Origin of the sequence: Leptospira dzoumogneensis, assembly GCF_004770895.1 — a bacterium.
Taxonomy (GTDB): domain Bacteria; phylum Spirochaetota; class Leptospiria; order Leptospirales; family Leptospiraceae; genus Leptospira_B; species Leptospira_B dzoumogneensis.
Genome location: NZ_RQHS01000018.1, coordinates 344284 through 401954, shown reverse-complemented (window position 1 = coordinate 401954; position 57671 = coordinate 344284). Strand labels below are relative to the sequence as shown.

The window sequence follows — 57671 nt, the reverse complement described above, 5'->3', positions numbered from 1 at the left end:
GCAGCTAAAGAATATCTGAAATCAAATCCAGAGATCGCCTTCCAAGTAGAAAATATGGTAAGAGATCTGAACGGATTACCCCCTTTAGCACCTGACGGCAAACTACCGCCTGCTCAGCCGTCCGAAGAAGCCCAAAAAGCAGCAGGCTAATATTACTACTGGCTTTCTTTTTAGAAACCATTGACCGCCGGATGAAATCTCATCCGGCGTTTTTTTATTCCAAGCCTAGTCCCGATTTTTAGGATTGTTTCAAACGCTAGTCAAAAGGAAGATCCATGTCAGAGATAAGCATCATCGGAGCAGGCGGATTTACAGGAAAAGAATTATTAGGATTACTCGCCCGCCATCCAAAATACAAAGCGGTGCATGTTACTAGCGATAAACTCGCTGGCAAATCTCTTTCCGAAGTTTTTCCGGATCTAATCTCTCCTAAAGATCTAGTTTTCAAAAAACATGAGGACGAGGTCCCCAAAGGATCTCTCGTAGTACTTGCAGTTCCTAACGATGCTTCCCTAGAATTAGCTCCCAAGTTTTTGGACAAAGGTCATAAGGTAATCGATCTTTCCGGAGTATACCGTCTTCATAACCAAGAAAAATTCGAAACCAATTATAAATTAAAACATACCAGCTTCTCTTTAACGGATAAGGCAGTATTCGGTATTCCGGAAATATTCAGGGACAAACTGAAAGGTGCAGACTTTGTTTCCAATCCTGGATGTTTCTCCACTTCTGTGATCTTAGCTCTATATCTTTTAGGAAATCTCAGAAAAGAGATCAAACCTAGGATCGTAGCGGACTGTAAATCAGGGATCAGCGGCGCAGGAGGAAGAGTAGAAGACGGGGGATTTTCATTCAACGGTGTGTATGAAAACTTCAGAGCTTATAAAATTCTGAGCCACCAGCATGAGCCCGAGATACAAGAATATTGTTTTGCAGGATCGGGACTTTCCGAACCTGAAATTTTATTCGTACCTCATTTACTTCCGGTGTATAGAGGGATCTTATCCACGATCTATCTGGAGGCAAATTCAGAAAATCTGCCTTTCTTAGAAACTCTGCTGGAAAATTCCAAATCGGAGCCGTTTGTCCGGATCAGAAAAACTCCGGAAGAGATCGATCTAGCGAAAGTGCAACATACAAATTTCTTGGATATAAGCCTTAGACAAAGAGGCAAAAATATCACGATCGTTTCCGCTTTGGATAATCTAATGAAGGGAGCGGCCAGCCAGGCATTACAGAATATAAATTTAATGTTGAACGAGTCGGAAACTCTGGGTCTGCTTTCCTAATCCCTATGGAAAAAAGAAGCATCTATCATCTGGTCAGGGACTCTTGTATCCATTACAAAGACAGGCCCTTCCAATGGATCTGGGATGAAAAATTAAAATCATTCTCCGGGATCTCGTATTCGGAATGGTTTTTGAATCTGGAAAATCTTTCCGGTTTTTTCAGACAGAAAAATCTGAACAAAGGAGATAAGGTAGGCTTATTCTGTGATAATAGGACAGAATGGGCATTATGCTCCTTCTCCGTAATGTGTTCAGGTGGAGCGGATGTTCCAAGAGGATGTGATGCAAGCGAAGAAGAGATATTTTATATCTTAGATCATACAGAATCCAAGATCACATTTATAGAAAAAGAACAGGTCCTGGTCAAGCTGGGAAATATCCTAAACAGATTAAAACATCTAGAAACCGTAATACTCATAGAGTCTGAAGAGAACTTTGCCTCTTTGGCAAAACTAAAAGCGGCTTATCCTAAAATCGAATTCATAGACCTAGAAACTGCGATCTCTCAGGGACGAACCTGGGTGGAGAAGAAAGGAAAGTCCCTTTTACATTCCATCGGAGAATCCTTAACAGAGAATGATATAGCGACGATCATCTATACTTCCGGGACCACCGGAGTTCCAAAAGGTGTGGTCTTAAAACATAGATCCTTTACCTGGACGATCGATCAGTTGCAACAATTTGTACCTGCAAATTATTCCGACAGAGTTGTGGTCTTCCTTCCTCCTTGGCATATCGCGGAAAGGATTTTAGAAACGGCACTTCTTTCCTGGGGGGCCTCACTCGCCTGCTCCAATGTTTCTCAGCTCACTCGTGATTTCGAGATCATTAAACCTACAGTTCTTGTTTCCGTTCCGAGAGTTTGGGAAGCGTTGTATCGAAGGATCTGGGACAAGGTTTCTAAATCTTCTCCGCTCAAACTTGCCGTTTTTAAAACCGCGGTTCGGATCGCAGAGACTTATAACTCTCTATTAGATACTGTCACCGGAAATTATTCGGAAACGGAAGAATCGAATAAAGAGGAGATATTAACAGACACAGTGGTTTCTACCCTACTTCTTCCTATATTCTATTCTTTGAATATTCTAGCTCAGAAGGTTCTTGCGCCTGTGAGAGCGTTATTCGGTGGACAACTTAAGTTTGCATTCTGCGGCGCAGGAGCAATGCCTCCTAAGATCCAATTTTTCTTTCGCTCTATGGGAGTTCCGATTATAGAAACATACGGAATGACCGAGACTACAGGGATGGGAGCCTTGGGAAGTTTCCCGATCCCCAAAACAGGATCGATAGGACCTGTGTTTCCAGGGGCACATATCAAATTAGTAAATGAGCAAAATATTGTGGTTTCCAAACCGGGAGACAAAGGGATCGCCTGGCATAAGGGTCCGCATGTAACCGCAGGCTATTATAAAAATGCGGAACTCACTGGGTCCAACTTTTCGGATGGATGGTTTAACTCAGGAGACTTGTTCGTTTGGACTAAAACGGGCGAGTTAAAATTTGCAGGTAGAGCAAAGGATACGATCGTTCTTTCTTCCGGAGAGAATGTGGAGCCTGAACCTATAGAAGGAAAAATTTTAGAGACCGGCTGGGTATTGACTGCGGTGGTAATTGGCCAGGACCAAAAGTTTTTGGCAGTATTGATCGTTCCGGATTTTGCCAAACTCAGAGATCATTTTTCCTCCCAGGGTGTTCGTCTGCCAAATGACAATTCAGCCCTAGTCCAAGACCCAAGGATACTGAAGTTTTATAAGGATCTGATCAAAAATACCATCTCCGAAAAGAACGGATTTAAAAACTTCGAAAAAATTAACGAGTTTCGTCTTTTAGACAAGGAGTTCGAAAAAGGAAAAGAACTCACCGAAACCATGAAAGTAAAAAGAAATAAGGTTGCAGAACTCTATGCGCATCTGATAAAAACGATCTTTCTTTAATCAGATGAGCGACCTTAAAATCCAGGATATCCTTTTCTGCGCGGCTTTCGCGGGAGAAATCGACAAATTAAAATCGGATCCCAAGATCCATACCTTCGAAGCCGGCATTGGAGAATTGGAAGCAGCAATCAATCTCCAGAAATATCTTTCAGATCCTTCTACCTGGAAACCTAAGGCGATTTTTGGGATTGGCTCCGCCGGTGTTTATAACTGGATCCCCCGAAAAGATTGGGAAGGTAAATTCGGGATTTCAAAAGTATTCGCAAATTACCAAATCGCATTCTTAGACAAAAAGATCAGACTACCTGAAAGTATGACCTTTAAATATGAATTCCCAAATTTACAATTCCCATTTGACGGGAATGATTTTGTGGAATCCGCAACCAACGGAACAGGTTCGGTCACATTAGAGGATTTGAGCCCGCGCGCATTGGAAAGGATCAAGGGAGAAAGTTTAGGCTTCGAAAATATGGAAGCGTTCGGTCTTGCAAAAGTATGCAATCTGTTTAATATTCCTTTCGGTACCATATTCGCGCTTACGAACAAAGTAGGACCGAAAGGAAGTGAAGAATGGAAACTTTCCTGGAGAAAACATTCCGACAGACTCCAGGAAAAGATCCTAAGCTATCTCTAATTATTTTTCGGAAGGGAAGAATAGTTTACGGATATCACCGATCGCGGCTTCCGTTTCCAATTCTCCTTTCTTAATGATTTCCTTATACTTTCCGAAATCCGTAAATGCGAATTCTTCTATATGCAAATTGATAAAAAGATCCATTTTTTCTTTTCTTAATTTAGTGATCTCTCTTCCCTCTAAGGTAATCGCTCTTGCCATGATCTTTAAAATAGGAGGATAAGTAATATCTTCCCATAAATTTTTGAAGAATGATTTTCCGGTTACCTTTCTATCTTCTAAAAGTCTGACGATCCCTTCGTCTCTGAGAGGAGAAACGTTCACGGATAAGATCACATCTGCACCTTTTCTGCGGATCAGGTTTTCCGGAACATTATTGATCACCCCTCCATCTATCAAAAGATGATCTCCTTTGAATACAGGCGGGAACATACCAGGCAGACTCATTGCAGCTGCAAGTGCTTCCCAGATAGGTCCTTGGTCCATTACATATTCTTGTCCGCTATGAAGATCCACTGCGGAAGTTGCGAACGGGATCTTTAGATCTTCTATCAATTGAGTGCCGAATGCATCCTTTAACATTCTGAGCATTCTTTTTCCTTTGAAGAAGGAGATAAGCGGGATGGTAGGATCGAACGGTTTTTCTATTCCACCGAAAAACTTACCGATCATTTTGAAGATAGAATCAGTATTTTCTCCTCTTGCATAAAGCGCACCGATCACTGCACCGAAAGAAGAACCGCTTACAAAATCAAAACGGATCCCTTCTCTTTCTAAAACTTTTAGAAGACCGACATGAGCAAGTGCTCTTGCTCCTCCTCCACCCAGCGCAAGTCCTCTTGTCCTTGAAACCAAATATCTTGCGAATGTTTCACCCTTATAAAATACTTTTTGGTTGGCGGATTCTTCATGTTTTCTTAATCCGTTTTCGGAAACTATGATACGGGAAGTCCTTCCGGAAAAATTCCGTATCCTTGGTTCCCAATAGCCTAAGATCTCATTTTTCTGTTTCAGATTTCTTTCCGGTTTTTCTTCCCAGAAAACGATCTGGTCGCATTGTTGGACTAGTTTATCCAGCTCGGGTTGGATCTCTGGATTTTTAAAATACAGATGTAGTATGGAAGACTTCTTTCTAAGACCTGCAATCGTACGCACCATCTCGGAAACGGATTTTCCTTTGAATGTATCCATTCTCAAAAGGGAAACATGTCCTTCGTGGGATTTTCTGCCGTTATCTACGATTGATTCTAGATGTACTTTAAAATCTTCTACTTCTTCTATAGGGATATGACATACGAGTCTTCTGGGAGAATGTATTTGGCTGGAAGAATCTTCCATCACTTCTCTCATTCTCATTCCCATCAGTCTCATTAGGTTTTGGGAAAGGACTCTTTCTTTTGCGGCTAGTTTTAGAAAATATTCTCCATCCAGAACATATAATAATGTATCAAGAATTGCGGTAGCCGAGCCTGTATGAGCGGTTCTTGTAAGAACGCTATTCTCCGCGAATACGTCGCCTTCTCCCAAGTAACGAACCGTTTTACCCGCTTCTCCTAAGGTCATCATTACCTCTCCGTGACGGATTATGTAAAGTTCCTTGGAGATCTCTCCCTTATAGTAAATAACAGTATGATTGTGAACGTTCCTCTCTTCTATATGACCGTAAAGTAAGACCAATAATTTTCTCGGGAGACCCTTGAACAAGGGGATAGACGCTAAAAATTGCAACGCTTCCGGAGGTACTATTTTTTTCATGCGGGCAAAATCCTAACCTGGGAAATTTATTTTGTAAAGCGGAACTAGATTCTTCCGGTATTAGCCGACGGACCGATTAGTAGGAAATCCTCTTGATTTTTGGTCTATCGCGTAAATTCTAGCTCCGATGAAGTTAGAATCGGCCAAAGTGGTTGAGATATTCAGAAATTCCGTCACGGACTGGCATAAAGCGGAAGAACTTTCTCCGAATCCATTCCCTAAGTCCTCCCTAGAGTTCCTATTTTACCAAAAAAACCAAATAGATACCATCCAATGGCATGTAGAGGACGAGATCAGAAGGCCTGACCTTCCTGATAAGGAGCTAGTCCAGTTCAAAAGAAAAATAGACGCTTTGAACCAGGAAAGGACTGACCTTGTAGAGCAGATCGACGACCAGATCTCCGCGATGTACAAGTCTGTGGAAAGAAAGCCGAATGCCAGAATGAACTCGGAAACCCCGGCTTGGCTGATAGACAGGATGAGCATCCTGGAACTCAAAATTTATCATATGAAAGAACAAACGGAAAGAAAGGATGTGAGCCCTGATCATATCATTACCTGCCAAAACAAACTGAATGTTTTACTGGAACAAAGAACCGATCTTTCCAAATGTCTGGATGAACTTCTGGACGATTTATCTAAAGGAGATAAATTCTATAAGGTGTATAGGCAGATGAAAATGTATAACGACAAAAATCTGAACCCTTCCTTATATACAAAACAAGCATGAATCTTTTGGTGCTAAGATTCTCAGCGATGGGAGATGTCGCCTTGATGGCCCCGGCATTGATCGCCGTAGCCGCCAAGTATACGAATATACAAATCACTGTCGTTACAAGAGGGAACTATGCTCCCTTCTTTTATAATATCCCGAACGTCCATGTGATCGGGATCAATCTTAAAAAGTATAAAGGCCTCTCAGGCTTATATCGTTTATTCAAAGAATTGAATAAACTAGGTCCTTACGAAAAGATCGTAGATCTCCATTCCAGCGTTAGATCCCGTTTTATCAGTTTTTTCTTTTGGATAAGAGGAATTTCAGTCTTCAGGATCATTAAAGGAAGAAGGGAAAAGATGCGCCAGATCCGTAAGACACGTAAAGTTTTGCGTAAACTTCCCCACACAGTGGACAGATATCTGAAAGTTTTCGAAAAAGCCGGATTTCCTGCAACTGTCCGTAAAGGACCTTGGATCAACGTGGACCCTGAGTCCAAAATTTATGCAAAAGACTTCCTTCTTGCCAGAAAGATAGATAAAAAAGAAGGACTATGGGTGGGATATGCACCTTTTGCAGGCCATAAACTGAAAGAATGGCCTATGGAAAAAAGTCTGGGACTTCTCAAACTATTAAAAGAAGAATTCCCTAATATTAGAATTTTCTTATTCGGTTCCTCCCAAGAAGCGGTCCAAATGGAAGAATGGAGAAATGGGGACCAGTCCATGACGATCGTTTCCGGCGGTAAACTAGGAATACGAGGCGAATTAGGGATCATGGAAAGAATGGATGTAATTATCGGAATGGATTCTTCCAATATCCATATTGCGGCACTTCTGAAACGTCCTGTGATCGCCTTATTCGGTACCACTCACCCTCTTTCCGGATTTGCACCTTTTGGTCAGGAAGACACTGGAGTTTTACAAATAGACGATCTGCCTTGCAGACCATGTAGTATTTACGGAAATACTACATGTTATCGAAAAGACTTTGCCTGTATGGAAAGAATTACTCCGGAAGACGTGATCAAACGTATCAACGTCATCAAAAATATTAATACACTTTTCTGATCAGCCCATGATCCCAAAAGGATCCAATGAGAAGATCGTATTTAGTATGGATCTTTTCTTCTTTTTATTCTTTTGATCGGCGACTGATCTATATACTTCTTCCATTCTATCCACGCATGCTTTCATTTCATGGCTTTGTGAGATCTTTAAGGATTCTTTGGAGAAGGAAGCATACATGGCCGGATCTTCTAAAATACGAACTGTTTTCTCTGCGATATCTCTTACATCGAATGGTTTTGCGATAAATCCGTTTACTCCGTCATGAACGAGTTCCGGGATCGCAAATGAATCCACGCCCACTGCAGGAAGACCGCAGGCCACAGATTCCAAGATCACAAGTCCTTGGGTTTCCATGGTAGAAGCAGTCAAGAATAGATCGTAATTCGGGTAATGATTCGGAAGTTCCGCCCTATCTATAAAACCGGTAAACGTAATTGCTTGGTCTATACCCAACTTTTGGGCCTGAACCTTTAGAGATGCCAAAGCAGGTCCATCTCCAATGATCGTCAGAGTAGCCGACGGGATCTTCTCTATGATCAATTTGAAAGAGTTTATGATCACATCACAATTTTTCTCGTAGGAGATCCTGCCAACATGCAGAAGTTTAGGGCTTTCCGAAAGTGTTTTAGGGCTTCCTTTAAACTGAGAAAGATCCAATCCGTTAGAGATAACCGCCACAGGTTTCTTTAATCCGAACTCTTCTAACTGTTTTTTGATCAGATGAGAAGGAGAAATGATCAGATCACAGCGGTCGTATAAATTATTCGTAATTTTCAGAATGATCTTTTTACGGATATTGAACTTGTCGAATTTTTCAAATTTCACTAAGTCCTTTATCTTGATCTTCTTATTCAACTTTCCAATTCTCATGAAAAGTTTATCCAGTTTAAGAAGGCGGTAAAAAGAAAGATACATATCCTGTTCGGACATCAATGTATGATAGGTCCCTATACTCGGGATCCCGTATTTTTCGGTGGCATTGATCCCATAGACTCCCATGAGCCCAGGAGTGTGGATATGCACCAGATCAGGCTGGAATTCCTTGATCGCTCTTTTGATCTTAGAAGGAGAAGGTAAAACTACTTTAATATCAGGGTAACTAGGCAGGTATCCGCTTCTGAATCTTTCCAGGCGGATATGATCCCCCATTCTATCGAAGTCACCTTCTCCATAACGTGGACAACAAATTAAAAATTCATGTCCTCTTTCGGCGAGGGCTTCCGCAAAATTTCTCATTGAAATAGCGACCCCGTCTATTTTGGGTAAAAAGGTGTCCGAAAAATAAAGAATCTTCATCTAGGTTCCTAATGCGGAACCAATCTCCTCCATAATATGGATTTTACCACTCCATTACAGAAATCTATGTGAAAAATAATCGAATTTACAAAGAATAGATCGGTGAGATTATTTCCAGAATCCAGATGAACGAGTTTTTAAAAAAAGCGCATCTATTCTGTTTACTCGCAACCATTCCTTCGATCGGAATTTCGGTCAGTCTCAGCCAGGGATTTCTGGTGCTTTCCTTTTTTTTCGGACTAGCGGACCAATTGAGATCCGGAAATTGGAAGGAGATCCTACCGAACCATCCCGTTTCTAAAATTTCCATTTCTCTTTTTCTATGGTATGGGATCGTATTTTTGGTCCATCTCGTTTTCGACAATTCCACTGGATACACAAAGGCAGCTTGGAATGGAGAACTCAAAGACTTCTTCCTATTTTTTGGATTACTCTCCGTAGGATTTACTACAAAGGAAGATTTGCCTAAGATATATCGTGCACTCTTTTGGCTTTTTTTGATCCTAGTATTTACTGGAGTTGCAGGAGGTTTCACTCCAGTCCGGCTCTCCAGGCTGATCAGCGATCTGTACAAAACTTCCAGCAGTTATAGATTCACTCATCCATTAGGTTCACTTTCTTCTATTCCTCTTTATATCTCCATAGGTTTGATGAACACTCATTTGACCTTCGGTGGATTATTACAATTTTTCTCCGCATTTGTGGTGTTCGGTTTTTTAAGAACTTTGATCCAAGGCGATAAAAAGAGGATACTGATAGCAGGAATCCTGCTCTTTTTATACTGCCTAGTATTTTTACTGAACCAAGCAAGATCCAGTATGATCGGAGCCGGAGTGAGTATCTTTTTTGCGGGAGTCCATTTATTCTTCATCAGAAAAGAATTTTCAAGATCCTTTTTGGTCAAGGGAGCTTCCCTCTTTTTAGGACTTTTGTTTTTAATAGGACTGATTCTCGCATTTAGTCCTGCGGGTAAAAAAGTAATCGGTCCGCTTTTCGGAAAAGAAAAACATACCGATTCCGGAAGAACATTTATTTGGGATTCTAGTTTTCCACTCATTCAGGAGCATCCAATTATAGGAGTTGGCCCCGGGAATTATAATAAAGAAATAGAGAAGGTACGGATCGCTCATTCGGAAGAATATTCCGAACTTGCTTATTTCTACGAAGTCACACAAAGGGGACATGCTCATAACGATTATTTCCATCTGGCTTCCGTGTTTGGGATCCCTGCCGTTTTGATCTATTTAGGACTGGGAGCGATCCTGATCGCATATCTATTTCAATCTAAGCAAGATTTTCAGATCATATTATTCTTTTATGGACTCATCGGATTTTTTGTCTCAGGTTTGTTCCAATGTTATTTCCAGGATGACGAGGTGGTGATCCTATTCTGGATCTTATTAGGTCTTTTCATAAAAGGAGAAGTCCTACTATCAAAGAGAGATAACGCATAAGTTTTTCCTTCTTTGATCCGGAAGTCCTTGCTCTGCAAAAAAATCCAGATCCGATTTTGAATACCGTTCTGGAAAATTAGAACTTTCTCTTGAATTATAAACTGCAAATAGGATCTGTTCCGGCCAGTTTAGATTATAGTTAATAGTTTTATAACAGAAGTACAAACCGAAATTTTCATATTCCACTAGGACCACTGCAGAATTAGAACTTATATTCTCCGAAAGATAATACACTCCTTCTTCCAACGAAATTCCTAATTTTTTAGGAAGTTTTCCTCTGTCTAAGATCCAAACATTCTGGGGAACATTTTCGGAGATAAGTCCTCTTAGTTCGGATTCATTCGGAAAAATCCAGGCTCCTGCTGTTCCCAAAAATTGAGACGGTCTTAGGAAATGAGAAGGTCGTCCGATCGCAGAATGGAATTCTTCCATCAAATCCGATTTTGGAAGGGAAAATCCAAACCTTCCAGATCTGGAAAATTGACGAATTCCTAAGTCTTCCGTTCCTTCTTTCGGAAATTCATTTTTGCCTCCAAAATGACGAGAGCTGATCGATAGATAATCCGTTACCGATTTACATGACTCTTCTTTCCATCTGTACAAATTGTACCAATGAAACCAAATAAATCCAATTTCCAAAAATGAATCCTCAGGTTGTGTTCCTGATCTGCAAATTTGATCATTCTCCGAATCGAAAGAATGCTCGTGAACCGGCAATTCAGATACAGAAACATTCACAGTTTTGGATTTACTTTTAATATTCTCCCATTCCTCCTGAAATTCTTTAGAGACTCTTTCATTTCTAATTCGAATAAAAATCTCCCTGTTAGAGTCTCTTGCGCTCAGGGAATAATTATAAGAACCTGTTAGAACTTCCGAATCGTCTAAGATCATAGTTTTATGATGAAGAAGTCCCCCTTTACCGATTGTTGGATCGTCTAAAATATCCTCATTTCCATCTTCTAAGATCTCTATTCCAGGAAGACCCGAAAGAATTTCTCCTTCAGGATCTACAGGGCGGTTATAGATCCCTCCGATCGATCCATGATCTACGCGGGTAAATCCTGAACTCAAAATCGGATCATAATGATCAAAGATCAGATATCGAATAGAATGTTTAGAAGAAAGAACTGAATCAAAAAGTCGATTCTGGATCAGATTTCCTTCCATAGGAGAATTCCAGAATTCTAATCCTGCAATTTTCAAAACGGGAAAGGGATATTCTTCTTTTAGAAAAGAATGAAATTTCCCCCATTCACTCCGATCCATTTTGAATTCCAGATATCCGTTATGATCCTGTTCCAAACCGTAATAAGTAAAATTACCTGTTCCTATAAATACCAATGACCGGTCGGAAACCAAAACCTTGGTATGCTGTAGCCCGGTTCCTTTCCAATATTTCAAAAAAGGTAGAAGAGAAACCGGATATGTTTTTCCCAATTCGCCCATGAGTTCCAAACGAACCCCTCTTCGGTTTGCTTGGATAAGTTCCGCTTCTATCTCCGGATCATCGAAAGAGTATATATGCATGTAGATGGATACTTCGGTATCTCGAATGATCCGCAGGATCTCATCTCTTACATTTCTCTTTTTGCCGATCGGAACAAATCTCCCTGGATAAGAAAAGAATACCTGAGGATAGAATTCATCTTCCCAGAAAATAGAAACATCTTCTTCCGTTTTTTCGCAGGAGTAAAAACAAAGAAGCGAGAGTAAGAGCAAAAACTTCTTCATTTCCAAACTCCCACTATACGAAAGAGCATGTACCATTGTTTCAGTCCCGTTGTTTCGTCTGATTCAAAACCTCCTAGATCCAATTCGATCTTTGCGGAATTATCTTCCGAAGGAGACCAGGAAATACTTACACCCGCTTCTCTTAGAAATTTGTTTTGTATATTTTTAGAAGAAATTGTCCAAAGGCCTGAAGAAGAATTCTCTTCTTTCAAAAAACCGATATAGGTAAAATGTATCCCAGTAGAAATTCCGGAAAACTTTCCTTCCGCTTTCCAGCCTAATAAGTTTGCAGGTCTTTTACCTGGAAAATTAGTTTCTTCTCTCTCTAAACCTTGATCTGTGATCCAAGCAGATGGATAAAATCCCCAAACTTGTTGTAAGATCGGATTTGCAATGGGAGAAGCTCCCATTCCTACAAAACCTAGTTCTAAAACTTCTCCTTGAGAAGATCTTTTCTCTCTATCAGGCAAAAATCCAAAAATCGAGATTTTTCCGTGCGTATTATAAAAACCTAAATCGAATCTGAGGGCCTCACCACTGATCGGTATAGATCTTTCAAAGCGGGAAGGATGGTATCCTGTTTTATCGATCCCTCTGGAAAGAAATAAGTCTCCCGAAATATAAAAGTATCTCCAGAGAAATCCTAAACCAAGTCTCCATTCTACTAAATAATCTCTGTCTCCTTCTATACTTTCCGATTTGGATTCCTTCGTATCTGAACCGAATTTTCCCCAATCCCCCAAGGACAGGTAACGCACTCTGAATCTGTATACAAGACGATCTTCTTTGTATCCAGTTAGGCTGATCCCGGCCCTATATCTGGATTGTGAGTTTAATGAATAATCCTTTTCGGAAACTAATTCTTCCCTTGCAGATTTAGGAAGAAATGACTCTCTTCCCTGTAATTTCAACCATTGGTTTTCCAATAATGGAAATCCTCTGTATAGATCCAAAATATCGAATCTAATCTTGATCCGATCCAATTCTGTTTCCGCAAATAGACCTTCCACTCCGTCTTTCCAAAAGGACCAGGCTGGAAATTCTTCCGGGTCCGATTTTCTTCCCGCTCCCCATAAAAGTCCTTTGTAAAGGATCCCAAAATAAGAGTTTCTTCCGGGCAGGAAGAATGTCCCGGAATTTGGAGTGGTAACCAGATACCATTCTAAGTCCGACCTAAACTGTTCTGTAGACTTCTCGAATTTGAAACCGAATACAGCAGGTGAAGCTAACGCAAAAATTCTGGAACTTTCTTTTTCATCCGATATCCTTCCTTGGGTCCTAAACAAGATCCATTGGAAATAAATCTCCAAAGAAGGATTCTTAATTTCTTCTGAAGATATAATATGGGCATACAAAAGCAGAAATAAGAAGAAGATTTTTTTCATGAGTAAGCTTCTTATTCCAAAAATCCAGGATGAGCATCCGTGAAAGAACAACTCGGATCTCTAAACGGCCTGCCCTCATAGAGGCTTGCAAACCAAGCTCTAACGCCGGATCCTGATTTGGAATATGCGGATTTTCGAATTTTATTTCTGGTATCGTTTACACCTGGACCGGACGAACTGTAGTAAAACTCATCCCAAACTCCTCCAGTATTAGGATCATACACTTTAAGAAGATTCGATCCGGAAGAAGGTAAACTAAAACTTGGATCCTTCCAAAACTCTGTTTGAGGAAAACAAATGGATCTCCCGGAAGAAAGGACGCTCAGACCTTCTTTCTCTAAAGGAAGAATTATAGAAACTACTGTTCCATTTCCTTGGATAATTTCCAAAAAAGCGGAATCAGGAAAACTATCTCCAATCGATACAAATTCCAAAAATCTATCTTTTGAGATCGGATCCGAACCTTGGTAAGAACCCATCCAAGATATTTCTGAAAACTTTACCTCACTAATAGTTTTCGATTTGGAACAAAATTTTATAGCAGCAGATGTCCTTGGATTTTCTAAAGCTATCGCTGACTGAGAAAAAGCGGATTGTGAACTTGCATTTAAATATGAATCGAAGTATGGATGAAGAAACGACTCCCCATTCTCAAAACAAATACTTACAGTTTCTCCATTCGTTTTTTGCAGTACGATTCGATTCGGAATTCCTTTGGAAGTCCTAAAGATCCCGTCCCAGAGAACCTTCTCCTTTCCGTTAGAATTGGATATGGAAACAATATCAGTCGTAGAGGTTGATTTAAAAATAGAAAAGGAATAGGAAGGACTGCCTAATAGAAAAGGAAGGTTCCCTATACTTAGAATTTCTCCCGCTGAAATTTTTTTAGAGATCTTGATCGGGAAAAGATTTTTACCCCAGGAAATTTTTAAAGAAGAAGGATCACAAATTTTGTTTCCAGTATAGATTAGATCTAAGTATTTCCAATCTTCCTGTAAAACACCTTTATGTAATAGACCATTCGGATTCAGTTCTTCTAATACAAAATCGTTCGGATCACAATCCGCCCCGCTCTCCAAGTTTGTAGTCCTATTCTCTCCTGGATCCATACAAAATGGAGAAGAAGTTTTACAGTTAGAGAACGTATTACCTTTCCAAGAATAATAGTTCTCTCCGAATAGATATCCTGTTCCCGGAAGATTGAACTCATATGACTGATCTCCCCGGCTTAGTAAAATTTTTCCGGCCTTCTTCAAATCCCCCCATTTGATCCCGGAAAAAGAAATACTTTCTAAAGAAGCGGAGTCTTCGGAATAGATCCTAGTCTCATAAGGAGAAATAAAACCGGTTGTTTTAGGAAGAGTGACCTTGTTTCCGAATAAATTTAACTCCAAACCTTCTTCGCAGATCGGGAAAGTATGTGGATTATAGACCTCTATCCATCTTCCTAAATTAGAATTCGTTTCTCCGAAAATTTCGGTAATGATCGGAATAGAGGAAGTGCATGTTCCTAAACCGATCCTATTTTTTTCTTGGATCAGATTTCGGATCTCTTTTTCCAGATCGGATGCTTGGAAAGAAAGTCCTAAATAAACCTCAGATCCAATCCAAGGAGGAAGGACTAAAAAATAGGATCCATTCGAAAGACTGAATATACTAAAAGTTTTAAAATGATTTTTGAGATTAAAGTCGGACCTATCCCAAACAGAGTCGCTCGCACTTAAAAACTTTAATTTTGAATCCCCAACAAGTCCAAATTTGGGATCTTTTACCTTCTTCTTAATTCCGGAGAATAGATAGGTCCCTATTCTATATTCGGAATGATCCGAAAGAGTAGAAACAAATTCTGAAATAAGTGATCCTTCTTTCCAAGCGGAAAGAACTCGTATATATTCCGAAATTCCCTCTTCGTGGATGCAGATCCGGATGCTAAAATTCGGATCTTCTCCGGAGATAAAACAAATTCGATCATTCTCTCGGACCAGATCAGAGATAAGTCTAGGATCTTCCGAGTAGTTTGGATCGTATCTGAATTGTACAGACTTTTCCGTTTCTTCCCAGAGTAACTCTGAAGCTGAGTCTTGCTTACAGGAAGCCGAAATAAAAAAGATGATTAGGCTGAAAGCCGATAGTATTGTTCGCATTTTTCCCTCCAGAGCTACTTGTCTGGAGAAAAACTTCTCACTTGCGATTTTTAGGAATTAGTGGAGGAATTTTCCGGAATTACGATTCCGCCAGGACCCGCGGGATTTGCAGTAGAATGGAAATAGTTATAAATTTTCTCTGCGAGCGCTTCTCCAATACCAGGGACTTTCATGAGCTCTGCGATATTTGCATCTTCTATCTTTTTCTGTCCGGAAAATGATTGGAGTAGAAGTTTACTTCTTTTTAAACCTATATCAGGTACTTCTCGAATAAGACCTGTGAGTGCCTCCCTATTTCGTCTAGAACGATGGTGTTCCACTCCGAATCTATGGGCCTCGTCCCTAAGATGGCGTAATAATCTCATTCCGGGAGAATTCATATCAAAACTATAAGGAGAATTTTCTCCGGGAAAATAGATCTCTTCTCTTTTTTTAGCAAGCCCCACCATAGGAAGATTTGCAGCGCCTGCCTCCACAGCAGCCTCGCATGCCTTTCCAAGCTGTGTAGGACCTCCATCAATTACGATCAGATCAGGCATCACTCCATCTTCATTGATGATCCTTTGCAATCTTCTGGAAATCACTTCATGCATCATTCCCGGATCATTAATACCTTCATAACCTCGAATATTATACTTTCGATATCCTTGTTTGAAAGGTTTTCCTTCTACGAACATCACTCCGCTCGCAACCGGGAATGATCCTTGGAAATGGGAAATATCATAACATTCCATGATATGAGGAGGCTCTTTTAACTGGAACATCTCTTGGATCTCTTTAAGAGCCACTGTTTGGTCCTTATAATGAGTGGCGAGAAGTCTCTCAGTCAGTCCAAGTTCCGCGTTTTTTTCCGCGATCTTTAAGAGGGATTTTTTCTCCCCTGCTTTAGGAAATCTTAATTTAGGTCTAAATCCGGTCTTCTCTTGCAGGAAATCGAGCACGGTTTCCCCTTCTTCTTTTAAACCGAAAGGAACTACTATACTTGCAGGGATCATTCCCGCTCCCATATAATAATCTCGGAAGAAGGAGGACAATATTTCCTCTTCCGTTGAATTCTGCACACCTTGCAGAGGAAAAGACTTTTTATTATCCAACAGTCCGCCTCTCACTTCCATTAGAACTACTTGTCCCTCGTCTTCTTTGCGGGCGAATGCGATCACATCCTCATCCCCGCCGTCCATACTCACTACGGTTTGTTTTTGTCTAAAGATCTGAAGTCTTCCTAACATATCCCGATAACGAGCTGCGATCTCAAATTCCATTTTTCCGGAATATTCATCCATTCGTTTGGTGAGTTCGTTCGCTAGGATCTCTTTTTTACCCTCTAAAAATTGGATGATCTGGTTTACAATTACTGCATATTCCTCTTTAGGGACCGTTCCTTGGCAGGGCCCTAAACATCTTCCCATCTGAAAATTCAAACAAGGTCGTTTAGGTTTAGGAAGCGGAAGCTTTTGTCTAACTTTTCGAATTGGAAAAATCCGAAGTATCACATCTAAAATTTCCCGAGTGGTCCTTACATCCGTAAAAGGACCGAAGTATCTATCTCCATTATCTTTTATTTTACGCGTGATAAACACCATAGGATAAGGTTCAGAAAGTGAAACGCATATGTACGGATATTTTTTATCATCCTTTAAACGAACATTGTATCTAGGATTGTGTTTTTTAATGAGTGTAGCTTCTAAAATTAAAGCTTCTTTTTCGGTGGAAGTGGCAAACCAATCCAGATCGAAAATTTCTCTCTGTAAGTATCTGGTTTTAAGATCGGTTTGTTTTTCTTTTAAATAGTTGCGGATCCTCTTATCTAGATTTTTGGCCTTGCCTACATAGATCACCTCTCCTTCCGAATTCTTCCAAAGATAACATCCGGGAGAACCCGTAAGGTTTTTGAGTTTTTCTACAATCAGTGTATGATTGACTATATCCGGCATGGTGACTATTCTTCATCCCAATCCGCGGGAGGTGCTTTTCTTTTTAGACCTGCCAAAGTTTTGGAAGCGGCCTTTCTTTTGGCTTTTCTCGCCTTATCCGCCTTGGCCTTTCTGATCTTTGTAAGTTTAGGATCTTCTATTTTAGAAGCCTCTAAAATTTCCGCCTCTAACTTCTCGCATAAAAGAACTCTCGCCTTATATCTGTTTAAACCTTGGGTGCGATGAATGGAACATTTAATTTCGAGGCCTGTCTTTTTATATAGAAGTCGAACGGCAGTCGAAACCTTGTTCACATTCTGCCCGCCCTTGCCTCCGCTTCTTACAAAAGTTTCTTCCAGGTCGGATTCTTGGATTCCCAACTTCTTCATTCTGGAAAGAAGAAGGTTTGCTTTTTCGGGAGAGACAGGGAGTTGAACGGCCATTTTATCTTTTTAGGAATTCTTCCGGATCGAATTGACTGAAATAAGGGAAAGGTTTTCCGGAATCGTCCAAACAGACGTAAGTCACCCTACAATCTATGATCTCCCTTATTTCTTTTTTCATCTGATTTTTTGCGATGGCCGCGCTTCGGATGGTGATGGAACTTTTTCCTACTTTTTCTATTTTAGAAAAAATTTGTATGATCTCTCCTAGTAAACCCGGGCTTTTAAAGATCACATTATCCATAGTCACAGTGACAAGATTAGAATATCCGATTTTTTCGATGACGAACATAGCACAACCTTCGTCGATCCAAGCAAGCATTTGTCCCCCGAAAAGAAAGCCATGTTGGTTTAAATCCCTGGACATGACTATATGTTGAGTGCTTAATTCCATTCCTTGGATCTTTTCATCTAAAAAAACTTCTACGCTCATTTTTGGCCTCTCTAATCTTGTTTCGCCGTGGAAGAAGGGCATTCCTTTCTGAGTATACAAGTCTCACAGAATGTCTTATGCGCCTTACAGTATTTTCTTCCTAAAAATATAAAATACAAGGACAGATCCATCCAGTATTCCGGTTGAATATTTTGCATTAGATCCTTCTCCACTTTTACAGGATCCGTTTGTTTGGTAAGTCCTAACTTTTTAGAGATCCTTTTTACGTGAGTGTCCACCACGAATCCTTCCGAAATATGATGGATCTCATTTAATACTACGTTTGCTGTTTTTCTTCCTATACCCGGAAGTTTGATCAATTCCTTGATACTCTTTGGCAATTTGCCGTCGTATTCATTTAGTAGAAGGTTCGCAAAACCGGAAACCGACTTTGCCTTATTCTTATAAAAACCTGTGGAATAAATGATCTTTTCTATCTTCTTTAAAGGAGCAGAAGCGAGAGATTCCAATGTAGGAAACTCTTTGAAAAGAACAGGGCTTACCTGGTTTACCCTTTCGTCAGTACACTGAGCGGAAAGAATTACCGAGATCGCAAATTCGTAGTCTTTGGAATATTGGAGAGGAGAATTTACGTCCCCGAATTCCTTCCTGAGTAGGAAGTAAATCCGGGAAACATATTCAGGGGTCGCGGAAAAAGAAGGACTAGATTGCCTTTTTTTGGATTCCGACGTACTTTTTGGGCGCAAGTGCTTTTAGTGATTCGCCGTTATCTTTGATCGCAGCTTTGATCCCTTTCTTTTTAAGGGTTCTTAAAGCGCGGGTAGAGATACGAACGGTTACCCAACGATTCTCATCTTCTAAGAAGATACGTTTTTTGATTAGGTTGATTTTCCAGGTTCTACGGGTTTTAAGGTGAGAGTGGGAAACATTGTTTCCGGATATCGTTCCTTTCCCTGTCACAACACATTTTCTGGCCATACGCGACCATAATTTTCTATAAGCAGGGTCTGTCAAGGAATCCAAAAAGATTTTGTACCATTTTGAAACTTATTCCAAATTTTGTGCCATCTTGAGAATTACTCCGAATCCAGCGGGACCTTCTTCTTTAATGTCTCCAGAACATCTTCAGGAGTATCACAATAGGTCATTAGATTCAGGTCTTCTGGATCAATGAGTCCATATTCTTTCATAGTTTCCAATTGGAATATATCCTTCCAGAACTTGGTCCCGTAAAGGATCACTGGAATTTTACGATTATTGCGACCAGTTTGGATCAGAGTCAAAGTTTCGAATAACTCATCCACAGTTCCGAAACCTCCCGGAAAAGCTACAACTCCCATGGACAACCTTAGAAACCAAAGTTTTCTCATGAAAAAATAATGAAACTCTACGCTGATCTCAGGATCCACATAAGGATTTACGAATTGTTCGAAAGGAAGTCTGATATTCAAACCGAGACTTGGGCCGCCTGCCTCCTTGGCTCCACGGTTGGCTGCTTCCATAATCCCAGGGCCGCCGCCTGTGCAGACAGCCATTCTTCTGGTATCTTTTGAAATTTCTTTTCCCCATGTAGTGATGAGACTTGCGGTTTTACGAGCGGCCTCATAATAAACGGACATCTCTTTTTGTTTTTGGAATAATTTCCTCTCCGATTCGGAGAGATCCTTTGTTTCTTTTTCTCTACATTCTTCCGGACTTAAGATCCGAGCAGAGCCGAATAAACAAATTGTATCCTGGATCTTTCCTTCTCTAAAAAGGGATTGAGGATAATCAATTTCTGCGAGCACCCTTAGATGGAACGCATCTATGGATTTTAAAAACTCTTCATGTTCTAAGGACGTTCTTCCCATATTTCTTTCCTTTTTTTAGGGGAAGTTAGGCTTGCCTTTCCCAACTCTATCTACTAACCTATCTCCAAGAATGATCGGACTAAGAAGTTTAAAAGAAAAAATTTTCGCACTTGTCCGATCCTCCTTTTTTCACCTTTCCGTCAAATGGGATGCGGGAAAGATCAGACTCCGAAAAAGGCTGGATCCTTACGTTACGGCAGAGTCCCATACTGTGGATTTTCGCAATTTAAACGGAAAGGAATCTGGAACGACCGAAGACTGGTCCGAGAACCTGCCGCCCTTCTCCTTTTCGGAAACCGAAACAGAAAGTATTTATCCAAACGCAAAAAGAAAATTCCATAAGGTCCGAAAACATAAGGTTTCCCTTTGGTCCTTATTCTTTTTTCTACCTTGGAAATCCAAAATCCAAGAATCGGAACCAAGTTTTAGAGCGTTCCATCCCGGAGAAAATTTATTCCAAGAGGAGCCAAAGAAGAAGGTCCGCAAATCCGAAAATTTCCACCTGCGTAAGCAGCCTTATTTCTGGGAAGTTTGGTTCCCACAAACAAGCACTCTTACACTTTCTCCATTCGTAATTTGGGAGACCTCTGTTCCTTCCGATCTGTTCCAGGATTGTTTACCTGAATCAGTTCTTCCAGTGGGAGAACCGGGAAAATGGAAGGTACGCATCCATTCCATGAGAGTTCTATCCCACCAGTTGGGAAATTTATACGAGGATACTTATCCCAGTCCAAACAGAGTGTATAGAACGGAAGTTTGGGTCTATGGTCACAAAAAAGAAGAAGAAATAGATCCGGAAAAACCATTATTATATCCACTCGGAGTTTGGATCTCTCCGGACCAATTGAAGGAGGAAGATCCAAGGCTCAGACAAGGATTACCTTTTCGAACCGGAGAAACCTACTGGAAAATCCAAGGGGAAAATTTAAAAGTAGGGATCAGAGGTTTGGAATGGAGCTGGAAACCTGCCGGAGAAAATTCTAAATTCGAAAGTATATTAGAAAGCCCTCATATATTCTTAGGAAAATCCTATTTCACTTTGGAATCGGAAACTTTTGCAAGAGACAGACAGACAGCTTATTTATTCAAAAGAGCGATCAGTTCCGATCCTAAGCTGCTCCAGCGTGCAAGACCTAAACGAAATCTTTTTTCTGTTTCTCCAAAACCTAGCCGGATATAACCTTCCGTTTCAAAATCAGCGGAAGGTAAAACAAACACTCCTGCTTTTTCGTATAGAAGGTCCGCAAATTTTCTGGAATCCAAGCCAGGGTGCAATTTCGCAAAACCGACTACTCCGCCTCTTGGTTCTTTAAAACTTTCGATTCCGGGGAGTTTATTTTTGCTTGCATGGGCGAAGGTTCGGATATTCTCCCTCAGACTTTCTCGAATTTTACTCTGAAGCAACTTACGATTTTGCAAAAGTTTCAAGGTCAGAAACTCGGAGATGGGAGAAACTGTATGGGTCAGATAATCCTTCATGGACCTTGCTTTTTGGATCCAATCCTTAGGACCTACGAGCCAACCGATCCTAAGTCCCATCACACCAAAACATTTTGTGATAGAACCTGTGGAGATCGAATTTTCGCAAATCCCAATGCCGCTCCAGCCCAAATCATCTTCTTCCGAAAGAAATCTATAATGTTCATCGAACAAGATCCAATTTGAGAAATTTCCGGCGAGCCTTTGTAGTTCTTTCTTATCTTCCTCTTCCGCTATGATCCCTGTCGGATTATGAGGATGATTGAATATAATAAGATTAGGAGAATTTTGAAATAGTTTGTTCAGGTTCTCTTTTCCAAAACCAAACTCTTTACTTTCGAGCCTTGGAAGAAGGTCCACTTTTTGCAAATTGGCGCCTAAAGATCTTGGAACTTCGTACAATGCCTGAAACGCGGGCCAGAATAAAGAAGTAATACCTTGTTTTTGTATCAGTAAATTAAATGCGATGAAGAGCGCCTCTCCTGTTCCTGTGGTAACCAAGACCTGATCCGGAGAAACATTATTATAAAGTTTTGAAATTTCTTCTCTTAGATCTTTTCTGCCGGAATTGGGAGAATCCGCTAAGGAAAGTTTTCCCAATTCTCTCAGATCTAAATTTAGGTAATCTGAAAGAGTGCTTAGGTCCAGATTACGGATACCACTTTCTCCCAAATTGCAGGGAGCTTCCGTCCTAAATTTTTCCAGACGATCTTCTATGAAAAATTCTCTTAAACCCACGTCCAGAGCATGGTTTACTCATTCAGGAAAGAAGCAATGCAAAAGCTCCGAAAAAGGAAAGTAAAAATAGACCGAGTAAGATCCAACCCAGGCCGCTTAGGAAAAATCTCAGGTCCTTTAGGGCAAATAAGATCTGCTCCGGATCCTTCTCCTCCAAGACCAAGGACTTACGGAAAGAAAGAGATGCACCGTAGCCCAAAATTCCCAGTATAAAAAATAAAACCGCTGACACTGCTTGGATTACAATCTTTCCGGGAGCTTCCTTCAAAAAGGCCCCGAATGTTAAAATTCCGGAAAGTAAAAATAACAGAAAGGAAATGTTTCGTAAAACGGCTCTGAGAGAGTCCAGTTCCCTATGTTGTTCTCGGGAAATTTCATTAGATTCCATACTATTAGGATCGGCGAAAAAACGTCTTGAACCAGGAAGAACTAGATTTTTTATTCCAAGTATAGGGTGAACTAGAGAAATATATGAGCACAGAATCCCACATAGAATCTTGGACCAAGGCCCCTTTTTCTCCCCAGGTGCAAAAAGAAGCCAAGGCAGTCCTGGACAGATACAAAAAGGGAGAAACAAACGGCCTAGAGATCGAAGCCTATACGGTACCTCTCGAATTCGGTACAGGTGGAATGAGAGGAAGGATAGGTAACGGGATAGGTAGAATGAATGAGTTCACCGTCGGAAAAGCTGCTCTAGGTTTTTCCAGATATCTGGTCCAAAAATCCAAAAAACCGATACTCGTGATCGCATACGATTCCAGAAGAAGGTCCAGAGAATTTGCAGAAGTCACTGCAGGAGTGGCTGCATCTTTCGGGATCAAGGTAATCCTATTCTCGGAAGTAGCTCCTACACCATTACTCTCTTATGCAGTCCGTTATTATAAGGCAACTGGAGGTGTGGTACTAACTGCGTCTCATAACCCACCTGAATACAATGGATTCAAAGCATATCTTTCTAAAGGAGAGCAACTTGCTCCTCCTGACGATAAAAAGATCATTTCTTTGATCGACAAGGTCCAAGATTGGAATGAGATCCCTTTCCTTTCTTCCAAGGACGCAAAATACAAGAAGTTAGTCCAAAAAGCGGGAGAAGATTGTTTTTCTTCTTATCTAAAAGCTCTTAAAAAGTCAGGGATCGTATCTTCTAAGGTCACTCCTAAAGAAAGATCCCAAACCAAATTAGTATATTCTCCTCTCCACGGAACCGGTGGAAAATATATGAAGAAGCTACTACAAGACTTCGGGTATAAAAACGTGACCTTGGTTCCGGAACAGAAAGATCCGGATGGAGAATTTCCAACGGTTAAATTCCCGAACCCGGAAGAACCGGAAGCTCTGGAGATGAGCAGAAAACTTTCCGAAAAAATTGGAGCGGATGCTTTTATTGCAACCGACCCGGACGCGGATAGACTAGGCATCGGAGTCAAAAATCCTAAGGGAGGATATGCTCTTCTAAACGGAAACCAGATCGGTTCCATTTTAGCTGCTTACTTAGCGGAGAAGGTTGGATCAAAACCTAAAAAAGGCAAAAAGCCGGTTCTAGTAAAAACTGTAGTAACCACCGACTTGCAAGCAGAGATCGCAAAGAAGAACAAGATCTCACTTAAGAATGTTCTAACAGGTTTCAAGTTTATCGCGGAAGTGATGGGAAAACTGGATAAGAGTAAAACCCAATATTTCTTATTCGGCGGAGAAGAATCCTACGGGTATTTACCTGTGGAATTCGTGAGAGATAAGGACAGTTTATCTTCTGCACTTCTACTCATGGAAGTTCTTTCCGAGAAAAAAGACCTTCTTTCCTATATGGATGATGTATATCTTAAATATGGATTGTACCAAGAAAGTCTAAAGTCTTTAACATTAGAAGGACTTGCAGGCAAAAAGAAAATCCAAGATTCGCTTCAATCCCTTAGGGACAATGATCTGATCGGAAAATCCATCGGCAAAAGAAAGGTGACTGGATTTTTAGATTTTAAGAATAAGATCGCTAAAGGAAGCGCATCCAAATCCGCGTTTTCAGGTCTTCCTTCTTCCGATGTGATCCAATTAGAATTAGAAGGCCAGGCAAAGCTGACCATCCGTCCCTCCGGGACTGAGCCTAAGATCAAAATTTATTCTTCTTTCAAGAGCAGGACTTCTCCTAAGACCAAAGCCGAGATCCCAAAACTCACCGAAGGTTTATTAGAAGAATTGAAAGAAACAGAGTCCTTATTTTTACAATTGGCGGGTTTATCATGAACGAAACTGCATCAGATTTCCAGACTACAAAAGAACTTACAGACAAGTATCTTCTAGACTTATTCAATCGTTACCCTGTAGCATTCCGTTACGGAGTGAACGAATTATTATTCGATCAAAACAATAAGCAGTACATTGACTTTTTAGCGGGTGTGGCTGTTACAAATCTGGGCCATAGCGATCCTGATATTATAGAAGCGATCCGCAACCAAATAGACAAATTGATGCATACTTCCAATTGGTTCTATTCGGAAGAGGCGTCTCGTTTAGCGGAACTTCTCGTACTGAATACTTTTCCGGGAAAAGTATTCTTATGTAATTCAGGAACGGAAGCGATCGAAGCTGCATTTAAACTTGCAAGAGCATATGCGGAACAAAAGCAGATCCATGATCCGATTATCATTTCTCTACAGAAAAGTTTCCATGGAAGATCCGTTTCAGGGATCAGTTTAACAGGACAGAAAAAACTTCATACGGGTTTTGGAAAACTTTTGGACGGGATAGAATTCGTTGCTCCAAACAACGAAGAAGAACTTGTAGAAGCGTTCGAAAGATTCGCAGGAAGAGTGGTAGCATTCATTGCGGAACCTATCTTGGGAGAAAGTGGTATCATTCCGCTTTCCCACGGATATATGAACCTGGTGAGAGAATTGACTCTAGAAAATGAGGCACTTCTTATTTTGGACGAGATCCAAACAGGTTTCGGAAGAACAGGTACTATGTTCGCATTCGAGACTTATGGATTTTCTCCGGATGTAATGGCACTTGCAAAAGGGCTCGGTTCCGGATTTCCGATCGGCGCTTTGGTAGTTGCTGAAAAATACCAAAATGTTCTAGCTAAAGGTACCCATGGCACCACTTACGGTGGAAACCATTTAGGCGCTGCAATCGCTTATGAAACCATTCGGATCATACAAACTAGGGATGTTCTAGCAAATGTAAACTCTTGTTCAGAGATCGCGTTCAGCCGTTTGAACCAGATGAAACAAAAGAATAAGATCATCAAAGAGATCAGAGGAAAGGGTCTGCATATCGGAGTAGAATTAACTATTCCTTCTAGACCGATCGCAGAAATCTGTTTGGAAAAAGGACTGATCGTAAATGCAACTGGAGACACAGTCATTCGTATCATGCCTCCTCTTACGATCTCAGCACAATATTTGAATGAAGGACTGGATATTCTTGAATCAGTCCTAGACGCACAGAAATAAAAAGGAAAACAATATTATCTATGAAAAAAGTAGCCGTATTAGCAGGGGATGGAATCGGCCCAGAGGTCATGAAAGTGGCCCTATCCGTTTTGAAAAAAGCGTTAGGCTCCAAAACCTCCGACTTCCAATTTACGGAAAGCTTAGTAGGAGGGGCAGCTATCGATAAGACAGGCAGCCCACTCCCTCCGGAAACATTAAAACTTTGCGAAGAATCGGATGCGATCCTATTCGGTTCAGTGGGAGGTCCTAAATGGGAATCTCTTCCTCCGGAAAAACAACCGGAAAGAGGAGCTCTTCTTCCTTTACGTAAACATTTCGATCTATTCGCAAACCTTAGACCTGCGATCATCTACCCTGAACTTAGAAACGCTTCTCCAATAAAACAAGAGATCATCGGAGATGGTCTGGACATTTTGATCCTAAGAGAATTAACCTCCGGGATCTATTTCGGCCAGCCAAAAGGCAGAGAAGGAAGCGGAGCGGAAGAATTCGCATATGACACAATGAGATATTCCCGCAGAGAAATAGAAAGAGCAGCAAGAGTTGCATTCGAAGCGGCGAGAAAAAGAAATAATAAGGTCACGAGTATCGATAAGGCAAACGTATTAACCACTTCCGTTTTTTGGAAAGAAGTGGTGATCGATCTGCACAAAAGAGAATTTTCTGACGTCCAATTATCCCATCTTTACGTGGACAATGCGGCGATGCAGTTGATCGTAAATCCGAAACAATTCGACGTGATACTTTGCGAGAATATGTTCGGGGATATTCTTTCAGACGAGGCTTCCATCATCACAGGTTCCATCGGGATGCTTCCTTCCGCTTCCCTTTCAGAATCAGGTTTCGGTTTGTATGAACCTTCCGGCGGTTCCGCTCCGGACATCGCAGGCAAAGGAATTGCAAACCCGATCGCCCAGATTTTGAGTGCCGCACTACTCTTACGTTATTCTTTCTCCATGGAAGAAGAAGCACAAAAGATAGAAACTGCGGTCCGTAAAGTGATTTCCGCAGGAAAACGTACCAGAGATATCGCCGAGAAAGGCGCCGAAATTTTGGGAACGGAAGAAATCGGAATAGAAATTGAGAAGGTTTTATAAAGCCTGGAATTGAATTCCATGCCTGGAAATTTCATATTTTTACGTATATAAATACTGAAAGTATGAAACTTTCTGGAAATTTCTTGAATTAACGGGGACGGTGACTGGATGAAAGGCGGAGTAGCTCCATCAGGAAGACCTTATCAGGTAATCATTGCGGAAAATTCTAAATTCCAAGCCAAACAATTGGCTCAGATCCTGGAATCCGAAGGTTACGAAGTGGTCGGTTTTGCGGAATCGGGCAAAGAACTCCTAAATATGTACAAGGACAACCGAAAGGTAGACCTGATTACATTAGACCTTCACCTCCCTGTGATAGACGGTTTTGCTGCTTTTTACGAAATGAAAGATATGGGAGTTCTTCCCAGAGTGATCGTGATCACCGACGAAAACACTCCTGCGGTTATTAAGGCTTTAACCGAAGACGGTATCATGGACTATCTAGTAAAACCTATCAAAAGAGAGAAGGTCTTAGAAAAAGCAAACGCAACCGTTCGAAAGACCATCAAGATCTGATCCTAAATTTTTCGTTAGGATCTTATTCCAACCAGATACAATTTAAGTTTCTACCTGTATCTCCCCTTCTATGACTGAAAAATTTGGAATTGGGAGACATGGTACAAACTCCAGCAGTTTCCAAAAAAGGTTGGATCCCCAGACTTTTAATCCTATGAAGTAAGAAAGTTTTTTGTTCTAATAAAAACTTTCCGGATTCTTCCAATGTTTTGAGAGAATTCGGAACTTCTTTTCTGAAAAGAGAAGCGACATCTTCTCCGACTTCGTAATGTTTGCCGGTAGCATAAGGTCCCAAATAAAAATGAACTAATTCAGGATCTACTCCATATCTTTTTTGTACATGAGCCAGGGTCTTTTCAGTAATACCTGCAAGAGTTCCTTTCCAGCCTGAATGGATCACACCAACAAGTGCAGGTCTCCCGGTCCAAAAGAAGATGGGCATACAATCCGCAGTTTTTACGACTAGGATTTTTTTAGGTTCGGTGGTAAATAGAGCGTCACCTATAGGAATATCCGCCCCGGGAGATCCGTTCGCTTCCAGGATGGTGGTTCCATGTTCCTGATTCATGAAGAATACTTCCGCGCCTGCAACGCCCGAGGCCTGGACTACCCTTTCCCGGATAAAATTAGGATCGTTCGGATCTCCGGAAGCTTCTTTGTTTCCCAGGATCAAAAGCCTAAGGCTTCTTTTGTCTTCTAGAAAAAATCTATGATCGATCATACTTGACTTGGAGAAGTCCTGGTCTTGTATAGAAAAGAGAGGAAATATTTCGAGCCGGAAACGGAACCGAAAGAGAATCCCGGAAAAAAAATCCCATGTCCCAAACCCCTAAAGTAAAAATCTGCGGAATACGAAAAGTAGACGATCTGAAAATCTGTGTGGAAGAAGGAGCCGATCTGATCGGGATCAATTTTGTTTCTTCCAGCCCTAGACTTGTTTCTCCAAAGGAAGCGGAGATATTGATCACCTACTTATATACCTCCGTTCCGTCCTTTTTACGCCCGAAAATCGTATTCCTTTTTTATAAATCTTCAACCCAATATATAGAAACACTTTTAAAAAATTTGCAGCACGACTATGTCCAATACGTTAGCGACGACTCTTTGGCTCCGGGAGAAACTTCTCCGCTCTACCAAACCAAGGGTTCCAGAATTCTTTCCTATCGTGTCCGCGGAAACGTAAACGACGACTCTCTACATTTCCTAAATTCGGATTTATTGATATTAGATAGTTATAAATCGGATGCGGGCGGAGGAACGGGAGAAAGTTTTCCTTGGGAACAGGTTTCCGAAGTTCGCAGACCTTATCTACTCGCTGGAGGTTTGACTCCGGAGAATGTGGCAAAGGCGCTTTCCCAAACCAAGGCTTATGGAGTGGATGTTGCAAGCGGAGTGGAATCTTCGCCGGGAAATAAGGACCAGGAACTCATTCGGAATTTTATCAGAAATGCAAAACGATTCTCTTACAACGGAAACTAATTCTCCTGATCTGACCGAGGCTCTGGACACTCCTATGATGAGGCAGTATCTGGAGATCAAGGCCAAGTTCCCTGATTCTATCCTATTCTTTAGGATGGGGGATTTTTATGAGATGTTCTTGGAAGATGCAAAAATTGCATCAGCGATCTTAGACATTGCACTTACCAAAAGACAAAACTCTGTTCCGATGTGCGGGATCCCATTCCATAGCAAGGACGGATATATTTCCAGATTACTTTCTGCAGGAAAGAAGATAGCGGTTTGCGAACAGTCCAGGCCGGAAGACGGAAACACGAAACTCATGACCAGGGATGTGGTGAGGATCATCACTCCGGGCACAGTGATCGAAGAACATTTACTTTCGGGATTCCAAAACAATTATTTATGCGTATTGGTCCCAAAAGCTGCCTTGATCTTTGTAGGAATGGCTGATGTTTCTACAGGAGAAGTTTTACATTTTGCAGTTCCAATTTCAAGGACCCAAGTATTAGAGTCCGAATTCGTAAAATTTAAACCGAGCGAGATCTGCGTATTCTCCCAAGATTTAGAAAGGATCAGGACCTGGCAGAACTTCGGAGAAAGAGAATTAACGGTTTTAGACGCGGCAAAAGTGGGATCGGAAAATTCTAACGATCCATTCCAAACGGTCACAAGAACATTAGAATATTATATTAGAGAAAATTACAGGGACGGGACTCTCACCTTAAGAGAACCGCGTATCTTACAAACAGGTTCCTATTTGGAGATGGATAGAGAGACTATCCTGAATCTGGAACTGATCGAAAACGAAAAAGAAGATAAGGGCCATACACTATTTTCAGTTTTGAATTTTTGCAGTACTGCCAAAGGAAAAAGGGTCCTGAAACAAAGGATCTTATTTCCGGAAACGGACCCGGCCATTCTAAAATCCAGATGGGAAAAACAGGATATCATTAAAAAGATCCCTCTTGCCCATTTGACCCAGGCTTTAAAGGACTTGGGAGATCTGGAAAGGATCTTAGGAAGATTTAGAGGAAATAAGGCCTACCCTCGCGATTTCAAAACCATCCTATCTTCCGTCCAAACATTGGATTCTTTGATCGGTTTACTTTCTCCTCTTGGATATCCAATTTCAAAACCGGATAAACTGGATGAGCTTAAAAAATATATCGAAGGAAGGATCCACACGGAAGAACTTCCTGTTATATTAGGAAATGGTAAATTTCTAAAAGACGGCTTTGATAAAAACCTGGATCGAGCCAGAGAAGCAGGTTCCAAAGGTGCGGATTGGATCTTGGAATTAGAAACGGAAGAAAAGAAAAAAACCGGGCTTTCTACTCTTAAGATCAAATATAATAAGATCGTAGGTTATTTTATAGAGATCTCCCGCGCACAAGCCGAGCAGGCGCCTAAAGAATATCTCAAAAAACAGACACTGGTAACTTCCGAAAGATTTACCACCGCAAGATTGGAAGAGATTGAAAGAACGATCTTAGAAGCGGATGAGATCATCCAAAAAGTGGAAAAAGCGGAATTCGAAAAAATGGTACAAACCGTTTTGGAATATTCTTCCGAACTTCTACTTGTTTCAGAAGAATTCGGAGATCTAGACTTCCAAATTTCACTCCTAAAGGCAGAGGAAAAATTCGGCTGGATCCGTCCTGAACTAAGCGAAGATTCCAATTTAGAAATGAAATCTTCCAGACACCCTGTGGTGGAAGCAAGTCTCCCGGTAGGTGCAAAATTCACCCCGAACGATGTCGGCTTGGATGGAAAAGAGAATTCAATTGCGATCTTAACGGGTCCGAATATGGCGGGTAAGTCCACTTTCATGAGGCAGATCGCTATCAACCAGATCTTATTCCAGATCGGTGGAAGTGTTGCCGCAGAGACCGCAAAACTTCCTATCTTAGACAAATTATTCACTCGTATCGGAGCGGGAGACAATTTGAATGCAGGAGAATCCACATTCTATGTGGAAATGAAAGAAACTGCGAATATTCTCAAAAATTGCACTTCTCAATCTTTATTACTTTTTGATGAAGTAGGAAGAGGAACTTCCACCTACGACGGGATGAGTATTGCCTGGGCCATCTTGGAATCTCTTTCCGAGATGCATCCTCGTCCTAAAACTGTTTTTGCCACCCACTATCATGAACTTACGGAACTTTCCAGACTTCCAGGTGTTTGGAACCTTCATATGGAAACAGTGGAGAAGGATGACAAGGTTATCTTCTTAAGAAAAGTAAAACCCGGTAAGGCAAAAAAATCATTCGGTATCTACGTGGCACAACTGGCGGGAGTTCCTGATTCGGTAGTAAAACGTGCCGCAGAAATTCTTACGGATATGGAATCCAGGAAAAAGGAAATACGTATCCAGACCAGGGAACCTTCCCTATTCCAAGACATGAGTTCTCCGAATGGGGATACTCAGTTTTGGCAGGACTTCAAAAAAGAGATCACCGACCTTCCGATCGATTCTATGACCCCGATAGAAGCGTTAAAACTATTGGATGATTGGAAGAAAAGAGTGAGTTCGAGGGGATAATGAAAAGCTGCGGTTTTCACGCAGAGGCACAGAGTCGCAAAGATAGTAACTGTTGGAATTCTACATAAGAAGTTCAGAAATTTATATCACTCATCAAACAAATACAAAAGAACATCCATAGAAGCAAAGTCTATCCAGTTGGAAATATTGGATTTGAGACCTTCTTTTGCATGAAATCCTATACCGATCCCGGAAGCTTCTAACATCAGTTGGTCGTTTGCTCCGTCGCCCACTGCTACGATATTTTCTTTGGTCATTTGAAAGCGGGACTGCAGCTCCAAAAGAGAATCCCTTTTGATATTTTTATCCACTACAGTTCCGGAAACTGTTCCTAAAAGTTTATCGCCTGCCCTATCCAGATAATTTGCTCGGACCTCGTCGATGGAATATTCTTGTTTAAATCTTTCTAATATATCAGTGAATCCGCCGCTGAATACTGCGGTTTTTGCGTTTTTCTTTTTTAATCCCCGGAATAATTCTGGTACACCATGATTCGGATGCAGCTTAAAGTATAATTCGTCGAATACGGAAACCGGAAGATCTTTCAGATAAGAGCATCTTTTTTGGAGAGCTTCTTGGAAGTTCAGGTTTCCTTCCATAGCTTCCTTGGTCACATGCGCAACTTCTTCATAGACACCTGCATATCTCGCCAATTCGTCTATGACTTCTTCTCGGATTAAAGTGGAATCCATATCAAAACAGAATAAGGCTCCGTTGTTTAAAAAAGAAGAAATTTGGATCAGATCTAGTTTACGGAATCTTTGTAACTCTTGTCTAAGATAAACCAATTCTTCCCTTGGCAGGGTCCGATCCGTTTTCCAAACATCGCATACGAAATCTTTGGAGACTTCCTGCCTTCTTTCTATAAAGACTGCTTGTTGAAATCTTGCTGAAAGTGCTTCGGATAATCTTTGGGGATCCGAATCGTTTTTTGGACTGAAAAATAAGATCACTTAGATTAACGGACTAGAGATTTAATTTTGCGAAGCCAGATAATATAGGCGTCTCTATTAATATGGATAGGATCTTTTTTCCCATTAACAGAAAAAGCCAACTCTTCCCGAATAAAAGGGATATCCTTTTGTCTGAACTCAGGCCAGATATCCAAGAATTGAACGTTCTGGTTCTCGTTCGCGATCCGTAAAAGCCAAGCATTTACGATTGGAGATATAGAATTCACATTTCGGCTCAAGACCGGTGGAATTCCAAGTATCAAAATCTTTGTATTCGGAAGGCTCGTCCTGATCTTTTGGATCAGAAGTCTATGGATCCCCTCTATATAATCCAAACATTTCCCGTCACGGATATCATTTCCGCCGATTTCCAGGATAATGGTAGAAGGTTTTAAATTCAGGACCGTATTGTCCAAACGGTTCAGAAGAAGTTCCGTCATGTCCCCTGCGATCCCACGGTTCACAGAACCTGGAAAATCTGTCTGGATCAGATCGGGTGGAATAGCGGCGATGAGGCTATTTCCTACGAAAACTATATTCGCTTTTTTTAATTTATCGTTCTCGTTGGCATAAATAAGAACCGCTTCCAGGTATAATTTCTGATAGGATTCCCATTCGTCCAAATCTCGGACCCCAAGCTTGTCCACACATTTGAAATCCGGATTATAATAGTCGTATATTGTCCTGGGTTGAAAAACAGAACAAGAGATTAGGGAAAGAAGAAAAAAACAAATCCCTAATACTTTCATTTGACATGTCCCTCTAAAACTCTCAGTTCTCGGAATCTTTCATATGAAATCGTTTATGCCAGTCGGCAATCTGAGCCTGCAGATATTCTTCCGTGTCACAAATACGAAATTCAATTGGGTTGTTGGAAACTGTATCGATCAATTTGGCTTCAATATAGCCGTTTTTTAGTTTATTGATCTCTATCTTATATTTCATCCGACAATCTCCGTTATATCCAGGATTTTCACCCCTACCAGAGTTTCAATCTATTCCGAAATTAATCTTGGAAAACCACCGAGCCTGGGAATCTTCCCATACTCGGTCCGAAAATGCTATACGATTTTCGTTCTCAATTCAAAAAAACTATTTCAAGGATTTACGATATTTGTAAAGTTCCGGGAAATTTTCAGGAGCATAAGGATGGTCTTTTCCAAGAGCGGATTCCCAATCTATTTCTTCTCCCATCCCGGAAGAAAATTCAGGATAGAATCCGGAGTCCAAGATCATTCGGATTGTGTCCGCAGCGTCGGAACCTTTTACGTTCAGATACCCGCTTGCAAACAGGGAATTTGCGGCGTATAAAGCCATTCCTTGCAATCCTCTCAAATGCCCTTCTCTTCCTGCTGCGATACGGACCTCGGAATCAGGGTTCACCAAACGAAATGCGATTAGGGTTCTAAGGCAAAATTCAGGGGTTAAACCTTGAGGATTTTTGATCGCGTGACCGGCAACAGGTATAAAAAAGTTCACAGGAATAGAGATCACTTTTAGGTTCTTGATCTCGTATATAACATCCGTTAGATCCCAAAGAGACTCTCCCATTCCGACGATCACACCGGAGCACATTCCTACCCCGGCCTTCATTAGATGAGTAATCGTCTCTACTCTTTGTTCGTATGTATGAGTGTCACAGATTTCTGGATAGTGTGCCTTAGAAGTATTCAGATTATGATTATATCTATCTAGGCCTGCGGCCTTTAAACGTTCCGCTTTTTCTCTGTCTAATAGACCGGCGGACAAACATACTTTTAGTCCAAGCTCTTTGCTGATCTTTTCGATCGTGAATGCCAGCTTTTCAGTAGCTAAAGAATTAGGCCCTGTTCCTGCAGTGACCATACAAAAACGATATGCTCCATTTTCCTTGGCTTGTACCGCATCTTGGAAGATCTCCTCAGGAGATTTCATAGAGTATTCTTGTACTCCGGAGCCTGCATTCTTTCTTTGAGCGCAGTAACCGCAGTCTTCAGGACAATGTCCGTTCTTAATATTATCTAGAACATGGATCCGGACCGTTTTACCGAAGTATTTTTCCCGAACCTTGTATGCCTTATCTAAAGCCTCGGTCAATGGGATCTGGCCGCTTAGAATTGCATATGTTTCCTCCCGATCGATAATGCTTGGCACCTCTGAAAATACTTTTTCTTCGGTGACTGTAGGAGTTTCTAGACTAAGTTTCATTCTGCCGATAGTTTCCGAAGCTGTGTTTTCCTTGGCAATCTATAATTGGTCTTAAAAACGGGTGTTCATCAATCTTGGATTTTGTAGGCACTAAGACCTTCACGAACTGCCAGAAATACCTTATCCAAAGATGATTTAGAAATATTATAAGGAGGAGTGATATATATCACGTTCCCAAGAGGTCGAAGAATAACTCCTTTCTCTTGGCAGATCCTGCGAAATTCTCTCGCGAATGGATTTACATAACCCGGCTTCGCCTTACCTGTAAAAAGTTCTCCTACACCTACTGAACCGAGCACTCTTGTATTCTTGATCTTGTCCGGAAATTCAGCTCTTAGTTTGGCCCAGCCTTCTTCCAAATAGGACTCCAATTTTTTTACGTCCGAGAGCCTGTTTTCTTCTTTATAAATTCGTAATGATGCAAGTGCGGAAGCGCAGCCTGGAGGATATCCGGTCATAGTATGTCCATGATAGAATGCCTTCATAGGCTCGGAGGATAAAAATTCTTTGTAAATTTCTTCCCTGACCAAGGTCACTGCCAAGGGTAGAATCCCTGCAGTAAGTCCTTTTGCAAGTGCCACCATGTCCGGACGGATCCCAGCTTTTTGATAGGCAAAATTTGCACCTGTTCTTCCGAAACCGGTAAATACCTCGTCCAGAAGAAGAAGAACATCATAACGTTCCGTGATCTCTCTGAGTCTTGTAAGAACACTCGGTTTATGGAATAACATTCCACCCGCACCCGCAATCAAAGGTTCCATTACGACTCCCACTACTTCTTCCGAGTGAGCGGATAAATACGCCTCCAGTTCGTCCAAACAATCCTCTGCGCAGGAATGCGGGGATTTGGAAACAGGACAATCATGACAGGCAGGTGAAGGGAAATTTTTGGTTTGGAATAAAAGACTTTGGAAAACTCTGTTAAATACGGAATCCCCTCCTACGCTCATCGCACCGATCGTGTCTCCATGATAAGAATAGGAGAAGTTTATAAATACCTTTTTCTTTTCTCTGCCTTGGTTCCTAAAATACTGAAGTGCGATCTTCAGCATGATCTCCAAAGCGGTGGAACCGTTATCCGAATAAACTACCTTGCTAAAAGCCCAATCAGTGAATTCTAAAAGTTCATGAGCGAGTTCCAACGCGGGAGGATGGGTAAAACCTGCGAGAAGTACATGATCCAAGGAATCTAACTGTTTTTTAACTGCTTCTACGAGTTTAGGATGATTATGACCGTGGATACTCACCCACCAGGAGGAAATTGCATCTATATATTCTTTTCCATTCTCATCATATAAAAATTCTCCCTTTGCAGAAACTATCTTTAAAGGAGGATCCGAATCTAGTTGGATTGTGTATGGATGCCAGATCAAGGGAATAGTAAGTCCGGGAGGATCCTATCCGGATCGAATTCATTTGCAACCTTATCTAAGAATTCTTTTCTAGACAATTTTCTTTCCGGAAGAAGAAATGTCCCTAAAAGCCCGATTTCTGCCGCTTCTATGATTGTCCTAATATTATCCGAACGAAGCGGATTTTCAGGACCTATAAAATAAACTCCTAAAACCTTGATCTCTCTTTTCCTAAGAGCCTCGATCGACAATAATGTATGATTGATCGTTCCAAGTTCCGTAGAAGCAACGAGTACCAATGGAATTTTTGCCTGCTCTACTAGGTCCGCGGTAAAATAATAACGGTTGAGAGGAACATATACACCTCCGGCACCTTCTACCAATATTTTAGCGTCTTTGATACTGAATAGATGCCTGGAAAGTTCATCCGTATCAACGGTAGTATTTTCCATTTCGGAAGCAAGATGTGGAGAAGCAGGAAGTTCGAATGTATAATAATTTTTTAAAAAATATGACTCGTTCAATCCGGTTAGATTCATGATCTTCACTCTATCAGAATCAGCACCTGTTTGGATCGGCTTCAGATATTTTAATCCGAGTTCTTCTGCATACTTAGCCATCATAAGAGAGCAAAAGAACGTTTTACCAATATCGGTTCCGGTTCCGGTTACAAAAATGGACAAACTTAATTCTCCCGGACCAATTGTACGAATTTTTCCAGATCTTTTCTAGTAATCTTAGAATTTAAAGAAACTCTGATCCTAGAAATATCAACCGTCGGAGGACGGATCGCTTTTGCTTGGAATCCGTTTTGGTTCAGACAAGACGAAAGTCCTAATGCTTCTTCTTCCGAACCTAAAAGTATAGGTATAATTTGAGTATTAGAATTTCCAGTATCCCTTCCGATTTGATGTAGAGAATCACGGAAGAATTCCGAATTTTCTTCCAATACTCTTCTTTCATGATCCATCCGTTTTGCCAAACGAATTGCAACTCTACCCGCATGAGCGATTGCAGGAAGCGAACCTGTAGAAAAAACAAATGTCCTGGCAGAATGGAGTAAATATTTTCTGGCATCCTTGGTGGTGGAGATAACTGCACCTTCTAAACCCAATGCTTTTCCTAGGGTAGACATTCTAAAATCTATTTCGGAAGTCCGTGAGATATTTTCTTCTAAGGAAACGCCAGAGCCTTCTTTCCCGAAAAGTCCGATTGCATGTGCCTCATCTATATAGAGTAATGCTCCGTATTTTTCTTTCAGGTCTATCAATGCACGAATATCCGTTTTGTCCCCATCCATACTGAACACGGACTCGGTAACGATCATCTTATGCTTGGTACCAGAATGTTTTTTTAATAAACTCTCCAGATCGTTCAGATCCGAATGTTTATAATATACTTTTTTGGCTCCTGAAAGCCGGACCCCGTCCATTAAGGAAGCATGATTTTTACGATCACAAAAGATCGTGTAAGAAGGATCTGCAACGCAGGAAATCGTTCCTAAATTTGCAGCGTATCCATTTGCGAAGAAGAGAGAATCTTCCGACTTCACCCAGTTCGAAAAATCATTTTCTAATTCTTCGAATACTCTTCTGTGACCTCTGACTAAACGGCTGGCAGTAGAACCTGCACCGTAGATATCGATACCTTCTTTAAGAGCTTGGATGATTTCGGGATGAGTAGAAAGCCCCAGATAATCATTGGAGCAGAGGTCCAGGCCAGAAGGAGGATCCAGGGTCCGGATCCTATTCTGAGATTCTAACCTGGAAAAGAAGGCAGGAAGCTCCGAAAAAAAAGGAAGTTTCGAGGATTGCGTTTCCTGCACAGGTTTTCCGAAGGGATTATAACATCCCTTTTACTTCGTCTCTTTCAGATTTAAGTTCGTCATGAGTGATATTGAATTTCTCTTTCGCAAAGTCGTTCAATTCCAATCCTTTAACGATCTCAACTTTAGTTCCATCGGACTTAACAGGGTATCCGAAGATAAGTCCCTTATCAGCTCCGTAAGAACCGTCGGAAGTAACAGCAACACTGAACCAATCTCCTGCTGGAGTTGGAGTGATGATCTGACGAACAGTATCCACAACTCCGTTAGCAGCAGACGCAGCAGAAGAAGCTCCTCTTGCTTTGATGATCTCAGCTCCACGTTGTTGAACGTTCTTAATGAAGTCACCTTTTAACCAGTCATGATCCTTGATCACATCCGTTGCCACTTTTCCGCCTATCTTAGCGTTATAGAAGTCAGGGTATTGGGTAGAAGAGTGGTTTCCCCAGATCGCAACGTTAGTTACGTCTTTTACTAAATTTCCTGACTTGATCGCAAGTTGGGATTTCGCACGGTTCTCATCCAGCTTGGTCATTGCAAACCAACGATCTGTAGGAACTCCTTTCGCATTGTTCATAGCGATAAGACAGTTCGTATTACAAGGGTTTCCGACGACTAAAACTCTTACGTCAGAAGCGGCGTTCTTCTCGATCGCTTTTCCTTGGTTTACGAAAATCCCACCGTTAATTTTGAGAAGGTCGCTTCTTTCCATTCCTGCTTTTCTTGGCACGGAACCGACGAGTAGCGCCCAGTTGATGTCTTTGAAAGCGACATCCAAATCCGCGGAAACACTTACTTTTTGCAAAAGAGGAAAGGCGCAGTCTTCCAATTCCATGATCACACCTTTAGCAGCAGGAAGAGCCGCCTCCAGTTCCAACATTTGGATCTCTACAGGAGTGTCCGCTCCGAACATTTGACCGGATGCGATCCTAAATAATAAAGAATATCCGATCTGCCCAGCGGCACCCGTAACTGCTACCTTAACTGTTTTTGCCATTTGAAACTCCTAACTTTTTATATACTAGAGCTTAGTTATTTTTTAGCTCTTCGTCGATGATCTTCGTGAAATTTTGGATCGGCATATTGCCTTCCACTAAAATACCGTTAATGAAGAATGCAGGGGTTCCGTTCACTCCGTAACTTTGTCCTGCCTGCATATCCGCTTCGATCTCGCTTTTGATCTTGTCTTCGTCAGAGATACAACGATTGAATGTTCCCATATCTAAACCAACTTGCTGGGCTAGCTTGATCACATTCCCTTTTTCTAATTTTCTTCCGTTTTCGAAAAGAAGGCTATTATACTGCCAGTATTTTCCCTGAGGGATCGCACAGTTTGCCGCGACGTGAGCGAACATTGCATTCCTGTGGAAGTCCATAGGAAAATCCCTAAAGACCCATTTGATCTTATCCTTATATTGTTCTCTAAGTGCCTTTGTTGTTGTTTGGCTCATCGCGCAATAAGGGCATTCGAAATCCGAAAATTCTACGATAGTAACTTTTGCATCAGCAGGTCCGATGGTTGGATTCTCACTGGCTTCGATCGCAACTCTAGTCGGAGGAGGAAGTTCCGGTCCGATGATCTCGGTATTATACTCTTCTCTCATTCTTCCGAAGAACGCTTGTCTTTCTCTATCAGCTTGTACTGCTTTTAAATACTTTACGATCTCACCTTGCACTGTTGCCAAAGGTTTTCCTTTTAAACCGGGCTCGTCTTTGAATTGGTTATAAGCCGCGATAACTTCGTCTTGAACCGGTTCATACCCTCTTCCGAATTTAGTCAGCTCTTCTACAGGAACTCCCTTAGCAGCCGCTTCTTTTTTCAGGATCTCTTGAGAAGCAAGTTGGGAAAACATTCTGTACATCTGCTGGTTGTTTTCCTGAAGATACTTACGATAAGCGGACGGGTTATCTTTTTTGATATCGGAGATAGTATAGAACCCGAATGTCCCGACTCTCATATAATGTTCCGGGATGGAAAGTTTTACGATAATAGCGATAGATATTAAAACATAACCTAAAAAGATCCAAGGAAGTGCCTCCTTGAATTTCGGACCGAAAACACGGTCTAACAAAGTGGAAGAAGTTTCTTCAGACATAATATCCTTACCAAAGGGAGAAAAGCTCCCCTACCAGCCAATTTAGAAAGCAGAGTATGGGAGGCAAACGAATAATTCGAGGGGTCAAAAAGGAGGAAATCGGTCCAAATCCATGGGAAAAAAACCCTTCAAATTCAGGCTTATAATAGAATTATTTCGAAAAAAAATTAAGCAAGCGATCGGATTTCCGATAGGAATTAATAGGAACCTGAAAACGGAGGTTTAGGTTTATGAACGTAAATGGTATACATTCGGGACAGTATCCGGCGACCTGGTCTCCGGTGCAAAGAGAGACTAAACCCGAACAAGAACCGGTCGGAGACGTATTGGAGATCCAAGCCGCCGATTGGAAAGGAATCAAACTGAAAAACGAACCCAAAGGGGACGAATTGGTAATGAAACCTACCCCGGTAAGTGCAGAAGAAAGATTGAGCCAAGTGATCAGTCCGGAACAAATGAAAGATCTTTTATCTATGATAGTAAGTTCAAGATTCAGTTCTGTTTCAGAAATGAAAACCGGTCACGGTAAAATTGATTTAAAAGGTTAAATTTGGCTTTCGAGTTAGGTCTTGTATTTTCTCCCAAGCTGGATTTAGCCCTAGGCGTCCTGACACTCATTTCAGTTTCAGGGATGGGATTCTTTTTTTATTGGGAAGTACTACGCCCGTACGCCGCCAAAACACGCCCAAGCCAAATGGATCCTCCTGAAGAAGGAGACACCTACGAGATCGTAGTTCCGGAAAGCACTCGTATTTATAAATTTTCAGTCGGCCAAGTTTATGGAAACATCCCTACCCTTTGCAAATCCATCCAAGACGATCACTTAGTGTTCATATTAAAAAAAGGAAAAGATACGGAAGATTATGATATTCTAATCAATCGTTCCGGTCCTGCTATTATGAAACCTCCTCGTATGCAACATTTTGCAAAAATGGAGTCCCAGGAAAAATTGGAAAGCCATGAGATCATAGGACAAACTGCATCCTTTAGGATCTCGGATAAGATCATTAAAGATCGTATGACCCAATATTTTGAGATCGGGATCACTTCTAACTTTTTTGTGAATAAACTAGGAAAAGAAAGAATGAGATTTATATTCTCAGTCCAAAAGATCCATCCGGGGCTTTCTACCAGATCCAGAGATAAAAAAGGACTGTATTCTTTCGGAAAAGAAAAGGCTTCGGAAGAAGATTAAGAGATCTTTTTAAAAGAGATTTTAGCTCCGGTGGTATCCGGAGAAAGATGCACCAACCTACACGGTATCCCGGATCTTTCAGAAAATTGTTTTGTAAGTTCCGAGAATTTTTTCTCCAGTCTTTTAGAGTCCTTTCTTCTAGTATAAACAAGAACTGCAGGACCACTTCCAGAAAGAGAAACGCCTATCGCGGATTTTTCAATTTCCTGCACAAGAGGTAAAAGTGGAAATTCTGAATTCATTCTATAAGGAGTGTGGATCTTATCTTCCAATGCTCTTTTTAGAAGTCCAGGTTCTCCTGATTCCAAGAATTCCCACCAAGTCGACATCCTGCTCAAATTAAAAATAATATCAGAAACCGGATAAGTATCCGGAAGGCATTTTCTGGAATGATTGGTTGAGATCTCCAATTCAGGAATGAGAAAGAAACAATGTACATTCTTAGGGAATTTTCTCTTAAAATAATAGAGTTTCTCTTCTGCAAAATAAGAGAAAACGAATCCGCCTAAATAAGCGGGTGTCGTATTATCTGGGTGACCTTCTAATAAAGCGAGCTGGTATAAGAACTCGGACTCACTCGGAAGTTTTGTATCCGGAAAATATTTCTCCTGTGCGAATCTTGCAGCAGAAAATCCGGCTACTACAGCGCTTGCACTAGATCCCAAACCACCTTTTAAAGGAAGTCCGAGTTCCATAGTTACGGAATAAGGAATGGGAGAAGAAGACGATTTGGTTTGTGAAGATACGAATACCGAAAAATACGTTTTATAAGATTGTAAAACTAGATCCTCGTCATCCGTAAACACGGGAGCAGAAGATCCTTTGATCTTTCTTGTAAACTCCGAAGTTTTTCCGAATTCAAAACTGAACTCGTTATAAATTTGAAATGCCAACCCCAATAGATCGAAACCGGAACCTAAATTAGCGGAAGTTCCTGGGACCTTAATTTGGAATTTGTATTTTGCCGCGCTCATACGAGTATCCGGATTTTCTGCCATCTTTTGGGAAATTCTCCGATCGTCATTTGCTTTTCTAAAACAAAAAGAATTCTGATTTGCGCGTCCGTTCACGCAATAAAGAATGCTCGCGTATGCATTTTGCTTGGTCCGATGCTCTGGTTTTATTTTTCTATTTTGGGATCGTTCTGTATTCCGGTTATAAATCCGGGCGTAAAAGTTCGGAATCTACGGAATTCTTCTTAGCGAACAGATCTCTTTCTTGGGTTCCACTTTCACTTTCCATTGTAGCGACGGAAACCTCTGCATTGACCTTTCTTTCCGTTCCAGGAATTGCTTATTCAGGAAACTTTACGTTCTTACAGGTTGTGTTCGGATATATTTTGGGAAGAACTATTGTTGCATTCGTTCTGATCCCGCTCACCTACCATCATAATTTTCTTTCCGTGTACGAATGGGTCGGGACCAGATTCGGAAGAAGGTCCCAAAAAACAATGTCCGGTCTTTTTTCAGTGACTCGAATTTTAGGAGATGGGGTCAGGCTTTATGCGTCCACACTTCCAGTGGCGATGTTACTCGAATTAGGCCTTCCTAAAATTTTACCCTATTCGTTTAGCCAATACTCCATCGGAGTTTGGACCTTAGCAATCGTCACATTGATCACAGTTTTATATACAATGCAAGGCGGATTCAGATCGGTTGTTTGGGTGGATACATTACAATATTTTGTGTATGTATTCGGAGGAGTTTTTGCGCTCGTTCTACTCTACCAATCTAGTCCGGAACCATTCACAGTTATTTCTTCCGCTTGGGAAGGAAACAAACTTAGGTTTTTAGAATGGGAGAATCCTTCTGCGACTTACTTTATGCCTTGGGCAGTTTTAGGCGGTGCCTTACTCAGTTTAGGGACCCATGGCGCGGACCAAATGTTTATCCAAAGATCTCTCGCCGCCAAAAACGTAAAAGATGCCCAAAAAGCGATGATCGGTTCCGGAATTGCGGTATTCTTCCAGATGATACTGTTCTTGGCGATCGGGACTTTCTTATACTATAAGTTTAATGGACAGACAATCGCTCAAGACAAGGTATTTTCAAAATTTTTAATAGAAGAAGTTCCTGCCCCATTTTTAGGACTTCTACTTTCAGGGATATTGGCTTCTACAATGTCTACATTATCCAGTTCAATAAACTCACTCTCTTTGACTGCAAAAGCGGACTTCGGCTGGAATTTAGGAGGACAAAAACTTTCTTCTTTGTTCTTCGGGATCTTACTTTTTTTTAGTTCCCTATTCTTCTTCTCTCTTCCTGAAAATTATACAAAGGGACTCTTGGAATTAGGACTTAAAATTTCTTCCTTCACTGTGGGTTCTATGGTGGCGGTATTCTTAACGGAAGTGATCCCATTCTTAAGAAAAAGAATGATTGTTTCCGATCTGGGATTGGCTTTAGCTTTGGCCGGTTCAATACTGGTGACTGGAATTTCAGGAACGGTGAAAAACTATAATTTCACTGTGCTTGTTCCTCTTGGAATGATCCTATTCTGGACTTTTGCTTTAATTGCAGGATTTATTTTCCCGAACCGGAAACGATAGAATCCATAAAAGCGGTCAGGATTTTACGAAATTCTTCCGCTTTTGTAAAATGGATATAATGATCCCCGCCGGGGATCGTTTCGAATCTTGCATTCGGAAAATATTCTAAACATACTATCTTATCGCTTGTATGGAAATACTCCGAGTCTCCTCCGATGATAAATATTACCTTTCCGGAATATTGTTTATCTGCACCTGAAAATTCAGATTGGAACATATTTTTAGAACGAGAGATCGCATCCACATTCAGTTTCCAGCGATATTGCCCGGATTCAGTTCTATCCAGGTTCATTAGTAAAAAGTTCCGAATAAATGGGTTCGTTACAAATTTAGAAGTAGCGGAATCTATTTCTTGTCTGTTCTTAAAATTAGAGAGATCCGTTCTTAAGACCGCAAGCTCCCCTTCGTATTTGAATTCATAATCTCTGGGAGCAATATCCTGTATGATCAGATCTTCCACTTTTTCAGGATGCCTAAGTGCGAATGTCATTGCAGCAAGGCCGCCCATGGAATGACCAAGTAGAATGACTTTATCCAGTCCATGATCTTCTAAAAATTCTTTTACATCTTCTGCCATTGCGCTCAAAGAATGTTCCGAAGAATGTGGAGAGTCTCCATGGTTCCTAAGATCCAGGCTGTATACCCTGGAATAAGAGCTTAAAAAATCGGAAACACTTACCCAGTTTTTAGAAGAGCCGAATAGACCGTGTAAAATTAAGATAGGAGTGGTAAGAGTTGCAGTTTCTTTAGCAGGATATTCTTTAAAGAAAAGTTTCACTTCTTTAAACATTCCTCTTCTATAACTCTTAGCTTAGAATAGAACTTCTTTCCGTATCTTGCCGGAAGTTCTTGCACCTTATTCCTGAAGTTTTTGAGAGAAGACTCTTTAGGAAGTTTCGTATCACATACTAATGTTTCTCTATCTTTTGAAAAATGAAGGAGTCGTTTTTCTAAATGAGAAGAGAAGATTGGAGCATAATTCCCGTTCGGCTGAAGAAGCAGATATTTTAATCTGCGATTCTCCTCATCTTGTAGAACACAAATCGGGTCTCGGCCGCATCTGATCTCAGGAGTGTATTTTACTGCCAGGTAAGCTGCAAAGTCCCCAGGTTTTGAATTCGGATAAGCTTCCGCTACTTTCCAGAAAGTTTCCGGTCTGACCTTTAGTTTAGAACCTTCGGGTGCATTGCTCAGAGTATCAGTCCAATTTCCTGTTTTGGAATATACTCCTAACTCTGTAGGATTATTTTTCAAAAGATCTTCTAATTTCTGCCTGGATTTGGATCTGTATTCAGGAGATTGTAAAACTTCCGAATATCTTTGCAGGACCACTAATCTACGGATCTTTAGGAACAAGAACTCGTTTCCTTGGAAGATGGGACCTTCTTCTATTTTTGTTAAATAGGTAAAAACGGATTCTAACTCGTTCGGGCCGGAATCTTGATAAAGTAACTTTTCTATCGCCTTTGTGATAACAGGATAACTTCCCTTACCTCCCATTCTAAACAAAGCACGGGAATCCACCCAACCGGTGAGTCCATCCTTGTCTGTGAGTAATTGGAATTTGGAGTCCGCTTCTTTTTGGTTTTCTGCAGAAAGAATTTCTCCAAAGGAAAGTTTACGTAATACTTCCGATTTTTTTTCCGGGAACAGATAGAGTTCCGTTCCCGGATCTAAAACGATGTACTGTTTTTTCTCCTGGCTAGAAAGGGAGAATGTACAGGTCGCGATCAGTATTAGATATACTAACCGGCGTAAATACATTCTTTTAACGGGAGAAATCCTTTACCATTTCGGAGATTCGAGAGACACCTTTTTTGATATCTTCTTCTCCCATCGCATAAGATAGACGAAGTGCATTATCGTCTCCGAATGCGATCCCTGGAACCGCGGCTACTTTATACTTATCCAAAAGATGAGCGCAGAATAATTTACTCTTGCTTGTCTCCGAACTTGCAGCTTGTAGTTTTTTGAAACCGTCGGTTTCATAAACTCCGGTCAGATAAGGAAATACATAGAATGCACCTTGAGGAACATTCACTTCCACGCCTGGGATCTCATTTAAAAGTCCTACGATCAGGTCCCTTCTCTTCTGGAATGCTTTAGCCATTTCGGCTACACAAGCCTGGTCTCCCATCAGTGCAGCTTCTGCGGCAGCTTGGGAGATAGAAGAAGGATTGGATGTAGACTGGCTTTGGATCGTATCCATGTTCTGGATAATATGTAACGGTCCCGCACCGTATCCGATCCTCCAACCAGTCATGGAGTATGCCTTGGACACACCATTGGTTACGAATGTAAGTTCTTTTAGTTCGGGAGAAAGCATCGCCAGATTCGAAAATTGAAATCCGTCAAAAACGATACTCTCATAGATATCGTCGCTTAAAACCATGACCTTATGTTTTAAGATCACTTCTCCGATTGCTTCCAATTCCTTTCTGGAATACGCGGAACCTGTAGGGTTAGATGGAGAGTTCAGGACCACTACCTTTGTTTTAGGTGTGATCACCTTCTCCAATTGAGCAGGAGAAATCCTGAAATTGTCCGCTTTGCTGGTAGGAACGATGACTGCCTTACCTTCTGCCAGACGTACTATATCCGCATAACTTACCCAATAAGGAGCTGGGATCACAACCTCGTCTCCAGGGTTTAAGGTAGCTAAGAAGAAATTATAGATAACCTGCTTTCCGCCTGTTCCTACAATGATCTGGTTTCTGGAATATTCCAGTCCATTATCTCTTTTGAATTTAGTGATGATTGCGTCTCGGAGTTCCACCGTACCGGAAACGGCAGTGTAACGGGTCATTCCCTTATCGATCGCTTTTTTAGCGGCCTCTTTAATATGGGCCGGTGTCTCGAAGTCAGGTTCTCCTGCTCCGAAACTTACGATGTCTTCGCCTTTCTTTTTTAGTTCTGCCGCCTTAGCGCTGATTGCTAGGGTGGGTGAAGGCTCGATTACATCCAGCCTTCTTGCGTTCCATTCCATTTGGACCTCTCTTTTTATTGTGCTCCGACTTTTTCTTCGAGGGATTCTCTGAATTGGTCTAGAGTATATATTTCGTATTCGTAACCTTGTTCTGTAAGGAAAAGTTGTCTGTTCTGACCGAATCTTTCTTCGTTCGTATCTCTTGAGATCAAAGAATAGAAAACCGCAGTATTATCCTCACCTTTTGGTCTTAGGATTCGGCCCAAACGTTGTGCCTCTTCCTGACGAGAACCGAAGGTTCCGGAAACCTGGATTGCGATATTCGCATCCGGTAAGTCGATGGAGAAGTTTGCAACCTTACTGACGACTAGTGACTTGATCCTACCCGATCTGAACGCATCGTACAATTCCTGTCTTTCTCCCAAAGGAGTTTTTCCAGTAATTAAAGGAATTTTGAAAGTTTTGGAGATCTCTTCCAACTGATTGATGTATTGTCCGATCACGAGTAGATGAGACTCTGAGTGTTTTTTCATGATCATTCCGATCGCTTTCAACTTCTCAGGGTTTTCGGAGGCGAGACGGAATTTCTCCCTATCGTCCGCGATAGAATATCTCATACGTAGATCGTCTTCCATAGAAACACGTATCTCTTTACATTTTGCTTCCGCGATCCAGGATTTACTTTCCAGTTCCTTCCAAGGCACATCGTACTTTTTAGGTCCGATGAGACTGAATACGTCTTCTTCCAACCCGTCTTCTCGAACCAGAGTTGCAGTGAGTCCTAGTCTACGTTTTGCCTGTAATTCGGAAGTCATTCTGAATACTGGAGCTGGAAGTAAGTGAACCTCGTCATAAACGATGAGTCCCCAGTTATTCGCACTGAATAGATGGAAGTGGGTGAAATCCCCCCCTTTTTTCTTTCTGTGAGTGAGAATATTATAAGTAGCGATTGTGATCGGTTTGATTTCTTTCACTTCTCCGGAGTATTCCCCTATATCCGATTCAGGAATATCAGTTTTATCTAAAATTTCGTTTTTCCACTGACGGATAGAAAGTGTGTTCGTGACCAGGATCAGAGTTTCCGCTCCCACGATCTGCATCACACCTATACCTACGATCGTTTTACCAGCACCGCAGGGAAGTACCACCACTCCGGATCCACCTTCGTTCCCGCCACCTGCATGGAATACTTCCACGGAGGCTCTTTGGTAGTCTCTCATTCCGAACTTTCTACCGGACTTGGTAGTAGGTCTTAGGTTGAATCCGTATTTGTTTCCTTCGTCGTAACCCGCAAGGTCCTCAACCGGGAAACCGATCTTGATCAGAGCCTGTTTGATATGACCTCTGAATTCTTTTTTGATATAGATCTTTTCGTTCTCGGTCTTTTCTATATAAGGCTGGACCGCTCTATGATTAGAGATCTCTTGTAAAAATCCTTTTTCATTGGAGATGATACAAAGATCTCCATTCTCTTCCTTGACTAGTTTTACTTTTCCGTATCTTCCGATCTGTTCTTTGATCTCATTGACTACGTTTTTCGGAACCGAGTATCTAGAATATTTTTCCAAACATTCTACGATCTCATCCGCGCTCATCTTGATAGATGCGGCATTCCACAAGGAAAGAGGAGAAATTCTATAAGTGTGTAGATATTCGGGACTTTTTTCTAATTCCGCGAATTTGGATACGACTAACTGGCAGGCTTCGAATTCAGGATTGTCCACCTCTAAAAGCATAGTCTTATCACTTTGTACGATTAACGGTTTACTCACGGCGTGGAATCTCCCCCAAAACTTAGACTGAAAATGACCCCCTCCTTGTCAAGAAGAAAGCGATTATAAGGCCGAATCATAACGATCTCACCAAAATCCTGAATTCTCCGAAGGTTTCGGAGTGACCTTTTAGCTCTTTTAGATCCTGTCCCGACAAGAGCGCATTGCCCGGTGAACTACAAGGTTCGACTGCAATTGCGGAACGATCCGGTTTTGTATATATTTGATAATAATTTAATGGAATTTGTCCTTCTTCCGGAGGAGGACTTAAGATTGTGATAGAGTATTTTTTGGTTCCGTTCTCCAAAACAACTCTAGGTTCTTTTCCATAGAATAAATGATCTAGACTCGGGATCTTCTCTCCTTCCAAAACGGAAGAAATCGGATTCGAAATAAAAGGTTGGATCGGAACTAGATCCTCTCCTAATTCCAAATTTTTGTCCAACTGAAGATGAAGTTTCCAATCTCCATCATTTTTTCCTAAATTTATATAAGGATGATAACCGTAGGCGAATCGGATAGAATCGGATCTTAAATTATGAAATCTAGTCTTCACACTTAGTAGAGTCCCGGAAGAAGTCTCTTCGATTGAATATTCTTCTCGGATGGCAACTCCTGAAAGTGGAGAATCCTTCCATTCTTCCGGAAAGTTCACTCTGAACTCGGCGCCCTTTTGGTTATTTTTCAGTTTTAAAAGTTTTCTCTCTAAAGAATGTACTAGGCCGTGGACCGGAAATTGATTGGAATCCCGGATCATTTCCTTAGCATTCCATTCCTTTCCATTTAGAATGAATTCCGTAGAAGCATATCGATTCACCCAAGGGAACATTAGAAAATTACCTGATTCAAATATACTTACGTTTTTATCATAAGGAAGAATGATCGGAAATATTTCCTTTGTAATTGGATGGGTCCAGTCCCAAGAAAACCATTGGGTACCGTCGGTCAAAAAACGAGAGTTCTCCGTCCGAAATTCATACATTGCGGGAAGGAGGTTGGGAAAACTAGCTGAGAGGGAAAGTAAAAAACGGATCTGAGACTTTTTTTTGGGCGCCAAACAAAAAGGAAAGGAATTGAAGCGATACCCGGGCCTCCCAGAATGGGCAGGAGGCTTTATGATGAAATTCCTATTCCACAAATCCATTCTATTTGTATTAGGAATCTTGTTTTTAAGCCAATGTTTGTTTCTTTCTATCCCGAACCAAACTTCTCCTATCCCTAAAGAAAAACTAGTCACCGGTTCTTCTACAGAAGGCCCTGATAAAATATTACTCATCCCTATCGAAGGAGAGATCTCCGGACAAAAATCCTCGGGAGGACTTTTATCCGGAGAAAAGGACAGCATAGTAAGCAGGGTCAAAACCTATTTGTCTATGGCTGCAAGAGATCCTGAGATCAAAGCTGTGATCTTAAAAATAGATTCTCCCGGCGGATCAGTAACAGCCAGCGATCTAATCCATCACGAAATTTTAGAATTCAAAAAGAAGAAGAATGTGCCTGTCCTTTCCCTATTCATGGACACTGCTGCTTCCGGTGCGTATTATCTGAGTATGGCCACCGACCATATCCAAGCTCACCCTACAACGATCACAGGCTCCATTGGAGTTCTTAGATTCGGGATCAATGTGAAAGAAGCTTTGGACAAACTGGGGATCAAGAGCAGCACCATTCGTTCCGGTCCGAACAAGGCTACAGGAAACCCTGTGGAAGAATTCACTCCAGAACAAAAGAAAGTTTTCCAAGATATCATCATGGAGAACTACGAAAGATTTTTAAGTATTATCAAAAAAGGAAGACCTAAGTTAAAAGAATCCGACCTTAGAAAATTAGCGGATGGAAGGATCTACTCCGCAAACCAAGCTTTGGAAGTAGGACTCATCGATTCTATCGGTTATTTTGAAGATGCGGTTATGCAAGTGACCAAACTTCCAGGTTATAAGGCTTCCTCTCCGCTGACTCCAAGGATCGTATTCTATTCTTATAAAGGTCCTCAACCTGAAAACTTCTACCAGATAGATAGTAATACCGGAACCGGTCCTACATTACTGGAATCTTTGCTTCCGTTCCGGATCTCTCCGGACCATAAATTGCATTATCTATTCTCACCCGAATAAGGTTTTATAAAATAATTCTAAAATGCTTTTTAATTCCCTTCCCTATCTAGCTTTATTTTCGCTTACATTCCTGCTGTATTGGAGCCTTCCTCAAAAAGGAAGGAAACCTTTACTTTTAGTTTCTTCTCTTCTTTTCTATTTTTACTCCGGCGCTGCATTTTCGATCCACTTCTTACTCGTGATCGCAGTGAACTTCTATTTTTCTCTGAAACTTTGGGAAAATAAAAGAGAAGGTAAATCCACGTCCAAACTTCTGACCTGGATCATTGTTCTTAATTTTGTTAACCTAGCATTCTTCAAATATTTCTATTTCTTTCTGGATTCACTGGACTTCCTCACCGGTTCCTTACGATTTTCAGAATTCGGAAAAGGGATACATATCCCTCTTCCGCTCGCGATCAGCTTTTATACATTTCAGTTGATCGCATTACAAGTGGATATACACAGAGACCATGTTCCGGAAAGGATCTCTGGATTAGATTATTTTTTATTCATTCTATTCTTCCCTCAATTGATCGCAGGACCGATCATGAGGACAACGGACTTTCTTCCGAAACTGGACAAACCTGCTATCGATTTCAATCGAGTACAATGGGGAGTTTTCCTAATTCTTTCCGGCTTATTTAAGAAGGTTGTGATCGCGGATAATATTTCCGGGATCATCTCCGGGATCTATCAGCATCCGGGAGAATATAATTTTTTCAGTTTATATCTAGTAACGTTCGGATTTGCCTGTCAGGTATATTGTGATTTCAGCGGATACACCGATATGGCAAGAGGTTCCGCATACTTGCTCGGTTATGAGATCCCTGAAAACTTCAGAGGACCTTTCCTTTCTCCAAGTTTCAGAGAGTTCTGGGGACGTTGGCATGTTACTTTATCCACTTGGCTTCGAGACTACCTCTATATTCCATTAGGAGGAAGCAGAGGTGGATTCTGGAGAACGCAAGGCAATTCCATGATCACAATGACCTTAGGCGGTCTATGGCATGGAGCAAACTTCGGATACGTTCTCTGGGGTGCTTATTTAGGACTGATCTTAGGAGTGGAAAGATTCTTCTCGCCTGGCGATCCTAAAAAAGAAGAAGAGCCTAGAGGCTGGAAACGTTTCTGGAAAGTAGCGCTGATCGTACATTTATTTGCGATCTCCGGTATATTCTTTAGAACTGCAGCCGCAGGTAAAAATTCACTCAGTTTAGCTTGGGACTATTTTACGGGTTTCTTAAATATCATAGGCGGAAAGGCATTGGTGCGCTGGGAAGAATTGGCCTTATTCATTCTATTCACCTTCCTCTGGAATGCGGTTCAATATTATCCGAGCATCAGAGAAAAAATACAGATCAGATTCCGTTGGTTATTACCCTCCTTCTCCATCGTTATACTTTTATTAATGGGTATATTCGGGGACGGGGGCGGAGAATTCATTTACTTCCAATTTTAGTCGTCCTCTTTGCGGGCTAACGGAATTTCCGGTTTGCCTTTCTCTGGCCTTAGACGGATTTTGGAAGTAGAATAGGAATTAGAAAATTACATTATTTGCAAGTTTCAAATTCCTTAGATTTCCTATGAAAGTTATACTTACAGTTCTAAGAATATTTGTATTTCTTTCTGTTTTCACCGGATGTTTTCCACCTTCTTGGATCAGGGAACTTCCGGAAAGACCCGAATCATCCGGTGATATATTCTTAAAGGGAATTTATAGCAAAAAACTTCCTCCCTTCTCCCCTTTAACTTCAGTCAACTATAAGGAAAACCAAACGGAAAGATTAGAATTTTCGAATTCTGAAAAATCTTTCCAAAAGTACTACTTGAGGGAGATCGAAGAAAAAGGAGAAATCCGTCGAATCCAAATAGAGGGATCCGGAAAATATGAGTCTCGCGGGAACTGGCTTCTGCTCAATACACAAAAGATCAAAAAAGAAGAATCCGTTTGGAAAGACGGAAAACAAATCTCAGGTCCTGAAATAAATTTCCTGGAAAGTTCTCATAAACTATTGTATCATTACGATCCTTCCAGCGACAACTTGATCCCTATGATCTATGAATCCGGATATAGAGAAAAACCTTTCGGCGTGGTAGAAGGCACAAATACACCTTATGCAGAAGATGAATTATTCCGGATCGCACGCAGGAATTATTCCAAGAAGGAATACCAAGGCCATGCCTATTTTAAGGTAAGATGAGAAGTTCCACTACGATCAAACAGTACATGAAAGATGCCTGGCCGGTTTTGATCGTGCTGAATCTTTCCATTCTAGGAAGTTTGGGAATAGGGCTTAAATTTTATACTCCTCCGGTTAGAGTTCCGATCGTTTTACTTTTAGTATGTTGTTTTACATTATTCATTAATTTTTCCGCATTCGTTCTGTTTTTAACCGAGAAGATCCTGCCTAAAGAACAGGAATTCGGCAAAATAATAAAACGATTCCGCAGAGGGGACAGTAGGATGCAAAACTACGTTCTTCCTCTGGACTATGTGGATGAAAATTACGAGATCCGCGGAAGATGTATGACTTACAACCCGATCGGCGGGGATTTCTATAATTTTCTAAAAGACAAAGATGGGAATTATTGGATAGGGATCGGAGATACTTCCGGTCACGGTTATGTAGCAGGACTATTCAGCCTAATGATCATGAATCAAATGAGCCATCTGGTCCATAAATTCGAAACTCCTCACGAGATCATAGACCAGATGTTGGAACATTTGGAAGAAAGAACGAATACATTTCCTCATATCCACAGAAGTTTATATGCGACTTTCCTTTTGATGAAGGCGGACAATAAAGGAAATTTTCTGCACTCCGGGATACACCCAAGTCTAGTTCTATATAAAAGTAAAGAAGACAAAACTTACATTGTAAGCACTGATGGAAAATTCCTTTCTACTGTGATGAATTCTCCCCTTAAAAAGCCGAAACCTTCTCAAAGTTTTAAGATGGATAGGGACGATATTCTATTCTGTTTTACAGACGGTCTCTTCGAGCAGAAGAATCGGAGTATTGGCGGATACTATGGAGAGAATTTATATAAATTTTTAGAAACCGCTCCTAAGAAGAATATACGTAAATTAATAGATGATCTATTTTCCGACGTCGTGAAACATACAGGCGGAAGAATTCAAGATGATATGAGTCTTTTAGTGGTCAGAAAATTTTAAGAAACCAATTTACTCTTGAATAAAGAGAAATAATCGACGAATCTGTAAGAATGGACCATGAATATTGGGTCGTGAGACTTTCAGGAATCCTAGTCTGGAATGAGAGAGATATTCGTAAAATTTTAAGAGTGGTTTCCGATAGCAGCCTTGTCACAGGACTCACGGAAGAAGAGACACTGGACTTTTTACAATACGGATTCGAAGAAGAGTTAGATTCCTTAAAACAAACCTACGACTGGACCCTATTCAAAAAACAACTGGTTTCCAAACTTTCTAAAAGAGAAACAAAGGCACCGGGGCTTTCCGTTTTACATCCGGATCTATTCGAAGAAGATTGATCCTTCTTCCATTCCCATGATCTACTTCGAGGGAGAGAATTATCATTTTTTATTCTGCAATCCTGACTCGGTAGCAAGAGTACATTCTAAAATTTCTCCCTTTTATGATTTTCCATTAAGCGAAATTGAAGAACTTCCCTATTTGTATTCTCAGCCTGCGCTCATACCAAAGTTTCTTTACGAATTAGAATATGATCGTAAAATCACTCCAAGTTCTCCGATCAAAACACCTCCTTATTTGAAATTTACAGAAGGTCTGCTCTATTCCGAAGATTCTAAGTTTCCAAAGGAGTCTGAGGAAATTTTTGAAGGAGCCCGCTATCCAATTCGTTCGAATCCTTATCGGATTGTAGGAGCTCAAACAGCACGGCCTACAACTCCAACATCGCGATCCCACTCGCCTGTTCTAATTCTCAGAGAAAACCTTCAGACCCAGATCGGTCCTATCCAAACCGGAAAGTTTACCTTATACAGAATGTTCCGAAAAAGAATGTTCTCCACCAAATATCTTTCTCTAAGAGATATTGTGAATCCGGAACTGAATGAAGAAGAAGTGATCCAAAAAATAGAAGAATTATATTTTGATCCTGAAAGTAAAACGTATCTATTTCATTTGGTAAAGATCCTGTATGCAGGAACTCCCGCAGAAGAACAGGGACTAGTTTCCAATCTATTCACTTACGAGATAGAATTCGCAAAATTTTTGAGAGACCGGATCTTCTCCATTGAAATACTTCCTCTCATACATGGGCCGTTCTTAAATTCTATATTAAACAAACTGGATGAAAGGATCTTAAAATTTTCGATCCCAAAACTTTCTCCTCCTGTGCGCAGAATGGTGGAAAAGAATGTTTCTAAAAACAAATGGAAACAGATCTTAGATGGCCCTAGTAAAAAACCGGAACCGGGAGAATCCTTTCCTGAAATCGTGGAAAAAGAAATATTCAGACGATTTTCCAGAAGGATCTATTATGAAGAAGGGAATTTTCCTCTATACAAAGATTCTGTAGAAGACGAAACTTCCAAAACGGAAATCGAATTCGAAGCTGTCCCTGGAGAAAAATTCAATCTAAACAGATCTTCTAACGAGATAGAACTATATACGATCACCAAAGATAAGATACTTTTGCGTATCCTAAAATATATGGAAGTTATTCGAATCGATATTTATCTTTCCAAGAAGGAAAGAGATCAGTATGAGTTTTTTAAAATTTCTGCGGATTCTATTTTAGAGATCCCTAAATACGATCAGGCCAAACTGATCATAGGAGCAGGCATCAACTCGGAAAGAAAACCTTTGGAGTTTAGCCTGCTCTCTTTTTCTTACTAATCAGAATTCGGGTGTAAGAATTCTTTTTACTGAATTTTTCCAGACTCGGATCTCTTTTTCTCTTAAGCTGGAACTTAATTTAGGAGAGAATTCTTTGCTGGTTTTTTGATTTTTTTTCAGGTCATTTACGGAAGAATAAAAACCTCTTTCTAGTCCTGCGAGATACGCCGCTCCCAAAACGGTTGTATCCAGATTAGAAGGCCTTACGATCTTCTTCCCTAAAATATCCGCTTGGTATTGCATAAGCCAATTGTTTGCAGTAGCTCCCCCATCCACTTTTAGGACCTTGAGTTTGGAGCCTGTATCATTCTCCATTGCTTCCACTAGTTCATAAGATTGTAATGCGATCGATTTTAAAGCAGCTCTCGTAATCTGCTCTTGGGTGGTATCTCTTGTTAGGCCTAAGATCGCACCTCTTGCATTCATATCCCAATAAGGAGCGCCCAGTCCGGAGAATGCAGGAACAAAAACCACATCATCATCTTTAGTCACGGAAGAAGCCATCTTCTCGGAAAGTTTGGATTCTTTAAAGAATCTGAGATTATCTCTGAGATATTGGATCACTGCTCCACCGATAAAGATAGAACCTTCTAGACAATAGACCGTTTTTCCTTCCGGTCCGCAGGCAAGAGTCGTGATCAGATTATTTTTAGAAATTTGTAATTTGTTTCCCGTATTGAATAATAAGAAACATCCGGTCCCGTAAGTGTTTTTTGCTTCTCCAGGCTCGGTGCATAATTGTCCGAATAGCGCACCCTGTTGGTCTCCTACTAAAGAAGAGATTGGAATTCCGTCAGGTAATCCTTTTACACCTTCTGTTCTTCCGAATAAACTGCTGGAGTTATGTGTTTCAGGCAGGATCGCCTCAGGTATTTGCAGGATTTTTAATAGTTCCTTATCCCATTCCTTCTTTTCAATATTGAAGATAAGAGTTCTACTCGCGTTTGTATGATCCGTCTTGTGTGCTTTTCCTGCAGTCAAACGATATAGAAGATAAGTGTCAATTGTCCCGAAAAGTACCTTTCCTTTTTCTGCTTTTGCTCTAACACCTTTTACATTGTCCAGGATCCATCGGATCTTTGTTCCGCTGAAATAAGCATCTACGACTAGGCCTGTTTTTCTTCTGAAAATTGGTTCTAGACCTTCTTTCTTTAATCCGGAACAGAAATCGGAGGTCCTACGACATTGCCAAACGATCGCGTTATAAACTGGGGCCCCTGTGTCCTTATCGAATAATACAGTGGTTTCTCTTTGGTTGGTAATCCCTATCGCTACGGCCTTTTCGGGTTTTAACTTTCCGTTTCGGATCGCTTTTAAGATTAGTTTTTCCGTTTTAGCCCAGATCTCTTCCGGATCATGTTCAACCCAACCCGGTTTAGGAAAGTATTGTTTAAATTCGGAATAAGCGCTTGAGATCACTGTCCCGGATTTATTAAAACAAAAAGTACGTATGCCTGTGGTACCGGCATCTATTCCGATGATATATTCACTCATTCGATATCTCCCTGATCGATTGAATTAAAGATTAAATTTGGATTTCCAGACCTTCTCTTGCCATGATGATCTCCAATTGGTTGTCCGGATCAAACATTTCTTTGTATTTAATCGCACGCAGATATACTGCATCCAATTTTTCGTCATCATAAGAAGGATCATGGTGGAACATTACTAATTTTTTAACATTCGCTCTAAGAGCGATGTCTGTCGCCATGGAAGCAGTACTATGCCCCCAATCGATTTTCTGTAAGGACTCTTCGAAAGTATATTGAGTATCGAAAACCAGAACATCCGCACCTCTGAAATAGTTCAGATAATCTTCTATATTTTCCATCTCGTCCAAATTGAACTCAGCATCGGAAGCGAATATAAGCGCCTTACCGTCTTCCTCGAATCGATAGGAAAAACTTCCTCCAGGATGACGGACTGCCTTAGAGATAGAAGTGATTGAATCTGTGACTCTGAATGCCCTGCCTTCCGGAACATGACGGAAAGTTTTCTCCGCTTGGAAACCGTCGAATGGAACAGGGAAATGTGTGAATGTGTGCTGGTATCTTAATCTTTCTTCTAGATTTTCAACGGAACTTACGAATTCGAATTTATTTCCCGGAGTATACAAAGGAACGAAAAATGGAATTCCCTGGATATGATCCCAATGAGTATGTGTGAAGATCCAAACCGCCTTCCCTTTTCCGGAAGCGTAGCCTTCGTGTAAGATGGAGTTTCCCAGTTCTCTGAGACCTGTACCTCCGTCTATGATAACAAGTTTATCTTCTTTGTCTCGGATCTCTATACATGTCGTATTTCCACCGTAGGTGCTCCAGTTGGAAAGTGCCAAGGAGTCTAAAAAATCCTCGATTGCCTCCGGACTTTGCAGGTCGGACGGAGATGCTAAGCTTAGTATCCTAAGAATTTTAGATCGAATCAGGTCGCCCTGAACGGGGGAAGAAATGGAGCCCCGCACTCCCCAGAATTTGATCCGCATACAGTTTTAAATATCGTCCGAAACCTTTAGTTTCGCTACAAAATCGAGCACTTAGTTTTCCCGAATCAGTAGTTTTTGCGAGCGATTTCTTATTTTAT

54 protein-coding genes (1 of these 54 running past the window's edge) are annotated in these 57671 nt (G+C 41.1%); 23 read left to right on the top strand and 31 right to left on the bottom strand.

Annotation, left to right across the window (positions count from 1 at the left end; all coding sequences use genetic code 11):
- The 4 genes from recA to EHR06_RS12775 form a co-directional block, all read left to right on the top strand.
- A protein-coding gene (gene recA, locus EHR06_RS12790; RefSeq protein WP_135757356.1) for a recombinase RecA crosses the window boundary here: on the top strand, positions 1-150 show its end. The gene continues 939 nt to the left of window position 1, outside the view; the window shows 150 of its 1089 coding nt (coding positions 940-1089); the start codon falls outside the window, past its left edge; the stop codon is at positions 148-150.
- Between the two features lie 125 nt (positions 151-275).
- Positions 276-1289 carry an N-acetyl-gamma-glutamyl-phosphate reductase gene (gene argC / locus EHR06_RS12785; protein WP_135757355.1) on the top strand — a complete coding sequence of 338 codons (1014 nt, stop codon included), beginning with the start codon at positions 276-278 and terminating at the stop codon, positions 1287-1289.
- Between the two features lie 5 nt (positions 1290-1294).
- A complete protein-coding gene (locus tag EHR06_RS12780; RefSeq protein WP_135757354.1) occupies positions 1295-3223 on the top strand; it encodes an AMP-binding protein in 1929 nt (642 codons plus the stop codon).
- 4 nt (positions 3224-3227) lie between these two features.
- Positions 3228-3857, top strand: coding sequence for a phosphorylase (locus EHR06_RS12775; protein ID WP_135757353.1), 630 nt, complete (start codon positions 3228-3230; stop codon positions 3855-3857).
- On the opposite strand, the gene EHR06_RS12770 is transcribed toward EHR06_RS12775, so the two are convergent.
- Positions 3858-5612 (bottom strand): patatin-like phospholipase family protein, encoded by a 1755-nt coding sequence (locus EHR06_RS12770; RefSeq protein ID WP_135757352.1) that lies wholly within the window; start codon positions 5610-5612, stop codon positions 3858-3860.
- Positions 5613-5739: 127 nt separating this feature from the next.
- On the opposite strand from EHR06_RS12770, the gene EHR06_RS12765 reads away from it, so the two are divergent.
- Positions 5740-6342: a DUF4254 domain-containing protein gene (locus EHR06_RS12765; protein WP_135757351.1), complete on the top strand. Its 603-nt coding sequence runs from the start codon at positions 5740-5742 to the stop codon at positions 6340-6342.
- Positions 6339-7397, top strand: a complete 1059-nt coding sequence (locus tag EHR06_RS12760) for a glycosyltransferase family 9 protein (protein ID WP_135757350.1) — start codon at positions 6339-6341, stop codon at positions 7395-7397. The genes EHR06_RS12765 and EHR06_RS12760 overlap by 4 nt, the downstream gene beginning before the upstream one ends.
- Here EHR06_RS12760 and EHR06_RS12755 read toward each other — a convergent pair whose 3' ends face one another.
- Positions 7398-8693, bottom strand: a complete 1296-nt coding sequence (locus tag EHR06_RS12755) for a glycosyltransferase (RefSeq protein WP_135757349.1) — start codon at positions 8691-8693, stop codon at positions 7398-7400.
- 125 nt (positions 8694-8818) lie between these two features.
- Here EHR06_RS12755 and EHR06_RS12750 point away from each other — a divergent pair, with 125 nt between their 5' ends.
- Positions 8819-10147: an O-antigen ligase family protein gene (locus EHR06_RS12750; RefSeq protein WP_135757348.1), complete on the top strand. Its 1329-nt coding sequence runs from the start codon at positions 8819-8821 to the stop codon at positions 10145-10147.
- On the opposite strand, the gene EHR06_RS12745 is transcribed toward EHR06_RS12750, so the two are convergent.
- The 9 genes from EHR06_RS12745 to EHR06_RS12705 all read right to left on the bottom strand — a co-directional run bounded on the left by EHR06_RS12745 (position 10127) and on the right by EHR06_RS12705 (position 20010).
- Positions 10127-11881: a phospholipase D-like domain-containing protein gene (locus tag EHR06_RS12745; protein WP_135757347.1), complete on the bottom strand. Its 1755-nt coding sequence runs from the start codon at positions 11879-11881 to the stop codon at positions 10127-10129. The genes EHR06_RS12750 and EHR06_RS12745 overlap by 21 nt on opposite strands.
- Positions 11878-13266 carry an LA_2168 family protein gene (locus EHR06_RS12740; protein ID WP_135757346.1) on the bottom strand — a complete coding sequence of 463 codons (1389 nt, stop codon included), beginning with the start codon at positions 13264-13266 and terminating at the stop codon, positions 11878-11880. Before EHR06_RS12740 ends, EHR06_RS12745 begins: the two co-directional genes overlap by 4 nt.
- 11 nt (positions 13267-13277) lie before the next feature.
- Positions 13278-15410: an LIC11755 family lipoprotein gene (locus tag EHR06_RS12735; RefSeq protein WP_135757345.1), complete on the bottom strand. Its 2133-nt coding sequence runs from the start codon at positions 15408-15410 to the stop codon at positions 13278-13280.
- 50 nt (positions 15411-15460) lie between these two features.
- Positions 15461-17344 carry an excinuclease ABC subunit UvrC gene (gene uvrC / locus EHR06_RS12730; protein ID WP_135757344.1) on the bottom strand — a complete coding sequence of 628 codons (1884 nt, stop codon included), beginning with the start codon at positions 17342-17344 and terminating at the stop codon, positions 15461-15463.
- 5 nt (positions 17345-17349) lie between these two features.
- Complete coding sequence (locus EHR06_RS12725; protein ID WP_135757343.1) at positions 17350-17766, bottom strand: peptide chain release factor family protein; 417 nt, start codon at positions 17764-17766, stop codon at positions 17350-17352.
- A 1-nt stretch (position 17767) separates the two neighbouring features.
- The gene (locus tag EHR06_RS12720; protein ID WP_135757342.1) at positions 17768-18199 is read right to left on the bottom strand and encodes an acyl-CoA thioesterase; all 432 of its coding nucleotides are present in this window, start codon (positions 18197-18199) and stop codon (positions 17768-17770) included.
- An 11-nt stretch (positions 18200-18210) separates the two neighbouring features.
- The gene (locus EHR06_RS12715; RefSeq protein WP_135757341.1) at positions 18211-18906 is read right to left on the bottom strand and encodes an endonuclease III domain-containing protein; all 696 of its coding nucleotides are present in this window, start codon (positions 18904-18906) and stop codon (positions 18211-18213) included.
- On the bottom strand, positions 18863-19138 hold the full coding sequence (rpmB, locus tag EHR06_RS12710) for a 50S ribosomal protein L28 (RefSeq protein WP_008590546.1): 276 nt from the start codon (positions 19136-19138) through the stop codon (positions 18863-18865). The genes EHR06_RS12715 and rpmB overlap by 44 nt, the downstream gene beginning before the upstream one ends.
- Positions 19139-19236: 98 nt before the next feature.
- Positions 19237-20010, bottom strand: a complete 774-nt coding sequence (locus EHR06_RS12705; RefSeq protein WP_135757340.1) for an LOG family protein — start codon at positions 20008-20010, stop codon at positions 19237-19239.
- Between the two features lie 31 nt (positions 20011-20041).
- On the opposite strand from EHR06_RS12705, the gene EHR06_RS12700 reads away from it, so the two are divergent.
- On the top strand, positions 20042-21190 hold the full coding sequence (locus EHR06_RS12700) for a hypothetical protein (RefSeq protein ID WP_135757339.1): 1149 nt from the start codon (positions 20042-20044) through the stop codon (positions 21188-21190).
- Here EHR06_RS12700 and EHR06_RS12695 read toward each other — a convergent pair.
- Both EHR06_RS12695 and EHR06_RS12690 read right to left on the bottom strand, forming a co-directional pair.
- A complete protein-coding gene (locus EHR06_RS12695) occupies positions 21088-22227 on the bottom strand; it encodes an aminotransferase class I/II-fold pyridoxal phosphate-dependent enzyme (protein ID WP_135757338.1) in 1140 nt (379 codons plus the stop codon). The two genes, EHR06_RS12700 and EHR06_RS12695, sit on opposite strands and share 103 nt — an antisense overlap.
- Before the next feature lie 22 nt (positions 22228-22249).
- Entirely contained in the window at positions 22250-22615 is a 366-nt protein-coding gene (locus EHR06_RS12690; RefSeq protein ID WP_020768199.1) for a hypothetical protein, read from the bottom strand.
- Between the two features lie 83 nt (positions 22616-22698).
- Between EHR06_RS12690 and EHR06_RS12685 the strand changes: the two genes are divergently transcribed.
- From EHR06_RS12685 to EHR06_RS12670, 4 genes are all read left to right on the top strand, one after another.
- Positions 22699-24465, top strand: coding sequence for a phospho-sugar mutase (locus EHR06_RS12685; RefSeq protein ID WP_135757337.1), 1767 nt, complete (start codon positions 22699-22701; stop codon positions 24463-24465).
- Complete coding sequence (locus EHR06_RS12680; protein ID WP_135757336.1) at positions 24462-25676, top strand: aspartate aminotransferase family protein; 1215 nt, start codon at positions 24462-24464, stop codon at positions 25674-25676. The genes EHR06_RS12685 and EHR06_RS12680 overlap by 4 nt, the downstream gene beginning before the upstream one ends.
- 20 nt (positions 25677-25696) lie before the next feature.
- Positions 25697-26773 carry a 3-isopropylmalate dehydrogenase gene (leuB, locus tag EHR06_RS12675; protein WP_135757335.1) on the top strand — a complete coding sequence of 359 codons (1077 nt, stop codon included), beginning with the start codon at positions 25697-25699 and terminating at the stop codon, positions 26771-26773.
- Positions 26774-26881: 108 nt separating this feature from the next.
- Positions 26882-27289, top strand: a complete 408-nt coding sequence (locus EHR06_RS12670) for a response regulator (RefSeq protein ID WP_086448829.1) — start codon at positions 26882-26884, stop codon at positions 27287-27289.
- Positions 27290-27311: 22 nt separating this feature from the next.
- Here EHR06_RS12670 and EHR06_RS12665 read toward each other — a convergent pair whose 3' ends face one another.
- A complete protein-coding gene (locus EHR06_RS12665; protein WP_135757334.1) occupies positions 27312-28010 on the bottom strand; it encodes a purine nucleoside phosphorylase YfiH/LACC1 family protein in 699 nt (232 codons plus the stop codon).
- A 95-nt stretch (positions 28011-28105) separates the two neighbouring features.
- On the opposite strand from EHR06_RS12665, the gene EHR06_RS12660 reads away from it, so the two are divergent.
- Positions 28106-28768, top strand: a complete 663-nt coding sequence (locus tag EHR06_RS12660) for a phosphoribosylanthranilate isomerase (RefSeq protein WP_135757333.1) — start codon at positions 28106-28108, stop codon at positions 28766-28768.
- The gene (mutS, locus tag EHR06_RS12655; protein WP_135757332.1) at positions 28737-31295 is read left to right on the top strand and encodes a DNA mismatch repair protein MutS; all 2559 of its coding nucleotides are present in this window, start codon (positions 28737-28739) and stop codon (positions 31293-31295) included. The genes EHR06_RS12660 and mutS overlap by 32 nt, the downstream gene beginning before the upstream one ends.
- A gap of 86 nt (positions 31296-31381) precedes the next feature.
- Here mutS and serB read toward each other — a convergent pair whose 3' ends face one another.
- The 9 genes from serB to EHR06_RS12615 form a co-directional block, all read right to left on the bottom strand.
- The gene (serB, locus tag EHR06_RS12650; RefSeq protein WP_244288595.1) at positions 31382-32161 is read right to left on the bottom strand and encodes a phosphoserine phosphatase SerB; all 780 of its coding nucleotides are present in this window, start codon (positions 32159-32161) and stop codon (positions 31382-31384) included.
- A 92-nt stretch (positions 32162-32253) separates the two neighbouring features.
- Entirely contained in the window at positions 32254-32997 is a 744-nt protein-coding gene (locus EHR06_RS12645; protein ID WP_135757330.1) for a GDSL-type esterase/lipase family protein, read from the bottom strand.
- A gap of 22 nt (positions 32998-33019) precedes the next feature.
- A complete protein-coding gene (locus EHR06_RS19155) occupies positions 33020-33193 on the bottom strand; it encodes a hypothetical protein (protein WP_165780245.1) in 174 nt (57 codons plus the stop codon).
- A 147-nt stretch (positions 33194-33340) separates the two neighbouring features.
- Positions 33341-34435, bottom strand: coding sequence for a biotin synthase BioB (gene bioB, locus EHR06_RS12640; protein ID WP_135757329.1), 1095 nt, complete (start codon positions 34433-34435; stop codon positions 33341-33343).
- Between the two features lie 68 nt (positions 34436-34503).
- Positions 34504-35808, bottom strand: a complete 1305-nt coding sequence (gene bioA / locus EHR06_RS12635; protein ID WP_135757328.1) for an adenosylmethionine--8-amino-7-oxononanoate transaminase — start codon at positions 35806-35808, stop codon at positions 34504-34506.
- Positions 35805-36470, bottom strand: a complete 666-nt coding sequence (bioD, locus tag EHR06_RS12630; protein ID WP_135757327.1) for a dethiobiotin synthase — start codon at positions 36468-36470, stop codon at positions 35805-35807. Before bioD ends, bioA begins: the two co-directional genes overlap by 4 nt.
- A gap of 2 nt (positions 36471-36472) precedes the next feature.
- A complete protein-coding gene (locus EHR06_RS12625) occupies positions 36473-37612 on the bottom strand; it encodes an aminotransferase class I/II-fold pyridoxal phosphate-dependent enzyme (RefSeq protein ID WP_135757326.1) in 1140 nt (379 codons plus the stop codon).
- Positions 37613-37628: 16 nt separating this feature from the next.
- Positions 37629-38609, bottom strand: a complete 981-nt coding sequence (locus EHR06_RS12620) for a malate dehydrogenase (RefSeq protein WP_135757325.1) — start codon at positions 38607-38609, stop codon at positions 37629-37631.
- A gap of 31 nt (positions 38610-38640) precedes the next feature.
- Positions 38641-39708 (bottom strand): DsbA family protein, encoded by a 1068-nt coding sequence (locus EHR06_RS12615; RefSeq protein ID WP_135757324.1) that lies wholly within the window; start codon positions 39706-39708, stop codon positions 38641-38643.
- Positions 39709-39938: 230 nt separating this feature from the next.
- Between EHR06_RS12615 and EHR06_RS12610 the strand changes: the two genes are divergently transcribed.
- Together EHR06_RS12610 and EHR06_RS12605 are read left to right on the top strand one after the other, a co-directional pair.
- The gene (locus EHR06_RS12610; RefSeq protein WP_135757323.1) at positions 39939-40256 is read left to right on the top strand and encodes a hypothetical protein; all 318 of its coding nucleotides are present in this window, start codon (positions 39939-39941) and stop codon (positions 40254-40256) included.
- A 2-nt stretch (positions 40257-40258) separates the two neighbouring features.
- A complete protein-coding gene (locus tag EHR06_RS12605; RefSeq protein WP_135757322.1) occupies positions 40259-40903 on the top strand; it encodes a hypothetical protein in 645 nt (214 codons plus the stop codon).
- Here the strand turns inward: EHR06_RS12605 and thrB are convergent.
- Positions 40900-41877, bottom strand: a complete 978-nt coding sequence (thrB, locus tag EHR06_RS12600; protein WP_135757507.1) for a homoserine kinase — start codon at positions 41875-41877, stop codon at positions 40900-40902. The two genes, EHR06_RS12605 and thrB, sit on opposite strands and share 4 nt — an antisense overlap.
- Positions 41878-41993: 116 nt before the next feature.
- Between thrB and EHR06_RS12595 the strand changes: the two genes are divergently transcribed.
- Entirely contained in the window at positions 41994-43451 is a 1458-nt protein-coding gene (locus EHR06_RS12595) for a sodium:solute symporter family transporter (RefSeq protein ID WP_135757321.1), read from the top strand.
- Here EHR06_RS12595 and EHR06_RS12590 read toward each other — a convergent pair.
- From EHR06_RS12590 to EHR06_RS12570, 5 genes are all read right to left on the bottom strand, one after another.
- Positions 43426-44241: an alpha/beta fold hydrolase gene (locus tag EHR06_RS12590; RefSeq protein WP_135757320.1), complete on the bottom strand. Its 816-nt coding sequence runs from the start codon at positions 44239-44241 to the stop codon at positions 43426-43428. The two genes, EHR06_RS12595 and EHR06_RS12590, sit on opposite strands and share 26 nt — an antisense overlap.
- Positions 44226-45215 carry an SH3 domain-containing protein gene (locus tag EHR06_RS12585; RefSeq protein WP_135757319.1) on the bottom strand — a complete coding sequence of 330 codons (990 nt, stop codon included), beginning with the start codon at positions 45213-45215 and terminating at the stop codon, positions 44226-44228. Before EHR06_RS12585 ends, EHR06_RS12590 begins: the two co-directional genes overlap by 16 nt.
- 4 nt (positions 45216-45219) lie before the next feature.
- On the bottom strand, positions 45220-46437 hold the full coding sequence (locus EHR06_RS12580) for a pyridoxal phosphate-dependent aminotransferase (RefSeq protein WP_135757318.1): 1218 nt from the start codon (positions 46435-46437) through the stop codon (positions 45220-45222).
- A 14-nt stretch (positions 46438-46451) separates the two neighbouring features.
- Positions 46452-48149 carry a DNA repair helicase XPB gene (locus tag EHR06_RS12575; RefSeq protein WP_135757317.1) on the bottom strand — a complete coding sequence of 566 codons (1698 nt, stop codon included), beginning with the start codon at positions 48147-48149 and terminating at the stop codon, positions 46452-46454.
- Positions 48150-48225: 76 nt separating this feature from the next.
- Positions 48226-49098, bottom strand: a complete 873-nt coding sequence (locus EHR06_RS12570) for an aldose epimerase family protein (protein ID WP_135757316.1) — start codon at positions 49096-49098, stop codon at positions 48226-48228.
- Positions 49099-49264: 166 nt separating this feature from the next.
- On the opposite strand from EHR06_RS12570, the gene sppA reads away from it, so the two are divergent.
- The 6 genes from sppA to EHR06_RS12540 all read left to right on the top strand — a co-directional run bounded on the left by sppA (position 49265) and on the right by EHR06_RS12540 (position 55091).
- A complete protein-coding gene (gene sppA / locus EHR06_RS12565; protein ID WP_425269498.1) occupies positions 49265-50263 on the top strand; it encodes a signal peptide peptidase SppA in 999 nt (332 codons plus the stop codon).
- 22 nt (positions 50264-50285) lie between these two features.
- Entirely contained in the window at positions 50286-51704 is a 1419-nt protein-coding gene (locus EHR06_RS12560) for an MBOAT family O-acyltransferase (RefSeq protein ID WP_135757315.1), read from the top strand.
- A 124-nt stretch (positions 51705-51828) separates the two neighbouring features.
- Entirely contained in the window at positions 51829-52446 is a 618-nt protein-coding gene (locus EHR06_RS12555) for a hypothetical protein (RefSeq protein WP_135757314.1), read from the top strand.
- Positions 52443-53423 (top strand): PP2C family protein-serine/threonine phosphatase, encoded by a 981-nt coding sequence (locus tag EHR06_RS12550; RefSeq protein ID WP_135757313.1) that lies wholly within the window; start codon positions 52443-52445, stop codon positions 53421-53423. The genes EHR06_RS12555 and EHR06_RS12550 overlap by 4 nt, the downstream gene beginning before the upstream one ends.
- Before the next feature lie 50 nt (positions 53424-53473).
- A complete protein-coding gene (locus tag EHR06_RS12545) occupies positions 53474-53761 on the top strand; it encodes a hypothetical protein (RefSeq protein WP_135757312.1) in 288 nt (95 codons plus the stop codon).
- Between the two features lie 16 nt (positions 53762-53777).
- Positions 53778-55091 carry a hypothetical protein gene (locus tag EHR06_RS12540; RefSeq protein WP_135757311.1) on the top strand — a complete coding sequence of 438 codons (1314 nt, stop codon included), beginning with the start codon at positions 53778-53780 and terminating at the stop codon, positions 55089-55091.
- Here EHR06_RS12540 and glpK read toward each other — a convergent pair whose 3' ends face one another.
- Both glpK and EHR06_RS12530 read right to left on the bottom strand, forming a co-directional pair.
- The gene (glpK, locus tag EHR06_RS12535; RefSeq protein ID WP_135757310.1) at positions 55092-56585 is read right to left on the bottom strand and encodes a glycerol kinase GlpK; all 1494 of its coding nucleotides are present in this window, start codon (positions 56583-56585) and stop codon (positions 55092-55094) included.
- Between the two features lie 31 nt (positions 56586-56616).
- The gene (locus tag EHR06_RS12530; protein WP_135757309.1) at positions 56617-57573 is read right to left on the bottom strand and encodes an MBL fold metallo-hydrolase; all 957 of its coding nucleotides are present in this window, start codon (positions 57571-57573) and stop codon (positions 56617-56619) included.
- Between the last annotated feature and the right edge of the window lie 98 nt (positions 57574-57671).

Excerpts from the sequence above, each read along its gene's own strand:
- argC (WP_135757355.1), top strand. The coding sequence starts at position 276 with ATGTCAGAGATAAGCATCATCGGAGCAGGCGGATTTACAGGAAAAGAA.
- EHR06_RS12780 (WP_135757354.1), top strand. The coding sequence starts at position 1,295 with ATGGAAAAAAGAAGCATCTATCATCTGGTCAGGGACTCTTGTATCCAT.
- EHR06_RS12775 (WP_135757353.1), top strand. The coding sequence starts at position 3,228 with ATGAGCGACCTTAAAATCCAGGATATCCTTTTCTGCGCGGCTTTCGCG.
- EHR06_RS12770 (WP_135757352.1), bottom strand. The coding sequence starts at position 5,612 with ATGAAAAAAATAGTACCTCCGGAAGCGTTGCAATTTTTAGCGTCTATC.
- EHR06_RS12765 (WP_135757351.1), top strand. The coding sequence starts at position 5,740 with ATGAAGTTAGAATCGGCCAAAGTGGTTGAGATATTCAGAAATTCCGTC.
- EHR06_RS12760 (WP_135757350.1), top strand. The coding sequence starts at position 6,339 with ATGAATCTTTTGGTGCTAAGATTCTCAGCGATGGGAGATGTCGCCTTG.
- EHR06_RS12755 (WP_135757349.1), bottom strand. The coding sequence starts at position 8,693 with ATGAAGATTCTTTATTTTTCGGACACCTTTTTACCCAAAATAGACGGG.
- EHR06_RS12750 (WP_135757348.1), top strand. The coding sequence starts at position 8,819 with ATGAACGAGTTTTTAAAAAAAGCGCATCTATTCTGTTTACTCGCAACC.
- EHR06_RS12745 (WP_135757347.1), bottom strand. The coding sequence starts at position 11,881 with ATGAAGAAGTTTTTGCTCTTACTCTCGCTTCTTTGTTTTTACTCCTGC.
- EHR06_RS12740 (WP_135757346.1), bottom strand. The coding sequence starts at position 13,266 with ATGAAAAAAATCTTCTTCTTATTTCTGCTTTTGTATGCCCATATTATA.
- EHR06_RS12735 (WP_135757345.1), bottom strand. The coding sequence starts at position 15,410 with ATGCGAACAATACTATCGGCTTTCAGCCTAATCATCTTTTTTATTTCG.
- uvrC (WP_135757344.1), bottom strand. The coding sequence starts at position 17,344 with ATGCCGGATATAGTCAATCATACACTGATTGTAGAAAAACTCAAAAAC.
- EHR06_RS12725 (WP_135757343.1), bottom strand. The coding sequence starts at position 17,766 with ATGGCCGTTCAACTCCCTGTCTCTCCCGAAAAAGCAAACCTTCTTCTT.
- EHR06_RS12720 (WP_135757342.1), bottom strand. The coding sequence starts at position 18,199 with ATGAGCGTAGAAGTTTTTTTAGATGAAAAGATCCAAGGAATGGAATTA.
- rpmB (WP_008590546.1), bottom strand. The coding sequence starts at position 19,138 with ATGGCCAGAAAATGTGTTGTGACAGGGAAAGGAACGATATCCGGAAAC.
- EHR06_RS12705 (WP_135757340.1), bottom strand. The coding sequence starts at position 20,010 with ATGGGAAGAACGTCCTTAGAACATGAAGAGTTTTTAAAATCCATAGAT.
- EHR06_RS12690 (WP_020768199.1), bottom strand. The coding sequence starts at position 22,615 with ATGGAATCTAATGAAATTTCCCGAGAACAACATAGGGAACTGGACTCT.
- EHR06_RS12685 (WP_135757337.1), top strand. The coding sequence starts at position 22,699 with ATGAGCACAGAATCCCACATAGAATCTTGGACCAAGGCCCCTTTTTCT.
- EHR06_RS12680 (WP_135757336.1), top strand. The coding sequence starts at position 24,462 with ATGAACGAAACTGCATCAGATTTCCAGACTACAAAAGAACTTACAGAC.
- leuB (WP_135757335.1), top strand. The coding sequence starts at position 25,697 with ATGAAAAAAGTAGCCGTATTAGCAGGGGATGGAATCGGCCCAGAGGTC.
- EHR06_RS12670 (WP_086448829.1), top strand. The coding sequence starts at position 26,882 with ATGAAAGGCGGAGTAGCTCCATCAGGAAGACCTTATCAGGTAATCATT.
- EHR06_RS12665 (WP_135757334.1), bottom strand. The coding sequence starts at position 28,010 with ATGATCGATCATAGATTTTTTCTAGAAGACAAAAGAAGCCTTAGGCTT.
- EHR06_RS12660 (WP_135757333.1), top strand. The coding sequence starts at position 28,106 with ATGTCCCAAACCCCTAAAGTAAAAATCTGCGGAATACGAAAAGTAGAC.
- mutS (WP_135757332.1), top strand. The coding sequence starts at position 28,737 with ATGCAAAACGATTCTCTTACAACGGAAACTAATTCTCCTGATCTGACC.
- EHR06_RS12645 (WP_135757330.1), bottom strand. The coding sequence starts at position 32,997 with ATGAAAGTATTAGGGATTTGTTTTTTTCTTCTTTCCCTAATCTCTTGT.
- EHR06_RS19155 (WP_165780245.1), bottom strand. The coding sequence starts at position 33,193 with ATGAAATATAAGATAGAGATCAATAAACTAAAAAACGGCTATATTGAA.
- bioB (WP_135757329.1), bottom strand. The coding sequence starts at position 34,435 with ATGAAACTTAGTCTAGAAACTCCTACAGTCACCGAAGAAAAAGTATTT.
- EHR06_RS12620 (WP_135757325.1), bottom strand. The coding sequence starts at position 38,609 with ATGGCAAAAACAGTTAAGGTAGCAGTTACGGGTGCCGCTGGGCAGATC.
- EHR06_RS12615 (WP_135757324.1), bottom strand. The coding sequence starts at position 39,708 with ATGTCTGAAGAAACTTCTTCCACTTTGTTAGACCGTGTTTTCGGTCCG.
- EHR06_RS12610 (WP_135757323.1), top strand. The coding sequence starts at position 39,939 with ATGAACGTAAATGGTATACATTCGGGACAGTATCCGGCGACCTGGTCT.
- thrB (WP_135757507.1), bottom strand. The coding sequence starts at position 41,877 with ATGAGCGCGGCAAAATACAAATTCCAAATTAAGGTCCCAGGAACTTCC.
- EHR06_RS12595 (WP_135757321.1), top strand. The coding sequence starts at position 41,994 with ATGCATTTTGCTTGGTCCGATGCTCTGGTTTTATTTTTCTATTTTGGG.
- EHR06_RS12590 (WP_135757320.1), bottom strand. The coding sequence starts at position 44,241 with ATGTTTAAAGAAGTGAAACTTTTCTTTAAAGAATATCCTGCTAAAGAA.
- EHR06_RS12585 (WP_135757319.1), bottom strand. The coding sequence starts at position 45,215 with ATGTATTTACGCCGGTTAGTATATCTAATACTGATCGCGACCTGTACA.
- EHR06_RS12580 (WP_135757318.1), bottom strand. The coding sequence starts at position 46,437 with ATGGAATGGAACGCAAGAAGGCTGGATGTAATCGAGCCTTCACCCACC.
- sppA (WP_425269498.1), top strand. The coding sequence starts at position 49,265 with ATGATGAAATTCCTATTCCACAAATCCATTCTATTTGTATTAGGAATC.
- EHR06_RS12560 (WP_135757315.1), top strand. The coding sequence starts at position 50,286 with ATGCTTTTTAATTCCCTTCCCTATCTAGCTTTATTTTCGCTTACATTC.
- EHR06_RS12555 (WP_135757314.1), top strand. The coding sequence starts at position 51,829 with ATGAAAGTTATACTTACAGTTCTAAGAATATTTGTATTTCTTTCTGTT.
- EHR06_RS12550 (WP_135757313.1), top strand. The coding sequence starts at position 52,443 with ATGAGAAGTTCCACTACGATCAAACAGTACATGAAAGATGCCTGGCCG.
- EHR06_RS12545 (WP_135757312.1), top strand. The coding sequence starts at position 53,474 with ATGGACCATGAATATTGGGTCGTGAGACTTTCAGGAATCCTAGTCTGG.
- EHR06_RS12540 (WP_135757311.1), top strand. The coding sequence starts at position 53,778 with ATGATCTACTTCGAGGGAGAGAATTATCATTTTTTATTCTGCAATCCT.
- glpK (WP_135757310.1), bottom strand. The coding sequence starts at position 56,585 with ATGAGTGAATATATCATCGGAATAGATGCCGGTACCACAGGCATACGT.
- EHR06_RS12530 (WP_135757309.1), bottom strand. The coding sequence starts at position 57,573 with ATGCGGATCAAATTCTGGGGAGTGCGGGGCTCCATTTCTTCCCCCGTT.